Origin of the sequence: Corynebacterium provencense, from assembly GCA_900049755.1 — a bacterium.
Taxonomy (GTDB): Bacteria; Actinomycetota; Actinomycetes; order Mycobacteriales; family Mycobacteriaceae; genus Corynebacterium; species Corynebacterium neomassiliense.
Genome location: LT160593.1, coordinates 689,312 through 746,982, shown reverse-complemented (window position 1 = coordinate 746,982; position 57,671 = coordinate 689,312). Strand labels below are relative to the sequence as shown.

Below are 57,671 nucleotides of genomic sequence, written 5' to 3'. Positions count from 1 at the left end.
CCTCCGTGGCGGGGATCTTGATCATGACATTGTCCCGGCCGACACGTTCGTACAGTGCCCTGGCCTGAGCGACAGTCTCCTCAGGATCGCCGGCGAGACGCGGGTCAACTTCGATGGACACCCGCCCGTCGACGCCGTCGGAGGCACGCCAGGTGTCCGTGAAAATGTCACAGGCGTCACGGACATCGTCGACGGCCATGGTGAACACGGCCTCGCTGACGTCTGCGCCGGCAGCCTTGAGCTCGGCGATCTGGGCGTCATAGGCGGTCCCCTTCGACATCGCCGTCGCGAAGATGGCAGGGTTGGTCGTCACCCCGACGACGCCGCGGTCGGTGATGAGATCGGAGAGGTTTCCGGTGGTGATGCGGTCCCGGGAGAGGTCGTCGAGCCAGACGGACGTCCCGGCGGCGGCGAGGTCGGCTACTGCGTTGGAGGTCATCGGGAAGAACCAGCTTTCAGTGGTGGGTGTACCGGGATCAGAGGAGGGAACGGGCGGCGTCGACCACGGCGTCGGCGGTGATGCCGTACTCGCGGTAGAGGGTCTTGTAGTCGGCGGAGGCACCGAAGTGTTCGAGTGAGATGTTCACACCGTCGAGTCCGGTGTAGGCCTTCCACGGCATCGCGATACCGGCCTCGACAGAGACCCTGGCGGTGACAGCGGAGGGCAGCACGGATTCCCGGTAGTCGGCGTCCTGCTGCTCGAACCACTCCATGCAGGGAACGGAGACGACCCGCGTACCCGTTCCACCGGCCTCCAGCGTCGCAGCGGCCTCGACGGCGAGCTGGACTTCGGAACCGGTGGCCAGGAGGATCACCTGCGGTACCTCGGTGGAGGACTCGACGAGCACATAGGCGCCGCGTGGGACACCCGCAGCGGCCAGGTCGGCGGTGCCCTCGAGGACGGGGACACCCTGACGGGTGAGGACCAGTGCCTTCGGGGCGGCCGGGGCCTTCAGCGCAGCGGCCCACGCCACGGCAGTCTCGTTGGCGTCCGCCGGACGGATGACCGACAGATTCGGGATCGCGCGCAGCGCCGCGAGGTGCTCGACCGGCTGGTGGGTGGGGCCGTCCTCGCCGAGGCCGATGGAGTCGTGCGTCCAGACGTAGTAAACGTCCGTGCCCATCAGGGCGCCGAGACGGACGGCGCCCCGCATGTAGTCGGAGAACTGGAGGAATGTCGCACCGTAGGGACGGGTGCCGCCGTGCAGGGCGATGCCGTTGAGGATCGCCCCCATGGCGTGCTCCCGGATCCCGAAGTGGAGATTACGGCCGAAAGGCTCGGCGTCCCAGGCCCCGGTGGAGATCGAGACCGGTCCGAAGGAGGGGGAGCCCTTGATGATGGTGTTGGTTGACCCGGCGAGGTCGGCCGACCCTCCCCACAGTTCCGGAAGAGTCGCACCCAGTGCCTGGAGGGCCGCCTCGGACGCCTTGCGGGTCGCCAGGTTCTCCCCGGCCTGCCAGGTCGGCAGGTCGGCGTCGAAGCCCTCCGGCAGACGCCGTTCGCTCAGCCTGTCGAGGAGTTCACGGCGGTCCGGATTCTCCGAGGACCAGGCGTCGAAGTCCTTCCGCCAGTCTGCGTGTGCCGTTGCCGCGCGCTCGCGCAGTCGCCGGGTGTGGGCGATGACGTCGTCGTCCACGGCGAAGCTCTGCTCCGGGTCGAAGCCAAGGATCTTCTTGACACCGGCGACCTCGTCGGCCCCGAGCGCCGCCCCGTGGGCGCTGCCGGTGTTCATCTTGGTGGGGGCGGGGTAACCGATGACCGACCGGATCCGGATGAAGGACGGCCGGGCCGTGTCGGCCTGCGCCTCCTTCACGGCGGCGAGTATCGCGGTGACGTCCTCGGCGTCCGCCTCGAGGGTCTGCCAGCCGTAGGCGGCGTAGCGGGCCACGACGTCCTCGGTGAAGGCGATGTCGGTGTTGTCCTCGATGGAGATCGAGTTGTCGTCCCAGAAGACAATGAGGTTCCCCAGCTGCTGGGTGCCGGCAAGCGAGGACGCCTCGGCCGTGACACCCTCCTGGAGGTCACCGTCGGAGGCGATGACGTAGATGCGATGGTCGAAAGGGGACTCCCCGGCCGGGGCGTCCGGGTCGAAGAGCCCGCGCTCACGGCGGGAGGCCATGGCCATACCCACGGCGGACGCGAGGCCCTGTCCGAGCGGTCCGGTGGTGATCTCCACCCCGGGGGTGTGCCCGACCTCCGGGTGACCGGGTGTGAGGGAGCCCCAGGTGCGCAGGGCCCTGAGGTCGTCGAGCTCCAGACCGAATCCGCCCAGGTAGAGCTGGATGTACTGGGTGAGGGAACTGTGACCTGCCGAGAGGACGAAACGGTCACGGCCGATCCAGGCGGGGTCTGCGGGATCGTGCCGCAGCACACGCTGGTAGAGGGTGTAGGCCAGGGGAGCGAGAGACATGGCGGTGCCCGGATGGCCGGATCCGCAGTTCTCGACGGCGTCTGCCGCGAGCACTCGCGCGGTGTCGACCGCCCGGGTGTCGAGCTCAGTCCAGTCCTCCGGGTAGCGCCGGACGGTACGGGATTCGAGTTCCGGGGGGAGAGTCACGCTGGGGTCGCCTTCCTGAAGTGTTTCGGGGATACCCCGACAGTGTAGTTCCCCCGGAATGGTTATGGGGCTGCGGTGCGGTGGATTACGATCACCGGTGGGGCTCAGGTAACCTGACGGACTGGCAGCGCCGCCGTCGGTCGCCGGAGGAGAGTTCCGGTTTGCCCGGTCAACTTTGCCCGGTCAGCGGGGACGGCGACATGACTGTGGCAGACGGAGGACAGGAAACCCGTGGAGAAGATCAAGGCGTACATCTCGCTGACCAAGCCACGGGTCATCGAACTTCTCCTTGTGGCCGCGATCCCCTCCATGCTCCAGGCGCAGCGCGGTCAGATCGACCTGGGACTCGTCCTGCTGACCCTGGTGGGCGGGTGGATGGGCGCTGCTGCGGCGAACGCCTTCAACATGATCGCCGACTACGACATCGACCAGATCATGCGCCGGACCCACAGGCGCCCCCTGGCCCGTCACACCGTGACCAAGCGTCAGGCGACGGTGTTCGCGTGGTGCCTGACGGTGGCCAGTGTCCTGTGGCTCTGGCTGCTCTGCGGATCGTGGCTGGCCGCCGTGTTCATCATCGTTACGATCCTCTTCTACATCTTCGTCTACACGAAGTGGCTCAAGCGGCGGACCTGGCAGAACGTCATCTGGGGTGGTGCGGCCGGATGTATGCCGGTGATGGTCGGATGGGCGACGACGACCGACGCCACCGGCGGTGCCTTCCACGCCGGCTGGGAGTCATGGGGGCAGGCACTGGTGCTGTTCCTGATCATCTTCTTCTGGACGCCACCGCACACCTGGGCCCTCGGCATGCGCTACCGCGAGGACTACGAGGCCGCGGGAATTCCGATGATGCCGGTGGTCAAACCACCGGTGGAGGTCACCCGCCAGATCCTCTGGTACACGTGGGCGACAGTCATCTGTTCCCTGCTCCTGGTTCCCGCGGCCGGCTGGATCTACGCGGCAGTCGCCGTCGTCAGTGGTGCCTGGTTCATCATCCGGGCCTGGGCCCTGCACACCGGAGTGAAGAGCGGCGAGAAGGTCAAACCCATGAACCTGTTCTTCCTGTCGAACAATTACCTGTCCATCCTCTTTGTCGGGCTCTCGGTGGACGCCGTGGTCGGACTGCAGACGGTCGCGGAGATGCTCGGCGGCGCCTGACTGCAGCTTCCCGGAATTCCCCCGGGCCCGCCAGCGGGTCAGTCCGGGTGCCCTGCCACCGAGCGTTTCCATGCCCTGACGAGGTGTCGGGTGACCCCGAGTTCCTCGGCAATCCGGTCCTCGTCCCCGCCGTAGACAGTTTCCGCCCGGACGAAGTCCTCCACGCGTATCAGCAGATGTGCGGCGAAGCGGTCTGCCCGCGCCTCCTGCGCGCCTCCGCAGTCCGCAGGGTCGGCGTGGACCACATGCGCGAGCTCGTGCGCGAGAGTAGATCTGGTCTGGGCGTCCGACATTCCGTGGCGCACACTGATCCGTCGGGCGTCACTGTCCCACTCACCCTTGGGGCCGCCCCGGTACCAGCGGACGCTGCTGCCGGTGAGCAGCTCTGCCAGGGCCAGCAGATCCTCAGTGGAGGGGGTCGCTTCCGGCATCAGCGCGTCCTTCATCCTCGTCCGGGCTGCCGTCGGCCGCATGAGGGTGCGGCCGCCAGGAGACCACCGTGCCGTCGTCACGGTCGGTGACAGGCTGTTTTCCCTGCCTTCCCTGTCTTCCTTGCCTTCCCGTACCCCCTGTCCCGCCCGCGTGCTGACCCTCCGGAGCGGGGTTGATGAGGTCATCGTCCAGACCGAAAAGGGTGCGGGCCTCAGGATCGCTGCGCCGCAGGACTTCGTCGAGCAGTTCCTGGTTGGTCGCGGCGACGAGCGCACGGGGCACACCGACACCTTCGGTCTCCTCGGCCCGTAGATAGCCGGTTTCCACCAGTCCGTCCACCGGAGATCTCCCGTAGGCGCGGCACAGTGAGATGACGGCCGTGGGAGTGAGGGTACCCCGGCTGAGCTGGCGGGTGATGGTGCTGTGGGAGAGACCGATCTTCGCTGAGGCGACCCGGAGAGTGTCCGTTCCGATGAGCGCGTTGATCCACGCACGGTAATTCATTGTCCCCATGCTAGTGCACGATGTAGTCATACGCGGGGGGAGAGCACATCCGCGGACTGTTGCATATTGTCCGCTGAGATTGCATTATGTATTTCAGGTGCCGGAAGATCCGGACTACCGGCCCGGAGCCGGCCGGCCGGTGCCCGCAGACCGGCGCCACGGGCAGATCGCAGCGGAGGGAGGGGAGCCGATGGTACGGGCAGTCTATGAGTTCCGACCCGGAGCACTCGACCATATAGCCGGATCCCTCGGCATCACCGACGACCGTGAACTCGCAGCATCGCTGCGCGTCACCCCTGAAGAACTCCACGCACTGAGAAACGGCGCCCCTGTGGGACTGCCCATGGCCGTGCATGTCGCCTCCCTGATGGGAACACCCCGCGAACTGCACATCTGGACACGGCTCGTTTCCCGTGACACAGACTGACACCTACTGACTCAGTCAGACCGCGGAAAGGACACCTTATACCGTCATGCCAGACTTTGAAGATGCCGTAGACGACTTCTTCGGCGGCTCCGAGAGAGACAGGAGAATACGGAGAGAGAAGCAGTCGCTGGCCGCCCAGCAGCATATTCTCCGCTCCCAGAACCTGGCCAACGACCAGCTCGACCGGATTCTCCGGGAATCTCAGGACCATTCTGAGATCGCACGGGCACAGCTCGAGGCCCAGCAGAGAGAGACAGCGGAGAACCGGAACCTCCGCTACCAGCAGTGGCTGGACACCACCATCGGAAAGAAATACACGGCATGGGAGAAGGGATTTGCCGTCCCGTTTCTGACAGTGATCAGGGAGTACAGGGCGTCATTCAGATTAGCCTTCGTCGCAGATGCACGGTCCGTCAGACAGTTGGTGAGCGAGGCCGAAAGCCGGGTCTCTTCAGTTGAGAAACCACCGGCCGTCAGGCTCCGGGCACCGGCGAAAGCCGTCACGGTCCTCGTTACGGCAGCGGTGGTTGTGCAGCTTTTCGGGGTCGGCTTCTTCACCGGGATCTTCGGACTGGTACTCGGAGTGACCGCGGCAGTGCTCATATGGAAAGCTCTCGACAGGGCAGCGGAGCGCGCAGCCGGGGAAAGAACCCGGAAAGCCTTTCCGGACGGCACCCCTCCGGGCATCGGAGACTGCGACCTGTACCGGTCCTACACCTACTATTTCGCGCCCATGACTGCGGACGGAGCCCGACGGGCCGGGTACTCCCGCGAAGACTTTGCCACCGACCTCGGCCTCGGACGGGTGGACACCAGTCACCTTGCCGACCGGCACTTCGCCGCCGACGAAGAAGCGGTCGAGTCAGTGGTCACGACGTTCATGGCAGAGGTACCCGTCCGGTTGCCGATGGATCTTCCGACCGTGGGACTGCCGCAACCTCTCAATGACGGACTCCCACCGGAGAGGTCGGCGACCCGTCGCGTCACCGACCGGTACCGGCAGTCCTACCTGGGGACGCTTCCTCCCCGCTGAACCTCCACCGACCCCGATGTCACCACCGGACGGCTGCCGCTGCGCACCGGGGCCGGAGCGCCCGCACCCGCCCTCCTTCTGTCCGGCAGCCTCAGGACCGGACAGTGTCCGCGTCCCCGCCCCGGGCGTCCTGCCTGCCCTGTCCGTCCTCCCAGTTGTCGAAGGTCCGGTCAAGTGAGGCATCCCCCCTGCGGAACCTCATCGACCACAGCATCCCGGTCGCCGCAGTGAGCACGGCAGAACCGATGACGTGCAGGGGGACCGTCCACCTGGGCACATTCATGTTGTACTGGATGATCCCCACAGCCGCCTGCAGGACTATGCCCAGAATGAGCCAGCCTGCCACCCTCAGAATCCTGCGGTCAGCCCGGACAGCGAAAAGACCAGCCAGCAGCCCGACAGTCACACCCAGGTAAAGGTACATCCCGTGGGCGTGAAGGTTCGCCATCTCGATCAGCGGTATCTGCAGTCGGTCGGACTGCCGGATAGCGTCGTCACCGGCGTGGGGGCCGGAACTGGTCGTCATCGTCCCGGTGACCAGAACCACCGCCAGACTGGCCGCAGAGATCCAGGTGGCCCACCGCAGGGCCGCCGGCATACCGGCGTGCTTCACCGCGTCATCAGGCTCGCGGACCTTCACCACCAGCACGGCCGCGAAGAAAGTCAGCAGCATCGACGGCAGGAAGTGCGCCATGACCATCCACCACGCCAGATCCATGTGGACGGTGACGCCACCGATGACCGCCTGGGCTATGATCCCCAGACCCTGCAGAAAGGCAATGTCCAGCAGTGAACTGCGGCGGGCCGCACGCAGGACCGCCAGGAACGCCAGCAACGCGGCAAGGGACACGACGAAAGTGAGCATCCGGTTGCCGAACTCGATGGCCTGGTGGATCGCCGGCGCCGCCCCCGACTCCGGGACCAGGGAACCCGGCTGGCACTCCGGCCACGTCGGACAGCCCAGGCCGGAGCCTGTGACCCTCACCAGAGATCCGGTGAAGGTGATGCCCCCCTGGCAGAACATGAGGATGACAGCGTAGAGCCACTGCCGTTGCACCGTGGGCACAGGCAGACGGCGGCACAGGCGGGCCACGGCCGCGTAGAGGCGGAGAGTCAGGCCCGTCCCTTTTAAACAATCCGATGGGTATAAGAGACAAAGACCAGCCAACAGCCCCACAGTCACACCCAGGTGAAAGGAAAATCCGGGGGCGCGAAGGGTCGCCCACTCGGTCCGGGGGAACCGCCGGCGGGCGGAACGCCCGGTACGGTCGTTACCCGCCGTGGGGGCCGCGCGACGTCCGCCGGCGGTACTGCCGGCACCGCCGCCTCCGGAACAGTGCTGCTGAGTTTCTCGGGCGTCTCCGGCGTCGTGGTCACGGTCGCCGAGTCTAGTCGGCGTCCATCGTGAAAGAGAACCAGCGCAGCGCAGCGAGGGTGCCCCCCACACCCCACACCACAAGGACGAGCAGTGCACCACCGTCGAAACCGCCGGCAGCCGCCTCCAGCAGACCGTGGGTCAGCGCCACGGAGGGGAGCACGTCCAGTGCGACGGTCAACGGAACGGGAAGCGCGGGGTCGAGGACAGTCACCACGGCAGCAGCCATGAGAAGGAACCAGACGGTGTTGCCGAGGGCGAGGACCAGGTCGGAACTGAGCGTTCCGCCGAGCAGCAGTCCGAGTGCGGTGAATGCGGCCGCTCCGACAATGAGGAACGCCGCCGCCGGCAGTGCTCCGGCGAAGTCGGGCCTCCACCCCAGCACCAGCGCCACCGCTGTCAGGACAACCAGCTGGGTCACGACGGCGGCCAGGACCGCTGCGATCCTGCCGGCGATGAGGATCCGCGTGGGCACACCCGAGGCGCCGATGCGTTTGAGTGCCCCGTACCTCCGGTCGAACGCCACCGATATGGACTGTCCGGTGAACCCCGCGCCCATCAGTGCCACCGCGAGGGTCATGGGGTAGACCGAGTCCACCGGGTCGTCGAGTCCGGTGAGCGGCAGCAGACTGAAGATCACGAGCATTCCCAGGGGAATCACGAGGGACACGAGCTGCTGTTCCCCGTGACGGAGGAACAGCAGAGTCTCGATCTTCGCCTGGGACTTCAGCATCTGGACCGCGGGTGCACGCGAGGGACCGGGACGGAACGTCCCCGGTGCGAAGCGGCCCGGGGTGTGCCCTGAGGTGCTCATGAGCGGATCTCCCGTCCGGTGATGTCGAGGAACACACTTTCGAGACTGCGCTGTTCCACGGTCAGTGAGGTGATGAGGACGCCCTGGTCGCCGACAGCGGAGGCGATGCCGGCCACCAGGGCCGGAGTGACGGCAGAGGTCCCACCGGCCCCGTGGGACACAGGGGAGACCGTAGACGGGTGCGACGCCGGCGAAACCGGGGTCACCGTGAAACGGTCCGGGCGGACCGCGGTGACCGTGACGCCGGGCAGCCGGTCGCGGAGGGCGTCCAGATCAGGAGTTCCCGAACACTTCACCGTGACCACCGGGTCAGCCGACCCGGTGAGCTCGGAGACCGTCCCCTGGGCGACGACCGCCCCGTGGTCGATGATCACGACCCGGTCCGCAAGCGCCTCCGCCTCGTCCATGAGATGGGTGGTCAGAACAACCGACACACCGTCCCTGCTCAGGGCTGAGATGAGCTCCCACACCGCGAGCCTGGACTGGGCGTCCAGACCTGCCGTCGGTTCGTCGAGGAAGACCAGCTCCGGACGGCCCACAAGGGCGAGTGCCAGCGAGAGCCGCTGCTGCTGTCCGCCGGACAGCCGCCGGTAGTTCGATTTCTCGTGGCCTGACAACCCCACGATCTCCAGCAGCCAGTCCGGGTCGAGAGGATCAGCGGAGTAGGACGCCGCGAGCCTGAGCATCTCACCGACCCTGATGCCCGGGTAGGCGCCTCCACCCTGAAGCATGATCCCGATACGGCCCCGGAGACGGTCCGCATCGGTGGCCGGGTCCGTCCCCAGAACCCGGACAGTGCCCCTGTCCGGGGTGATGAACCCCTCGCACATCTCGACGGTCGTGGTCTTTCCTGCCCCGTTGGGGCCGAGGAGTGCCAGAACCTCGGCCCTGCCGAGGTCGAGGTCCAGGCCGTCCACCGCGGTCACGGGACCGAATTTCTTCACGACCCCCGCCATGTGCAGGACCGGTTCCGGGGAAGGGCCCGGTTGCCGGTCGGCGGGTCGGGCGGCTGAACTCGTCGCTGAATTCGTCACGACGCTCCAGTGTAGTCGGCGCCGTCGGCAGCATCGTTGGCGGCGGCGGCAGCGTTGTTCGCGTCGTTGTTCGGTCCACTGCCGGGAACCGTCCCGGACACCGCCCCGGTGACCGTTCCGTGCGCCGTACCGGAACCTGATTCTGCGGCCCGGATCCGACGGTAGGCGAGAACCCCGACCCCGAGGAGCACGAGGAAGAAGAACACGAACATGAGATAGATCAGGGACACCGTCGACGGCGGGAGGTTCAGACCCCGGGGAAGGATGAAGAAACTCAGGGCCGAGGAGATCACGGCCACGATGACCCGGAAGCCCGCCCGGTCTGCCCAGGCCGCCAGCGGCATGACAGCCCAGAGCAGGTACCAGGGGTGGACCACGGGGAAGAACAGTACGAGAAAGAATGTCGCCACTCCCAGGCCGCCGACGGGGTGCACCGCCCCGCGGAACGAAGCCCACAGCATCCTGACCACCCAGAACCCTCCGACCGCAAGGCCGGCCAGCCGCATGACCGTCAGGGCAGTGTCCGTGTGGTCGCCGAGACCGAGCGCACTTCCCACTGAACTGCTGAGCAGGCCGATGTCGGTGGTCAGGGACATCCAGCTGACGACGTCGGCAGCACCTCCCTGGACCAGCAGCCAGCCGGTCCCGAGACCTGACCCGTAGGAGAAGGCGGCGACGACGGCCACCGCTCCGAGCAGGTAGACGCAGGCCACGGCGACCAGGTCGCGGAATCTTCCGCCGAGGTAGCGGGCGACGGCGACCCCCGCGAAACCCAGGGCAAGAAAGGCGGTGACCTTGACCATGCCGGCGCAACAGATGAGCACCAGACCCGCCGCACCGACCAGGACCCGGTACCGGTTCCGGTGTCCGGCGCTCCGGTCGGTCGCGGTGAGGGACAGTTCCAGACCGGCGAGCATCAGCCCCATCATCAGTGCCTCGTTGTGGAGTCCGCCGATGAGATGGAGGGGAACGAGCGGATTGAGCGCACCGAGCCAGAGGGTCGCCTGAGGCCTCACCCCGCAGCGACGGGCCAGTCTGACCATCGCCCACGCGGCCAGTGCGAGCCCGGCGACGGCGATCACCCGGTGGAGCAGGACCGCGGGTCCCACGGCGTCCCCGACCGCCCGGTAGATCAGTGACGCCAGGCCCACCGCCACCGGCCCGTACGGGGCGGGGGAGTGCGCCCACACCAGCGGGACCGACCTGGCCAGCGGGTCGTCGACCCCCAGCAGGTCCGCCGGCCCGGCGGAGTAGGGGTCGAGGCCACGCGCGGCGACCGACCCCTGGGCGAGATAGGAGTAGATGTCCTGGGTGAACAGCGGGGCAGTCGCCAGCAGTGGCAGTGACCAGGCAAGGACCGTACGCCAGAGGGTCCGCAGGGGCACCGTCGGGGCCGCGGCGCCGTCTCTGTCACGGGCCGGCAGACAGTACCTCCACATCATCAGCCATCCGAGCACCAGGAACCCGGTGCCGACGAAGACGGTGACGGTCGTCGAGTGGAGCAGCAGTGAGAGAAACCCCACGACAGGCAGGGACCAGAGACTGTTGTCGACGACCGGTACTGCGCCGGCACCGAGACCGCCGACCGCGACAAGGACCGCCCCGAAGGTTCCGGACAGCTGTGCCGCCCTGAACCTGGTGCGGTCGCGGGCGGGGAAGACGGTCCGGGTTCCGACGGTCTCCGGGGAGGGGCGGTGCAGGAGCGCGCTGCGTGAGCCTGCGGTCCCGAGGTCCGGGAACAGGGAACGGAGACCGGACATTCCGGGGGACGGTTGAGCTTCACGGCGGGGCACACGGGCATTCTAGCCGGGGGGTGGGACGCCCCGGCCGCGCTCGGGCGCGTTGCGTAATTCACCTCCGCGGAGCACCTGGAAAATTGCAGGTCAGCCTACCCTTATTAGACAACGGGAAGGAATTACGCCACACTCGTGTTGTCTAATCATGGAGGCCCCGGTGGACGCCGGGGCCTGCGCAACCAGGCACAGCACAAGGAGGTGGGCAGGATGAGCGAGGGAGACACCCGTAGGGCGGTACTCACCCAGATCCTGCGTAACGGACCGGTCAGTGCCACGGACATCAGCGACGCACTCGGCCTGAGTGCCGCGGGGGTACGGCGTCATCTCGACAACATCGTCGCCGAGGGACTAGCCGAAACCGTCGAGGCACCCCGGGCCACCGCCGCCGGCACCAGAGGCCGGGGCAGGCCAGCACGCCTGTTCCGCCTCACCGACGCCGGTCGTGGCCAGTTCGGACATGATTACGACAGTCTGGCACTGCTGGCCCTCAGGGCGCTGCGGGAGACGGGCGGGGACGCCGCAGTCGAACGTTTCGCCGACCAGCGGATGGAGGAGCTGTTCAGCGGGGTCCGTCCGGACCGGGACGGCTCTGTCGACGAAAAGGCCCGCCAGATCGCGGGGGCACTGACCTCCCGCGGGTACGCCGCGACCGTCGACCACGCCTGCGGCGGCGTCCAGATCTGCCGCCACCACTGTCCCGTCCAGGAGGTCGCGCACGAGTTCCCCGAACTCTGCACGGCGGAACACCGGGTAGTCGCGGAACTGCTCGGCCGACACATCCAGCCGCTGGCGACCATCGCCGACGGCAACGGCATCTGCACCACCCACATTCCGCTGACCACCATTCACCCTTCCCCCACGAAGGAGAGCTGACATGACCCAAGCAGCATCCACCCCACCGGACGCCGTCGAAGAGGCGCGGCTGGCCAAGGACCAGGAGAAACTGCGTCAGGACGACGCAATCATCGACTCCATCGGAGCCTACGAGTACGGATGGCATGACTCGGACGCCGCGGGCGAGTCCGCCCGACGCGGCCTGTCCGAGGACGTCGTCCGGATGATCTCCGCGAAGAAGAACGAACCCGAGTGGATGCTCGAGCGTCGCCTCAAGGCACTCGACACCTTCGGCCGCAAGCCCATGCCCACCTGGGGCGCCGACCTCAGCGACATCGACTTCGACGAGTTCAAGTACTTCGTCCGGTCGACGGAGAAGCAGGCCACGTCCTGGGAGGAACTGCCCGAGGACATCCGCAACACCTACGACAAGCTCGGAATCCCGGAGGCGGAGAAGCAGCGTCTCGTCGCCGGTGTCGCCGCCCAGTACGAGTCCGAGGTCGTCTACCACCAGATCCGCGAGGACCTGGAGAAGCAGGGTGTGATCTTCCTCGACACGGACACGGCACTGCGTGAGCATCCCGACCTGTTCAGGGAGTACTTCGGTACCGTCGTCCCGGCCGGCGACAACAAGTTCGCGGCACTCAACACGGCAGTGTGGTCGGGCGGATCCTTCGTCTACGTCCCCAAGGGCGTCCACGTGGAGATCCCGCTGCAGGCCTACTTCCGGATCAACACCGAGAACATGGGTCAGTTCGAGCGCACCCTGATCATCGTCGACGAGGGTGCCTTCGTCCACTACGTGGAAGGGTGCACCGCACCGATCTACCAGTCGGACTCGCTCCACTCCGCGATCGTCGAGATCATCGTGAAGAAGGGCGGCCGGTGCCGGTACACCACCATCCAGAACTGGTCGACCAACGTCTACAACCTCGTCACCCAGCGTTGCCGTGCCGAAGAGGGCGCGACGATGGAATGGGTCGACGGCAACATCGGCTCCAAGATCACCATGAAGTACCCGGCGGTGTGGATGACAGGGCCGCACGCCAAGGGCCAGGTGCTCTCCATCGGCTTCGCCGGTGAGGGACAGACCCAGGACACCGGCGGGAAGATGGTGCACATGGCCCCGTACACCTCGAGCAACATCGTCTCGAAGTCGGTGGCGCGCAACGGTGGTCGTGCCGCCTACCGTGGCCTGATCCAGATCAACAAGGACGCCCACCACTCCACCGCGAACGTGGAGTGTGACGCCCTCCTGGTCGACTCGATCTCCCGGTCCGACACCTACCCCTACAACGACATCCGTAACGATCACGTCACCCTGGGGCACGAGGCGACGGTGTCGCAGGTCTCCGAGGACCAGCTGTTCTACCTGATGAGCAGGGGACTGGAGCAGGACGAGGCCATGGCGATGATCGTCCGCGGCTTCGTCGAGCCGGTGGCCAAGGAGCTGCCGATGGAGTACGCACTCGAACTCAACCGCCTGATCGAACTGCAGATGGAAGGATCGGTGGGCTAGGACAATGACGACATTGACGACCAAGACGACCACCCCGGCTTCACTCACCCCCGCCAACCGGACACCCACCAAGGGCGACCGGTTCCAGTCAACGGACCCCGAGGACTTCCCGGTCCCCTACGGCAGGGACGAGGACTGGCGTTTCACACCGCTGCGGCGCCTCCGCGGGCTGCAGAACGACACCGCCGCCCCCGCCGTCCGCGCCAGAGTGACGGTCGACACCGCAGGACAGTCCGGCGTCACCGCCACAGAACTGCCCATGGACGATGAACGGGTGGGACGGGCGGGCCTGCCTGTCGACCGGCCCGCAGCCGAAGCCTGGTCCCACTGCACCGTCGCCGACTACATCCGGGTCGATCCGGAGACCGTCCTCACCGAGCCGGTGACGGTCACGGTCACCGGCTCGGGTGACGAGGTCACCTCGTACGGCACCACCGTGGTCGACCTCGGCAACTTCGCGGAGGCTGTCGTTGTCATCCGTTACGACGGTGCCGGCGTCCACTCCGACAACCTCGAGTTCGTCCTCGGCGACGGCGCCCGCCTGACCGTGGTCGTGTGGGAGGACTGGGACCGCAGCGCCGTGCACCTGTCGAATTCCCACATCCTCATCGGACGCGACGCCACCATCCGCCACACCAGCGCAGTGTTCGGGGGCGACGTCGTCCGCTCTCTGCCCCACGTCCGTTACGAAGGTCCCGGCGGGGACGCCGAGATGCTCGGTGTCTACTTCGCCGACGCCGGCCAGTACTTCGAGCAGCGCCTCCTCGTCGACCACAGTCAGCCGAACTGCCGCTCCAACGTGCTCTACAAGGGGGCACTCCAGGGTGAGGAAGGCCGCCACGGCACCGAGGCACGGACCGTGTGGATCGGTGACTGCCTCATCCGTCCCGAAGCCACAGGCACAGACACCTACGAGACGAACAAGAACCTGGTTCTCACCGGAGGCGCCCGCGCCGACGCGATCCCCAACCTGGAGATCCAGACCGGCGAGATCGTCGGTGCCGGCCACGCCGCAACGGTCGGACGCTTCGACAACGAGCACATGTTCTACCTGATGTCCCGGGGCATCCCCGACGAGGTGGCCCGCCGTCTCATCATCCGCGGATTCTTCTCCGACGTCATCCGGCGTGTCCCGGTCGAGCAGGTCCGCGACAACCTCGAGGATGTCGTCGAGCGCGAACTCGCCGACACCGTCCTGTGACCACCGCGTCCCACCGGACGCACCCGACCTCTCCGCCCCGAAGAGCACCACAACAGCAGAAGAAAGCAGCACACTTGCGATGAGCACCCTTGAGATCAAGAACCTCCACGCCCAGGTCGTCCCCCAGGAGGAGGGCGAGGAGCCCAAGCCGATCCTCCACGGCGTCAACCTGACCATCAACTCCGGCGAAACCCACGCCATCATGGGTCCGAACGGCTCAGGCAAGTCGACCCTGTCCTACGCCATCGCCGGACACCCCCGCTACGAGATCACCGAGGGTGAGGTGCTCCTCGACGGGGAGAACCTCGTGAACATGGACGTGTCCGAGCGTGCCCGCGCCGGGCTGTTTCTCGCCATGCAGTACCCGGTGGAGGTGCCGGGGGTGTCCATGGCCAACTTCCTGCGGTCGGCCGCGACCGCGGTGCGTGGTGAGGCGCCGAAGCTGCGCTCGTGGGTCAAGGAGGCCAGGACTGCGATGGAGGAGCTGGACATCGACCCGAGCTTCTCCGAGCGTTCCGTCAACGAGGGGTTCTCGGGAGGTGAGAAGAAGCGTCACGAGATCCTGCAGCTCGGTCTGCTCAAGCCGAAGTTCGCCATCCTCGACGAGACGGACTCCGGTCTGGACGTCGACGCCCTGAGGATCGTCTCCGAGGGCATCAACCGGTACAAGGAGCGCGAGAACGGCGGACTGCTGCTCATCACCCACTACCAGCGGATCCTCAACTACGTCCACCCGGACTTCGTGCACGTCTTCGCCCGCGGCCGGATCGTCGAGTCCGGTGGTGCCGACCTCGCGAAGGAGCTCGAGGCGCACGGGTACGAGAAGTACACGGCCAAGGCATAGGTGCCGGCACAGGTAAAGCCACCGGTACGGCACAAGTAGAACGCGTAAAGAGGCATCACACACATGACCACACTGGACACCACCGCCGTCCGCGCGGATTTTCCGGTCCTGTCGCGGACGGTACGCGACGGTCGACCCCTCGTCTACCTGGACTCCGGGGCGACATCGCAACGGCCGCTGCAGGTCCTCGACGCCGAGCGCGACTTCCTGCTGAACCACAACGCTCCGGTTCACCGCGGCGCCTACCAGCTGGCGGAGGAGGCGACGGACGCCTACGAGTCCGCCCGGGACAGGATCGCCCGCTTCGTCGGGGCCGAGGACGCCGAAATCGCGTTCACCAAGAATGCCACCGAAGCTCTCAACGAGGTCGCGTTCATTCTCGGCGACCCCCGCAGCGGCAGGTACGCCGTGAAAGAGGGTGACGAGATCGTCATCTCCGAGGTCGAACACCACGCCAACCTGGTGCCCTGGCAGGAGCTGGCGATCCGTACCGGTGCGACCCTGCGCTGGTACAGCGCCACCCCCGACGGCCGCATAGACCTGGACAGCCTCGAGCTGACCGACCGGACCAGGGTTGTCGCACTGACACACCAGTCGAATGTCACCGGTGCACAGCTCGACGTCGCCGAGGCGGTCCGCCGTGCCCACGAGGTCGGTGCACTGTTCGTCCTGGACGCCTGCCAGTCGGTTCCCCACATGCCCGTGAACTTCCACACCCTCGACGTGGACTTCGCCGCATTCTCGGGGCACAAGATGCTCGGCCCCAACGGTGTCGGCGTCCTCTACGGCCGGAAGAGCCTCATGGAGGTGCTCCCGCCCTTCCTCACCGGAGGGTCGATGATCGAGCTGGTGACGATGGAGAAGACGACGTTCACCGAACCTCCCCAACGCTTCGAGGCCGGAACCCAGATGACCTCCCAGGTCGTCGGGCTGGGCGCCGCAGTGGACTACCTGGAGAGAATCGGGATGGACGCCGTGGCCGCCCACGAGCATGACCTGACCGCCTACGCGCTCGGGCAGCTCGGTGAGATCGAGGGACTGCGTATCGTGGGACCTGCCACGGCGGAGAACCGTGGCTCGGCGGTGAGCTTCGTCGTCGACGGTATCCACCCCCACGATCTGGGTCAGGTTCTCGACGACCTCGGGGTGTGCATCCGCGTCGGTCACCACTGCGCCTGGCCCGTGCACAGGTGCCTCGGAGTGCAGGCGAGTGCGAGGGCCAGTTTCTACCTGTACAACACCCGCGACGAGGTGGATGCGCTGGCTGCCGGCGTCCGTCACGCCCAGGATTTCTTCGGCACCCGGTAGCACCAGTACAGAAAGTGAGGTCCGCCCGTGAAACTCGAGCAGATGTACCAGGAGGTCATCCTGGACCACTACAAGAACCCGCAGCATGCGGGCCTGCGCACCCCCTTTGACGCCGAGGTCCACCACATCAACACCTCCTGCGGTGACGAGGTCACCCTCCGGGTGCGTCTGAGCGGGGACCGGTCGACGGTGGAGGACATCTCCTACGACGCCCAGGGCTGCTCGATCAGCCAGGCCTCCACCTCGGTCATGGCGGAGGAGCTTATCGGCCAGCCGGTCGAGTCGGCCTTCGCCAAGCTCGGCGAGTTCGAGAAGATGGTGACCAGCAGGGGAGAGCTCGAGGGGGATGAGGACCTCATCGGTGACGGCATAGCCTTCGCCGGGGTGTCCCGCTATCCGGCCCGGGTGAAGTGTGCACTCCTCGGATGGAAGGCCTTCGAGGCCGCGGTCCTGGATGCCGGAGTGTCCCAGTCTTCCCACGACCGGCCGGACGACCGCCCCGCTGACAGTCCGGCCCCTGACGTCGCACACCGGGAAGACCCGCTCCCGGACAATGCCCGCCCCACTGAAAGGACCGCACAGTGAACGAGGACGCCAACACCACCGGCACGACCGCCCAGACAGGCGCCGGCGAGCCCTCCGCACCTCAGATGGACCCGAACCCGCTCAACGACGTCCCCCGGCCCCCCGCCGAACCGACTCCGGAGGAGGTGGAGCTGGCCGGGCAGGTCGAGGAGTGTCTCCTCGACGTCATCGACCCGGAGCTCGGCATCAACGTCGTCGACCTCGGACTGGTCTACGACATCTGGATCGAAGACGGCAACGTGGCTGTGGTGAACATGACGCTCACCTCCCCGGCGTGCCCCCTGACCGACATGCTGGAGGACCAGTCCCAGTCTGCGGTCGTGGGAACCCTCGACCGGATCGCCGAGCTGCGCATCAACTGGGTATGGTCACCGGCGTGGGGGCCGCACATGATCAATGAGGAAGGCCGCGAACAGCTGCGCTACCTGGGTTTCAGCGTGTAGCGCAGAGCCTGCGGCAGGGGGCGGAGGAAAGGCAGGCAGTCCCGCGGTCGGCAACCCAGGGCCACCATGGCGGCGGCGACCGCGCCCGCACCCTGGCCGGTGAGGTACCCCCGCTGCAGCGACGGCGGAAGACTGAAGAAGGCGTCGAAGAACCTGCGCAGCGTCGGCCCGTCCGCCCGGACGATGAGTTCCGCTCCGAGCAGCCGTAGCCGGTGTGCGAGGGACGCCGAGAGCATCCTGCCCACAGGTGCACCCTCGACGATACTGTCGAGGACCAGGTCGGCGGCGGCGGCCGACGCCGCCACGGAGTAGCCGGTTGCAGGGTGGGTGAGACCGCCCGCCGCGCCGAAGGTGACCGTGCCCCTGTCATCCGGCCCCAGGTACCACGGGCGCCTGCGGCGGTCGGTCGGAAAGTGCACGGTCTCTGTGCCGGTGGCCTGTGCCGCGGCGTCTCCGAGGCGTGACAGGAGACGCACCCGCAGCTCCGGCAGCAGGGTCCGTGAGGGCGTCCGGGTGGCCAGGACGGTCTCCTGCGCCAGCACCGACGTTCCGGTGTCCTGGACGTAGAGGAAACTGGGGTCCGTGCCCGTGTGAGGGGAAGAATTCCCTGTGCCCTGCTTCCCCGGTCGTGTCTCCGGTTGACCTGCCTGGTCTGCCGGACCCGATGCCGCTGTCCCGGACGTACCGGAACATGCTGCCGGGGAAGGCCGCCAGTCCATGAACTCGCCGACAGTCAGGCCTGCACGGGCCGCGGCGTCCTCCGGAAGGAAAAGGCCGTAGGCCACCTGCCGGACCGCTCCGGGCCTGTCGACCACACCCCGGCAGTCGATGACGGCGTCGACTCCCAGTGCCGCCGCAGACATGTCAGTGACCCTGGTCCGGTGCAGGCGCACACCGGGGGAGAGCCGGTCCCTCGCAGCCGCGACATCGACAATGCCGTAGGGACCGTGGTGCAGCCGGTGCAGATGCGGAGTGTGCGCGGTCACCTGTTCAGTGACGGTCGAGAAGGGGACACTTTCCCGCAGGGCCGCGGGAAGTGCCCTCACCGGGAAGCCGTAAGTGTGACGCCACCCGGGTAGTGCGACGGTACCGTCGTCGATCACGCACGCGGGGTCGTAACCGTCGACGGTCCATCCCCGGGCGACCGCACGGTGGGCGACGAGGGCTCCGGCGGGCCCCAGGCCCACGACTGCGACATGCACGGATGTCATTCTACCCCCGAAAGCATGATGTAGGTGGCAGAATACAAAAATCACACGCTATCGTATGAACAGCCTAAACATTTTGCCTCAGTGGACAACAGACCCTACAAACGGCGGTCTTACCCACCCCCACCCACTGTGTCTGAGCTGACAGGAATATCACAGACTGTAGCCAGAAACTGATATACGATATATATTCTTGACTGTCCACATGGACTCCCCTCACGGGTGATCCGGCAGGACTGCTCCGGAGGGGGTCGGAAACACAGATACTCCGGAGCGACCGGAAGTGCGGGGCGGGTCGCCCGCGGGACTACTCCGTTGCAGTCTCTCTCTCCTCGGGGGGAGGTAGAGAGCGCGGCGCCCGCCCCCACGACCGACAGATGCCGCATACCGGTCTGACAGCAGTGGCATGATAGGCTGGACCGTTGTGATTGTTACCCAGGATCTTGAGGTGCGGGTGGGGGCCCGCACCCTGCTCAACGCACCGGGACAGCTGCTCCGCGTGCAGCCCGGCGACCGTATCGGACTTGTCGGGCGTAACGGCGCCGGCAAGACCACCACCATGCGGATCCTCTCCGGAGAGACCGAACCCTACGGTGGAAAGGTCGTACGGTCCGGGGAAATCGGCTACCTTCCCCAGGATTCGAAGGAAGGTGACATCGAACAGTCCGCCAGGGACCGGATCCTCTCCGCCCGTGGTCTCGACCAGATCCGCTCAGCCATGGACCGCCAGCAGGAACTCATGGAGTCAGGCTCTGACGCCCAGCGTGACGCCGCTATCGGCAAGTACAGCCGCCTCGAAGAAAGGTACAGCGCACTGGGTGGCTACGAGGCCGACTCGGAGGCCGCCCGGATCTGTGACGGACTGGGACTGCCCCAACGCATCCTGGACCAGCCGCTCAAGACGCTCTCCGGTGGCCAGCGTCGACGTGTGGAACTCGCCCAGATTCTCTTCGCAGCGACAGCCGGTTCAGGGAGGTCACAGACCACACTGCTTCTCGACGAGCCCACCAACCACCTCGACGCCGACTCGATCCACTGGCTCCGCGGCTTCCTCCAGAAGCACGAGGGCGGTCTCGTGATGATCTCGCACGATGTCGACCTGCTCAATGATGTCGTCAACAAGGTGTGGTTCCTCGACGCCGTCCGTGGTGAAGCCGACGTCTACAACATGACCTGGAAAAAATACCTGGACGCCCGGGCCACCGACGAGGCACGCCGGCGCAGGGAGAAGGTCAACGCGGAGAAGAAGGCCTCGGCCCTGCGTCAGCAGGCGGCGAAACTCGGCGCCAAGGCCACGAAGGCCGCGGCGGCGAAGCAGATGCTGGCCCGTGCGGACAGGATGATCGACAGCCTCGACGAGGTCCGTCAGGAGGACAGGTACGCCCACATCTCCTTCCCGGAGCCGGCACCATGCGGCAAGACCCCGCTGTTCGCCAAGGGGCTGACGAAGATGTACGGATCTCTCGAGGTCTTCGCCGGAGTCGACCTCGCCATTGACCGGGGGTCCCGCGTTGTGGTCCTCGGTTTCAACGGTGCGGGCAAGACCACCCTGCTCAAACTTCTCGCCGGGGTCGAGCGGACGGACGGGGAGGGTGGACTGGTCACCGGGCACGGCCTGAAGATCGGCTACTTCGCCCAGGAGCATGACACCATCGACCCTGCTGCGACAGTGTGGGAGAACGCGGTGAACGCCTGCCCGGATTCCGCCGAACAGGACCTGAGGGGCCTTCTCGGTGCGTTCATGTTCTCCGGTGAGCAGCTGGACCAGCCCGCCGGGACACTCTCAGGCGGTGAGCAGACCCGTCTGGCCCTGGCGACCCTGGTGAGCTCCCGGGCGAACGTACTGCTCCTCGACGAGCCGACGAACAACCTCGACCCCCAGTCGAGGGAACAGGTGCTCGACGCCCTGCGCACCTACACCGGGGCGGTCGTTCTGGTCACCCACGATCCCGGAGCCGTGCGTGCCCTGGAACCTGAACGCGTCATCGTACTGCCGGACGGGGACGAGGATCTCTGGTCCGACGCCTACATGGACATCGTGGAACTGGCCTGACCCGCCGGCCTCTGGAGCACCGCACCACGGCCCCAGATCAACCAGGCGAGTGACCCTATGAAGGGGAACGCGAAGACCACCACCGCCCACAGGACTTTCCCCCCGGTGGTCAGGGCGTCAGCCCTGACAATGCTCACGAGCGCTGAGATGACCAGGACAAGGAGAGCAAGTGCCAGGACGCCGAGGAGCACGGCGAGTGCCGTGCCCCAACCCGGGGTGAGCGCGCCGTCCGCATCGGTGACTGCCGCAACAACGGTGACCATGTACCACTTCTTTCGTCGGAGGGGTGTTTCTTCCGGCGACCATTGTCCAACTGTCGGGCGGCAGGGTCGTCAGCCCCGGGTATGACTTTCCGACGCCCGCAGGATCAGTTCCGGAAACCGTGGACGGGGGCGGGGATGAATCCGCCCCGGCCGATGAATCCCGAGTTGTCCACGGTATGCACCGGCATGACCGGTGCGTGACCGAGCAGTCCGCCGAAGTCCACGTCGTCTCCGACGGAGCAGCCGATCGCCGGGATCACCCTCACTGCCGTGGTCTTGTGGTTCATCATGCCGATGGCCGCCTCGTCGGCGATCATCCCGGAGATCACGGACGCCGGGGTGTCACCGGGAACGGCGATCATGTCGAGGCCCACCGAACAGATCGCGGTCATCGCCTCGAGTTTGTCCACGGTGAGGTTGCCGGCACGGACCGCGTCGATCATCCCGGCGTCCTCGCTGACGGGGATGAAGGAACCGGAAAGCCCTCCGACACGGGAGCAGGCCATCATCCCGCCTTTCTTCACCGCGTCGTTGAGCAGTGCCAGGGCCGCGGTGGTTCCGTGGGTTCCGACCTGTTCCAGGCCCATGTGCTCGAGGATGTGCGCTACGGAATCCCCCATCTCGGCGGTGGGCGCCAGTGACAGGTCCACTATCCCGAACGGAATACCGAGGCGTTCGGCGGCCATCGTCCCGACCAGTTGGCCGGTGCGGGTGATCTTGAAGGCCGCCTTCTTGATCTCCTCGGCGATCTCGTTGAGGGTGGCGTCCCCGCCCATGGCTGCCACCGCCCGGTCGACGACTCCCGGACCTGACACGCCCACGTTGATGACGCAGTCGGGTTCCTCGACACCGTGGAATGCACCGGCCATGAACGGGTTGTCGCCGACCGCGTTGCAGAAGACGACCAGCTTGGCTGCGGCAATGGAACCGCGGTCGGCGGTGGCTTCGGCGCAGCCGCGGACGATCCTGCCCATCTCCCGGACCGCGTTCATGTTGATGCCTGCCCGGGACGATCCGATGTTGACCGAGGAACAGACGACGGAGGTCTCGCTCAGTGCTTCGGGAATGGACCGGATCAGCCGGCGGTCACTGTCGGTCCCCCCCTTGTCGACGAGCGCGGAGTAGCCGCCGATGAAGTCGACACCGATCTCCGCGGCCGCCCGGTCCAGGGCCCGGGCGATGTCCACCGGGTCACATCCCGGGACGGCGGACGCCACGAGTGAGACCGGAGTCACGGAAACCCTCTTGTTGGCGATCGGTATACCCAGTTCACGTTCGATTCCGCGGGCGACGGGGACGAGGTCACGGGCTCGTTCGGTCACAGTGTCGTAGACGGCGCGGCAGGTGGCCTCCGAGGTCGCGCGGACACAGGGCAGGAGGTTGACACCCATGGTCACGGTACGGATGTCCAGGCGGTACCGCTGGATCATCTCGATGGTCTCGAGTACCGAGGAGGACGGGAGGAATGACGGTGATGTCGCTGACATGGTGGCCCCTAGATGTGGTGCATCGCGTCGAAGATTGCCTGGGACTGGACCGTGATGACGAGCTTCTGGTCGTTCTCGACCTGCGCCATGCGTTCGTCGAGTGAGGTCACGTCCAGCTCCTCGGGCAGCTCCACGTGGAGGATCATGGTGAACCATTCGTCCATGATGGTCTGTGAGACGTTGAGGATGTTGATACCCAGGTCAGCGCAGGCGGTGGCGACAGCGGCGATGATTCCGGTGTGGTCCCGTCCGGTGACGGTCATGATCGCGATCATTCCCGCTATGGTAGTGCCCCCGGAACTGACAGCACCCTCCGGCCCGCGGTAGCGGGGGAGGGTGCGTGTGTCGACCTCTGTCACTGTCTGTCGGCGTCCACCAGGGCGGTGTCGGTGACGGTCACGGTGTCGTCGAAGTCTCCGACGGCGTCCGGGGAGCGCAGGGACTGCTCGACCAGGTCGAGCGCGGCCGGAAGATGGTCGCTGACCCGGTCGGAGTCCAGGTGGGACATCACTCCCTCCAGGGTCAGCTCCAGCAGCTGGATGGTTGTCTCCAGGTCGATGTCCTGACGGAGTCGACCGGATTCGCGCTGCTCCGTGAGACGGGCGGTGACCGCCTGCCTCAGGGCTTTCTGGTCGGCTTCCCAGCTGGTGCGCAGCAGGGCGTCCGACCGGATCCTCCGGGTGATCTCCACCCTCAGACTCCACCAGTCGGCCAGGTCGGGTTCTTCGAGGATGTACCGGATCAGTCCGATCATGCCCCTGGAGGACGCCAGCTCGGTCATACGGAGCATGTCACGGTGCGCCACGGCCCGGAACAGGGTCTCCTTGTTCCGGAAATGGTGGAAGATCGCGCCGCGGGACTTCCCCGTGGCCTTCTCCAGCCGGGACACTGTGGCACCGTCATACCCGTAGGCGATGAAGCACAGGCGCGCGGCGCCGAGAATGTCGGCCCGCCGCTCAGAGAGGTCGCTCTCGCTGACCTTCGGCATGCGTCATGTCCCCTTCCGGGAGAGGAGAGCCCGTCAGGCGTTCTTCATCATGTGACGGAGAACGTAGGGGAGAATGCCGCCGTTGCGGTAGTAGTCGGCCTCACCGGGGGTGTCGATCCTGGTGACGGCGTCGAACTCGATGACGGTCCCGTCTTCCTTGGTCGCGGTGACCTTGATGGTCTCCGGGGTGACCCCTTCGTTGAGCTTCTCGATGCCCTCGATGTCGAAGGTCTCGGTACCGTCGAGGCCCAGGGACTTCCAGGATTCGCCGGCGGGGAACTGCAGCGGAACCACTCCCATACCGACGAGGTTGGAGCGGTGGATCCTCTCGAAGCTCTCCGCGATGACCGCCTTCACGCCGAGCAGCAGGGTGCCCTTCGCCGCCCAGTCACGGGAGGAGCCCGTTCCGTACTCCTTGCCGCCGAGCACGACGAGGGGAGTTCCCTGCGCCTTGTAGTTCTCGGCTGCGTCGAAGATGAAGGACTGGGGGCCGCCCTCCTGAGTGAAGTCACGGGTGTAGCCGCCGGAGACACCGTCGAGCAGCTGATTCTGCAGTCGGATGTTCGCGAAGGTTCCGCGGACCATCACCTCGTGGTTGCCACGCCGCGAGCCCAGGGAGTTGTAGTCCTTGCGCTGCACACCCTTGGAGTCGAGGTACTGCGCGGCGGGGGTGCCGGGCTTGATGGACGAGGCGGGGGAGATGTGGTCGGTGGTGACCGAGTCTCCGAGGAGGCAGAGCACCCTGGCGTGGTGGATGTCGGACACCGGGTCCGGGGTGGGCTGCATACCGTCGAAGTAGGGCGCACGACGGATGTAGGAGGAGGCGTCGTCCCAGGCGAAGGTCTTGCCCTCCGGCACGGGGAGGGAGCGCCAGCGCTCGTCGCCCTTGAAGACGTCCGCGTAGTCGGTGGTGTACAGCTCGCGGGTGATCGAGGAGTCGATGACCTTCTGGATCTCCTCGGTGGAGGGCCAGATGTCCCTGAGGAAGACGTCGTTGCCGTCCCGGTCCTGGCCGAGGGGCTGGGTCTCGAAGTCGAAGTCCATCGTGCCGGCGATCGCGTAGGCGATGACGAGGATGGGGGACGCCAGGTAGTTCATCTTCACGTCCGGGGAGATGCGTCCCTCGAAGTTACGGTTACCGGACAGCACAGCGGTCGCGGCGAGGTCGGCGTCGTTGATGCCCTTGGAGATCGGCTCCGGCAGCGGGCCGGAGTTGCCGATGCAGGTGGTGCAGCCGTAGCCGACGAGGTAGAAGCCGAGCTTCTCGAGGTCCTCCCACAGACCGGCCTTCTCGAAGTAGCCGGTGACGACCTGGGAGCCCGGGGCAATGGAGGTCTTCACCCAGGGTGCCGACTGCAGGCCCTTGGCGGCTGCCTTGCGGGCGAGCAGACCGGCGCCGACCATGACGGAAGGGTTCGAGGTGTTCGTGCAGGACGTGATGGAGGCGATGGCAACCATACCGTGGTCAAGGACCATGTCCTGACCGTCGTAGTTGACCTCGATCGGGTTCGACGGGCGACCCTCGTTGCCACGGGCCGCCGAGGGGATATTGCCCTTGGCGTCCGCGGGAGACGCGGGGTTGCCGGTGTGGGCACCGACGTTGCCGCCTTCTGCGACGAAGTCCTGCGCGTCCGTGGAGCCGGAGGTGCTGTCGGTGTAGTTGTGCAGGTCCTTGCGGAACTGGGCCTTGGAGTCCACCAGTTCGATGCGGTCCTGGGGGCGCTTCGGGCCGGCGATGGAGGGCACGACGGTGGACAGGTCGAGCTCGAGGTACTCGGAGAAGGTGGGCTCGAACTCCGGGTCCAGCCACATGCCCTGTTCCTTGGCGTAGGCCTCGACTCGTGCGAGGGTCTCTTCGTCACGTCCTGTCAGGCGCAGGTAGTTGACGGTCTCCTCGTCGATCGGGAAGATCGCCGCGGTGGAACCGAACTCGGGGGACATGTTGCCGATCGTGGCGCGGTTGGCCAACGGGAGTTCGGCGACACCCTTTCCGTAGAACTCGACGAACTTGCCGACAACGCCGTGCTGACGGAGCATGTCGGTGATGGTCAGCACCACGTCGGTGGCGGTGACGCCGACGGGGATCTCACCGCTGAGCTTGAAGCCGACGACGCGGGGGATGAGCATGGAGATCGGCTGGCCCAGCATCGCGGCCTCTGCCTCGATGCCGCCCACGCCCCAGCCCAGGATGCCGAGGCCGTTCTCCATGGTGGTGTGGGAGTCCGTACCCACGCAGGTGTCCGGGTAGGCCAGGCCGTCCTTGTCGAAGACACAGCGTGCCAGGTACTCGACGTTGACCTGGTGGACGATGCCGGTTCCCGGGGGGACGACACGGAAGTTCTCGAAGGCACCGGTGGCCCAGCGCAGCAGCTTGTAGCGCTCGGCATTGCGCTGGTACTCGATGTCGACATTCTTCTCGAGGGCGCTGGCGTCACCGAACGCCTCGATGATGACCGAGTGGTCGATGACCATCTCGGCAGGATTCAGCGGGTTGACGTCGTCAGCGTTGCCTCCCATGGCGACAACGGCGTCACGGATGGTGGCCAGGTCGACCACGCAGGCGACACCGGTGAAGTCCTGCATGATCACGCGGGCCGGGGTGAACTGGATCTCGATGCTGGGTTCCGCCGTGGGATCCCAGTTGGCGACGGCTTCGATGTGCTCTCTGGTGATGTTGGCGCCGTCTTCGTTGCGCAGGAGGTTCTCGCCGAGAACCTTCAGTGAGTAGGGGAGTTTCTCCATACCCGGGACTGCGCTGAGGCGGAAGATGTCGTACGTGCGGTCGCCAACCTCGAGAGTCCCCTTGGCGCCGAACGAGTTCTTGCTTTCAGTCACGTGAGTGCTCCTGAGTCTCTTCTCGTTATATGTCGTCGTTGTGACGTTCGTCTGACGTCTCACCTCGCGCACGACCGTGGACCTGGTCTGCGGCGCCGCCCATATCGGGGACTCCGGCGTGAGGCGTACCACTATTGTGCAACAGCGGTCCCTGATCCGTCGTATCCACCATAACAGTACGACTGTATTGCTACATAATTGCTGGTGGGAAGATGAAGAGGTGCGCTGGTCGGGGGGACTGAGGACAGCAGCAGAACTTCGACCTGTCGGAGATCCAGGTCACATTCGGTGGTCATCCCGCCACAGCAGGCACCAGCCTGCTGCGCTGCCGAGTTCCGTCCGCACCCGTCTGTCCCCGTCAGCATCCCTCTGACACCGCCACCGGGACCACTGCATCCCACACCGATTCCAGATCGATGAAAGTACAGCCCACACACTTGACGTCTGTTGATTCTCCCGAATCTCCGAACCTCGGACTTACAACGCATTGCATCTTCCCCCCCTTCCCACACCTGCTTGCACCTGCTTGCACCCGTCCGAATCCCGACCCCGGGCCACCCGGGCCACCCCGGAACCGGGGGCAGCTCACCAGCTACTCACCAAGTTGTCAATGACAGAACCTTGACGCTGTTAAACGACCTCTGGAAGGTTTAAGTAAAGTCTTCGGGCCTGTCGCAAGCCGACACGCCGCCAGGACATTGATAGTGATACACATCACACTGGGGGACGTGGCCGCAGCTCACGGGCCGTATGGGGCCCCTGTTACTCATGGTTTCAGATGTGGTTGATGTGGTTGAGGTTCCCTCCGTGGGTGGTGTGACCTACGGTGCTCCTGTCGCCGATTGGTCACGAATCGTTATCAAAGCGGCCCGGGTCAGGAACCCAGGTCACGAAAGATGACACAGTCCCGGTCGGCGCGGGTGGTCCGCAGCCTCGGGCCCCGACCCCTCCCGCGGGGAAGCGGGAGGAACGGGAGCCGCCGCCGCGTGCGACCCGGTAAACCCACACCCGCACACCCGCACGAGGAGATCATCACCGTGGCACTTCGACTGACATCCCGTGGCCGTGCCCACGGGGCTTCCCTGAGGGGATCAGGTGCCCTGCTGGCTGTCGCAGTCACGGCAGGCCTGACCTCCCAGGTCACTCCGGCCGTGGCCCAGGATTCCACCGGATCCGGGTCCGAGGACTATCTCGCAGGACTCGTCGGCAGTGTCTCTGACACCCAGGAACAGATCACTTCCCTGGAGACCGAACTCGGCGGCCTCAGGGAGTCGGTCAACAAGTCCCGCGTGGACTTCGACCGCAGCACCCGCGAAGCCGTGGACGCCCAGGACGCGGTGACCCAGGCGCGCTCCCGTCTCGGAGGCAGCCAGGAGGAACTGGAGACCGCACAGTCCGGGCTCGACGAGATCGCCCGAGCCGCGTACACGAGAGGCGGTGACGCCTCACCGGTTCCCCTGGCATCCGGCAGCTCCGCCGATGACGCTGTCGACCGCGCCACCTTCATCCGCCTGGCGCAGGAGAAGCAGCAGGCTGAGATCGACCGACTCGATCTGGCCCGCACCCAGGCCGCCAACGAGGACGCCAGGCTCAGAGAGGCCCGCAACACCGCCGACGCCACGGTCGCCGCCGCCCAGGAGGCACGCAACCGGGCCCAGGAACAGATGGAGCAGGTCGCCCGCCAGCTCAGTGAGAAGGCGGAGGCCCACAGGAAACTGCTGGAGGCCGCAGAAGAGGCACGCGAGCGTCTCGCCGCCGCCCGCGCAGCCGTGGACAGGATCGTCGCCCGCGACCCCGGTGCCTCGTCATTCGACAAACGCAGAGCGGCAGAGGCCGCCGCCGACAGCGTCGCTGTCCCGGATTCGTCCGGCAGCGCCGGTGACGACGGGCTGAAGGACGCGAAGGTCTCGACGACCACGTCCGCACCGACCTCCGCGACCACGTCCGCACCGACCTCGACGACAGAGGCCACGACAGAGGAGTCCTCACCCTCCACCACCCCCGCCGCCGAGTCCACGACCACCGGAGAACCTGTCGAGACCTCTGCTCCGACCGGATCCACGGACGGGTCCACGGACACCTCCTTTGAAGACAGTGAAGAGGGTGACACTCGACGGCAGGCCGCCATTGACGGTCTGGTGGACGCCGCGGGGGCTGCCCTGGTGTCCGGCGTCGACGCCGCCTCTTCGGGCCGTAACCCGGTCAGCGCAGCAGGGAACGCCGCACGCGACTCCGCCTCCCGGTCCTACGCGGCGTTGACCGGAGGACAGGGCGGTTCCGGTGAAGGGGAAGACACCGGAACCGGGGACGTCACCACACCCGACGACAGTACCGGGGACGAGACCGACAGCTCCGGCACCGACGACGGTTCCATCCCTGACGACACGACCGACGACGGTACCGGCACCGATGACGCCGTGGTTCCGGGCGGCGGAACCAACCAGGGAGACAGCTCCTCCCCGGACACCTCCGGAACGACCGCGGAGCAGATCGAACAGGTCATCGCCCGTGGTATGACCCAGCTGGGCGTCACCTACGCCTGGGGCGGAGGAAACTGGTACGGACCGACCCTCGGTATCCGCGACGGTGGTGTCGCCGACTCCTACGGCGACTACAACAAAGTCGGCTTCGACTGCTCCGGCCTGATGATGTACGCCTTCTACGCGGTGGGAATCCAGCTGGAGCACTACTCCGGCTACCAGTACACCTCGGGAACACAGGTCCCCGTCGACCAGGCGAAACGGGGCGACATGCTCTTCTGGGGTCCCGGCGGATCCAGCCACGTGGCGCTCTACCTCGGAGACGGCAAGATGCTCGAGGCACCGCAGTCCGGTTCCGTGGTCCAGGTCTCGGATGTGCGGTGGAGCGGCATCGAGCCCTACGCCACCAGGATGATCGAGTAGCCCCCTGCGGCCCCGCACTCCCGGCGGATCTATCTGAGAAGCTCGCGCATCGCGTGGTCGACGGCAGTCGTCCGCGCGGTGCGCACAGCCCGTGACAGGGGAAGCAGGCGGTGGTCGAGAGAGGGGCCCACCGCCGACTCGCGGGCGACCTCGATGACGGACGCCACAACATCGGCACGTGACATCAGTTTCACCGAACGCGGGCTGACTCCTGCGGGCAGACCGGGAAGTCCGAAGTAGTCGCTCAGGGCCCCCACCGCCAGTCGCGGTCCGCGGTGGGGAACGGGGACATGCCCGTCCGAACTGATCAGGGCCGCCGCCGTTTCGGTGGCCTCGCGCAGAATAAGGTCGGCGTCACCGGGCGAGTACACCGTGAGCGCCGGTACGGGGCCGGCGGTCCGGTACCAGGTCCACTGCACCAGGGAACGGTCGACCAGCCGAGGGACCAGCACGTGTGTGATCTCCGGGTCGACGTCTGCGACTGTTATCCCGGCTCCGGAGGCGACCACGGCCTCCGCACCCCTGGTACCGGCCGGCAGGGGCGGGACGTCACCGGGGCCGGCGAGCGCCAGCCCCACCAGGGGTCGGTCCTGCACCGACACCGGAGCATCGGACGTCACCGCACGGACGGCCCGGAACAGGTCAACAAGTCCCGTGGGTCTGCCGACGAACTCACCGTCGAAGGGGTCACCGGAACCCGGGTCCACGGTCAGACTGTGCGCGGGTCCCTGGACCTCGGTGAAAGCGTCGATGATCTCGTCGGTGGACAACAGACCGTGCAACCACCAGCCCAGCCACAGTGTCGAATTCTGTACGGGGGACCAGAGCTGCTCCCGCAGTGAGTGGCGGAGAGTAGGACGGGGGGACGTCATTCGTCACAGCTTAGCCGCCTCCGCCTAGAATTCACGGCCATGGGTTACTCAGACAGGTACGGTTCCGACATCCTCGGCGGTGGGCGGGCAGGACTGCCGGCTCGTGGGGGACACGCACACCGGCGTCCTGCACCTCCGGAAGTCCCGGCCACGCCGGGGCTCGTGGTGGAGACCGCCGACGGAGAGTGGGTCGGTGCGGTCACCGGTTTCGAGAGGACCTATGACGGTGACTTCGTCCGGCTCGAGGACCGGAGGGGCGCCGAGAGACTGTTCAAGATGCGCCCCGGGGCGTTCCTGGTCGACGGGAAACCGGTCACACTGGTACGTCACGTTGTGAAGCAGGCCCCCGAACGGTCGAATTCAGGCTCGAGGAAGGTCACCGGTGCCAGGGCCCGGGTCGCCGCCCCTTCCCGCATCTGGGTCGAGGGAGTCCATGACGCCGCGATCGTCGAACAGGTCTGGGGACACGACCTGAGAATCGAGGGAGTGGTCGTCGAATTCATCGAGGGTCTGGACAACCTCCCGGAGATGCTCGCCGAGTTCCGGCCGGAACCGGGACGCCGGGTCGGGGTTCTCGCCGACCACCTGGTCGAAGGGTCCAAGGAGACCAGGATCATCGAGGGGATCGACCGGCGATTCCGCGACCATGTCATGGTCACCGGACACCCCTACATCGATATCTGGGAGGCGGTGAAACCCGCCGCCGTCGGGATCCGCGAATGGCCCCGGGTTCCCCGGGGGGAAGACTGGAAGACCGGTGTATGTGACAGACTCGGATGGGGGACGCCGAGAGACGGGTGGCGGCACGTCTACTCCTCGGTGCACACCTTCCGTGATCTGGACGCCACCCTCATCGGAGCCGTCGAAAGGCTGGTCGACTTCGTCACCGAGCCCGGATCCTGACGTTTCCGCACCCCGGCGGTGACCGGTGTATGCCGGGTTCGGTCAGCGTCACTGCAGTTCGGAGGCACGCCTGAGCATGTGGACCGCCAAGGTCCACCCTGCCTGCTCCGCCTGCCAGCCCGCCGCAGCCAACCGCTGGGACATCGCCTGCTTGGTGATGCCCACGATCTCCGCAGCCTCTGTCTGCAGATGCCCCTGCCGCATCAGGGCGGTCGCCTCCCTGCCTTCGGGGGTCCGCCGGGAGAGGACGTGGGCGAGAAGGGTGAACGCCGCGGTGATGTCCTCGGCGACCTCCGCCGGGATACCGGGGGCCGTCACACCACCGGGCCCGGGTCGTTCGATCCTCGTGTGTACCGTCCCCGCCCGGTGTCGTCCACCGAATGAGCGGGAGGCTGCACCGTAGAGGTGGTCGGGACCGGTGGTGCCGTCAGTGCCGCCAGCACCGTCAGCACCGTCTGTGCCGGCCGTGTCAGTCACACCGGCGGCCCCTGAGGGGGAGCCGTCGGGGGACTGGAGCCCGACGGTGTCTGCCGCACCGACCGTGGTTCCGATGCCGACGGCGAAGTCACCTGCCTGCAGAAGGTTGAGCACGACGGTCGTCGCACCGTCGGCGTCCGGGGAGATCACCGCGAACCCCTCGGCACCGTACACTCTGACGTCGGCGACGGCACGGGTGGAGGCGAGGGCTTCGGCGACGTCGCGGATGTAGTCCGCCCGGCGTCGTGAGCGGCCGTCGTAGACAGCGTGGATGGCGAACATGGTCCGAGGATACCTCCCGTGGTTCCGAGGATGTCTATGCTGTGTCCTTGACCCTCGCAGACACTGTCCTGACCTCCCTGGCGGTGAGTACACACCCGGTCAGGATCACGACCGCGCTCACGGCGAGAACCCACGGACTGCCCCCGCCGAGGACCGTGTCGGTCACCACGACGGTCGCGACAGTGTTCGGCGCGGAGCCGGCCAGTGTCGCACCCAGGTACGGTCCCACCGGAATCCGCGTCACCGCGCAGGAGTAGTTGAGGAGGCTGAACGGGACCGCCGGAATCATCCGCAGGCCCAGGACACTGAGCCAGCCTCGTTCGGCGAGCATCTCCTGGACCACCGCGAGACGCGAATGCTGCGCAGGATCCGAGGTCGCCCGGACCGCCCGGGCCCCGAGCCTACGGATCACCGTCAGGGACAGCAGGGCGGAGACACCGAGACCGACGAGAGCGAGGACGCTGCCGAGCATCCCGCCGAACAGGGCACCGGCGGAGATGGTCCACACTGTCCTGGGGAACGGCAGCTGAGTGCACGCGACCATGAGCAGCAGCCAGGTCAACGGGGCCCACACCCCGGTCCCTGCCACGGCGCCACGGACCGCCTCGACATCGGGGGAGGGAACGGTGAGCACCACGACGACCAGGACTGCAAGGACAGCTGCAGCAACGAGAATTCTCCGCCACGGCAGTCCGCGCATCATTCTCCTCACTGCTCAAAAAACCGCCACCGGGAAACCGGTGGCGGTGGGTACCGTGTGTTCGACCACGGTTGCCGGGACCTTTCCAGGTCTCCGTGAGTGTCCGGAGGGGGACTTGAACCCCCACGTCCGTTAATAGGACACTAGCACCTCAAGCTAGCGCGTCTGCCATTCCGCCACCCGGACAGGGTCGTCACCGGACACCCTGTGGGGCGCCCTGCGGACTCGCACACTGTAGCCCGGGGCCGCCGGGGTCTCCAAATCGCCGGGTCACGGCCGCCCCCGCAGGTCCCTGGGTCTGCTGTCCGGGGCTCCCCGGGCGACGGGGTTTGGGGCATACTGGAGCACATGAGCGTTCCTGAACAGAAGAACCATCAGCCGACGTACATTGACGACCGGTTCCCGGGACCTGACCCTTATGCTCCGTTGACAGATCTTCCGACCTTCGCTCTCACGAGCGACGATCTCACCGACGGCTCCCGGCTCTCACCTGCACAGCTCGGCGGCAACGACATTTCTCCGCAGCTGTCATGGTCGGGGGCACCGGAAGACACAGTCACCTACGCCGTCACCTGCTACGACCCGGACGCGCCCACAGGCTCCGGTTACTGGCACTGGGCCGTGTTCAACATTCCTGCCGAGGTCACCTCGCTGCCCGCCGGTGCCGGGGACGACGAACTCGTCGGGCTTCCCGAGGGCGCGGTCGCCCTGCGCGGAGATTCGGGACGCCGCGGATACTACGGTGCGAAGCCACCGGCAGGTCACGGCCCCCACCCCTTGTTTCGTCATGACCGCCTACCAGCTGCCCAAGTACTTCAAGCTCTGGACCCGCAACGAGGACGAGACGGATTACGATCTGGGGCGGGCGGACCTGCTCATCATGGACGAGTCCGGTCAGGTGGACACCTCCGTCGGTGCCGCCGCCTTCGCGGTGGCGAAACGCGCCCTCGTCGTCGGGGACGTGAGACAGCTCGCCCCGGTCTGGAGCATCGACCCGGACTCGGACCGGCAGATCGCCCCCGTGCTGGGTCTGTCGGAGCCGGAATGGGAGGCCATGACAACCCGCGGGCTCACCTCTTCCGNGGGGCGGGGTCACGCAGGCCGGGCCGCACAGACCGGACCGCGCACGCCGGGCCACGCAGACCCGATCAGTCGAGCCAGGGGAGTTCCTTCCCGACCGCGGCCGAGATCCCCGGCAGACCGTGACGCCGGACCTGCTGCAGCAGCCCCAGGTGTATGTCCCTGATCCAGTCCGGGCCCCCGTAGATCAGCCCGGTGTAACCCTGCAGGAGGGTGGCGCCCGCGCCGATGCGTTCCCACGCCTGTCGGGCGTCGGTGATCCCTCCGACCCCGATGACCACCAGTCGGTCGCCTACCCGGGACCGGATACGTCGCAGGACCTCCAGCGCCCTGTCCGCGACCGGGGGACCGGACACGCCGCCGGCGCCGAGGGCGGCTACTCCGGGGGTGAGAAGCCCCTCCCTGCCTACCGTGGTGTTCGTGGCGATGATCCCGGTGAGCCGGAGTTCCACGGCGAGGTCGGCGACCGAGTCGACGTCTTCGTCAGACAGGTCCGGGGCGATCTTGACGAACAGTGGCCTCGCACTGACCTCCCGGACGGCCTCCACGATGGGTCGGAGTGATTCCACGGCCTGCAGGTCCCTCAGTCCCGGCGTGTTCGGGGAGGACACGTTGATCACCAGGTAGTCGGCGACGGCGTCCACCGCCCGCGCACAGGCACGGTAGTCGGAGGCGGCGTCGACGGCCGGAGTCGTCTTGTTTTTCCCGAGGTTCACCCCCACAGGTTCCGGTTCGACCCTGGCGCGCAGTCGACCTGCGGCGGCGGTGGCTCCGTCATTGTTGAAGCCCATCCGGTTGAGCAGGGCACGGTCGCGTCGCAGACGGAACAGTCTCGGCGTCGGATTGCCGGGCTGACCCACTGCAGTGACTGTGCCGACCTCGGAGTACCCGAACCCGAGGGGACCCCAGATGTCCACTTCGGTGGCGTTCTTGTCGAACCCCGCGGCCAGGCCCAGCGGACGGGGGAACCTCACCCCGGCGACGGTCTGTGCAAGCGCCGGGTCCTCGACGACGAGGAGGCGACGCAGGACGCCGCGGACCGGCCGAAGTCGGGCGGCGAAGCTGAGCCACCGGTTCATGAGGATGTGGATCCGTTCCGGGCGCAGCCGGAACATCACCGTCAACGCGGAGTCGTACAGGGCCCCGCGGACGGAACGGAAGGTGGGGATGTGAGCGGGCAAGGTGCCGGGCTGCCTTTCTGGTCGCGGGGTCTGGTCGCGGGTCTGCTCTCCGGACCCCTGTCAGTCACTGAGGGGGAGGTCGGATGAAGGTATGAGCTGACGGGTGCCGTCCTCGGCGACGAGGAGGAGGTCACCGCCGTCGCCGTCGACGATGTACCTGACGTCCGGGACGGTGGTGACATGCCCCACCGGCTCCGGGGTGCCGGTGGACAGCCGGTAGGCGGTCAGTCGGTTGTCGCCGGTGGTGGAGACCCACATCAGCTGTCTTTCGGAGTCCCAGAGCACCGCCCAGGGGGACGGACCGGTGACGGTGGCCTGGGTGTGCCGGACCACGTCGGTGACCGTGTAGACGAGGGCCTGGTCGGAGCGCGGGTCGGAGACGACGACGACACCGTCGGCCAGGGAGCCCGAGGAGGCGGTCCCCAGACCCTGACCGGCCCGCAGGGACGCGTTGAACTGCGCCTTGTCCATGTCAAGGTCGGAGATGCTCGACTGCGCGGCATCGAGGACGACCACGCGCAGCTGGGCGTCGGAGTCACCGGAACTGTTCCGGGTGTTGCCGACGACCAGCATCGAGGAGGGTGTCTCACTGACCCCTTCACTGTTGCGTTCAGCGCCCGCGGCGTCGAACCAGCGTGCCTTGTCCGATCCCTCGGTGGTCACGACGACCGTGCCGTCGGGCACCGCCGCGGCGGCGGTGACCGGGGAACCGGCGTCGACGGAACGCAGTTCGCGTCCGGTGGCGTCGAGGATCCTGACGGTCTGCCCGCACGCCATGACGAGCTGGTCGACCGCGGCGGTGAGGGAGTGGCAGTCGGGGTCGACGGGGGTGGCCTTCGCCGTACCCTCCGCAACCTCGTCGAGGTCGCCGACCAGCAGTCTGCCCGAGGCCAGGGCCGCGACCCGGGTGCCGGAGGAGCCGTCCTGTGTTCCGGCGTCACCGGCACGGGGACCGCCGAGCCGCACCAGGGCCCCGATCCTGTCCCCTGCGGACACGGAACCGGCGGCGTCCCCGTCAGTGTCCGGGGACGCCGCCGGTGTGGCGGCCACCCCGACGACGGACTCCCCGCCGTCGGTGCTGTCGTCCGATCCGCCCGGGGAGCAGCCGACGAGGGAGACAGCGGTCGCGAGGGCGACCACCGAGGTACAGACTGTCTTGGAGGTCAGGCTCTTCACCCGTCTCACGCTACTACACGGGGTACCGGTAACCTGTCGTCCCATGACCCTGACTCTTCTCTCCGCCCCGGAGGCGGCGACCACCGACATGGGATGGCTGCAGGTCCTCGTCCTGTCCGTCGTCCAGGGGCTCACCGAGTTCCTCCCGGTGTCCTCCTCCGGCCATCTCCGGATCGTCTCCGAACTCTTCTGGGGGGAGGACGCCGGAGCCTCCTTCACCGCTGTGGTCCAGCTCGGTACCGAACTGGCCGTTCTGGTGTTCTTCGCGAAGGACATCTGGCTGATCCTCACCGCCTGGTTTGCGGGCCTGTTCGACCGCTCCCGCCGCGACAACCTCAACTACCGGATGGGGTGGATGGTCATCGCCGGCACGATCCCCGTCGGAGTGCTCGGTTTCCTCCTGCAGGACATCATCCGGGACGCCCTGCGCAACCTGTGGATCACTGCGTCCGTGCTCATCCTGTTCTCGTTCGTCTTCATCTGGGCCGAGAAGGTGGGCAGTAAGTCCCGCGGCTTCTCCGAACTGACGATGAAGGACGCCCTGGTCATGGGGTTCGCCCAGTGCCTGTCACTGATCCCGGGCGTGTCACGCTCCGGCGGTACCGTCTCGGCCGGCCTGTTCCTCAACCTCGACCGGGAGGTCGCCACCCGGTTCTCGTTCCTGCTGGCGATTCCCGCGGTCCTGGCGTCCGGCCTGTTCAGTCTCCCGGACGCGTTCAACCCGGAGGCGGGACAGTCGGCCAGCGGCCTGCAGCTCCTGGTGGGCACGGGAGTGGCCTTCCTCATCGGCTATGCGGCGATCGCCTGGCTGCTGAAGTTCGTCGCCAACCATTCCTTCGCCTGGTTCGCCGCGTGGCGCATCCCGGTGGGCCTGCTCGTGATGGTCCTGCTGGGTGCCGGCGTGATGGCCGCGTAACTGCGCGGTAGTATCTGTGGCCATGCGTTCATGGCCTGTCCCGGAAGTCCCCGTCGTGCCCGGGGACGGCGTCCCCCTTTCCCTGTACGACACCGCCGACGACGAGGTCCGTCCGGTACGCACCGACTGGCCGTCGGGGGAGACGGGGATGTACGTGTGCGGGATCACCCCCTACGACTCGACGCACCTGGGTCACGCCGCCACCTACGTGACCTTCGACCTGGTGCACCGTCAGCTCCTCGACAACGGCCATAAGGTGCATTTCGTCGAGAACATCACCGATGTCGACGACCCCCTGTTCGAGCGCGCCGAGCGTGACGGGGTGGACTGGCGGGACCTCGGCCGGTCCCAGATTGACCTGTTCCGCTCGGACATGGAGACCCTCGCGGTGATCCCGCCGAGAGAGTACGTGGGGGCGATGGAGTCCGTCGACGAGGTCGTGGACCTGGTCTCCCGTCTTCTCGACGTCGGCGCAGCGTACCGGCTCGACGACAGCTACCCCGACATCTACGTCGACCACACGTTCACCGAGCAGTTCGGGTACGTGTCCCGCTACGATGCGGCGACGATGACCCGCTACTTCGCCGAACGGGGCGGCGACCCGGACCGTGAGGGTAAGCGACACCCCCTCGACGCCCTGGTCTGGCGGGTGAACAGGGAGGGCGAACCGTCCTGGGACGCCCCCTTCGGCGCCGGCCGGCCGGGATGGCACGTGGAGTGTTCGGCGATCGCCACCAACCGGCTGGGGGCTTCCTTCGCCGTCCAGGGAGGGGGCATCGACCTGAGGTTCCCGCACCACGAGTTCTCCGCGGCCCACGCCGAGGCGGCGCACTCCTGCACCCGGATGGCCGACCACTACGTCCACACCGGGATGATCGGCCTGGACGGGGTGAAGATGAGCAAGTCACTGGGCAACCTCGTGTTCGTCTCCGGACTCACTGCCGCCGGGCACGACCCCTCCGCCATCCGGCTGGGCCTCTACGAGAGCCACTACCGGCAGGACAGGGACTGGTCGGACGCCGTGCTGACCCGCGCCGAAGACCGGCTGGCCCTGTGGCGTCGGGCCGTCGGCACCGCGGACGGACTGCCGGAGACAGCCGCCGACCATCTTGTCGCCGACGTCCGTGCCGCCCTCGCCGACGACCTGGACACCCCCCGGGTCCTCGACCTGGTCGACGCCTGGGCACGGCAGCAGGACGCCACCGGCAGTGCCCCCGGCACCGCCCCCGGCACCGTCCCCGGATCTGCACCGGAATCCGTACCGGAGCAGGGGAAGGACGCCGGCACCCTGGTGAGGACGATGTGCGACGCCCTGCTGGGGGTCCGCCTGTGAGCCGGTCGTCCGACCCCGTCTCCGAGCTGGTCTCCGAGTTCCTCGGCACACTCGACGCCCTGTCCTCCGGCAGTTACCTGAGAGAGGATGAGCGGGAGTTCTGGGAACCCCCCTATCCGCCCGAAGTGACCGCGGAGGCCGCGGAGATCCTGCGTCGTCTGACCACCGAGGCGCGCCAGAATCCCACGGAGATCCCGCTGGCGGTGATCTCCGCCTACGAGGCACTGACCGCACTGAGCGACAGGCACGGAGGTGCCGTGTTCGAAGATGACGAGGAGGAGGACTTCCGCCGGCTGGTCTCCGCCCTGGCCGAGGAGAACGACCGGGACCCCGGAGAGATCCTCGCCGACCTGGACCGCATCACCGACCCCGACGCCTGACACCGGGGAGCGGCCCCCGTCGGGCGGTGCCGGACCACAGCAGGCATGATGGGAGATCATGAAGGCGATTCTGTGGGACATGGACGGAACACTGGTGGACACCGAACCACTGTGGGGGGAGGCCACCTACACGATGTGCCGGGAGATGGGCCGGGAGCTCACACCGGAGATCAGGGACAGGACAGTCGGGGGAATCGCCGAGGACACGGTACGGGTCTGTGCCGACTGGGCCGGAGTCCGCCTCGCCCCGGGCGACCTGGAGTACTGGATCGACATGCTCTACACGACAGTGTCCGGGAATTTCTCCCACGGTCTGCCCTTCCGACCCGGAATCCCCGCCCTCCTCTCCGAAGGGGCTGCGGAACTGCCGATGATGGTGGTCACCAACACCTACCGCAGACTCACCGACACCGCCCTGTCCTCGATCGGCGCCGGATTCTTCCGGGCGTCGGTGTGCGGCGACGAGGTCGACTCCGGCAAACCCGCCCCCGACCCCTACCTCACCGCCTGCGACATGCTCGGATACGCCCCGGACGACTGCCTCGTCGTCGAAGACTCCACCAACGGCATGCGCTCAGCCGTGTCCGCCGGCTGCCGGGTCCTCGGCGTCCCCTCACCGGGGAATCCCGTTCCCCCCGGGGCGGTCACCGTCTCGGCGCTGCTGCCCGGCCACGACAGTCTCGCCGGACTGTCACTGGCGGACCTGCGGGAACTGTGGGGTCGCATCGGTGCACGGGCGGCTGATGTGCGACAATGAGTGCCGTGAAAAACTTCGACTCCCTGTTTGAGGAACTTGCCCGACGCGCCGATGAGCGGCCCGAAGGCTCCGGCACCGTCAAGGCCCTGGACGGCGGAATCCACAACCTCGGCAAGAAGATCGCCGAGGAGGCGGGGGAGGTGTGGCTGGCCGCCGAATACCAGACCGACGACGAACTGTCCGAGGAGATCTCCCAGCTCATCTACTGGCTCCAGGTCGTCATGCTCAAGAGGGGTCTCAGGCCCGAAGACATCTACAGGTACCTCTAGGAGACCCGACGTGAGTGCACCCGACGAACTGCTGCGCGTCGCCGTCCCCAACAAGGGCTCCCTGTCGGAGACCGCGGACGACATCCTGCGTGAAGCAGGCTACCCCGGACGGGGGGACCACAAGTCCCTCACTGTCGTCGACGAACCCAACGGGGTGGAGTTCTACTTCCTCCGCCCCAAAGACATCGCCATCTACGTGGCCAGTGGTCACCTCGATCTCGGCATCACCGGACGAGACCTTGCCGCGGACACCCGCGAGGAGACCGACGAACTCATGGACCTCGGGTTCGGGTCCTCGACCTTCCGCTACGCCGCACCCGCAGGACGCCCGTGGACCGTCGCAGACCTCGAAGGCAAGAGAATCGCCACCTCCTACCCGAACCTCGTCCGCAGGGACCTGCGGAACCGGGGAATCGACGCCCACGTCGTACGCCTCGACGGTGCCGTGGAGATCTCCATCCACCTCGGTGTCGCCGACGCCATCGCCGACGTCGTCTCGACCGGACGAACCCTGCGGCAGCAGGGCCTGGAGCCCTTCGGAGAGCCGTTGATCTCCTCCGCGGCCGTTGTCGTCGGACGCCGGGGAGCCGAGATCGACGCCCGGCAGCGCGTCTTCCTCAAGCGCCTGGAGGGAATCCTCCACGCGCGCAACTACGTGATGCTCGACTACAATTGTCCCAGGGAAATCCTGGACCGGGTATCGTCGATCACGCCGGGCCTGTCCGGCCCCACAGTGTCGCCGCTGGCGCATGAGGACTGGGTCGCCGTGCGGGCGATGGTGCCGCGCCGGGACGCCAACTCACTCATGGACCGGTTGTCGGCTCTGGGGGCCAAGGCCATCCTGGCCAGCGACATCCGCATCGCCAGGATCTGACCGTCACCCAACCCCTGTCGTCCCGGGCCCGGCGCTGATCCGAAAGGTCAAGCGGTACCAGTGTCAGACACTCAGAACGACCCGCAGAATGACGCCCAGAATGACGCCCAGTCCGTTCCCACCGGCCGAACATACCGGCCGGTGACGCTGTCGACGGACATCATCACCTCCGCGGAGTCCATCTCCCGGCAGGCCCATTCCGCGGAATCCTTCCGTACCGAGGAAGATCTCCTCGGCACAATGGAGGTCCCCTCCGACGCCTACTACGGCATCCACGCCCTGCGGGCGGTGGACAACTTCCAGATCTCACGCACCACGCTCAACCAGCTCCCCGAGTTCATCAGGGGCATGGTGCAGGTCAAGAAGGCAGCGGCCCTGGCCAACCGCCGCCTGCACACCCTGCCGGGCAGGAAGGCCGAGGCGATCGTCTGGGCCTGCGACCAGGTCCTCGAAGCCCACCGCTGCATGGACCAGTTCCCCATCGACGTGTACCAGGGTGGTGCGGGTACGTCGACGAACATGAACGTCAACGAGGTCATCGCCAACCTCGCCCTCGAGTACCTCGGGGAGGACAAAGGCAGCTACGACGTCATCAACCCCAACGACGACGTCAACATGAGCCAGTCCACCAACGACGCCTACCCGACCGGGTTCCGCCTCGGCATCCACTCCGCCTTCCAGGAGCTCATCAAACACCTCGGGGCCCTGGAACGTGCCTTCGCCGCCAAGGGTGACGAGTTCCGCGACATCATCACCATGGGACGGACCCAGCTCCAGGACGCCGTGCCCGTGAGCCTCGGTGAGGAGTTCACCGCATTCGCCCGGAACCTGGCGGAGGAACAGGCCCAGCTGGACAGGGCGGCGTCCTTCATGCTGGAGGTGAATCTCGGTGGCACGGCGATCGGTACCGGTGTCAACGCCCCGGCGGGCTACCAGGCCCAGGTGACCTCGGCACTGTCGGAGGTCACCGGTCTGGAGATCAAGCCCGCGCGTGACCTGCTCGAGGCCACCAGCGACACCGGCGCGTACGTCAACGCCAGTTCCGTGGTGAAGCGGGTGGCGATGAAGCTGTCGAAGATCTGCAACGACCTCCGCCTGCTGTCCTCGGGCCCGCGCGCGGGTCTCAACGAGATCAACCTTCCCGAACGGCAGGCCGGCTCCTCGATCATGCCGGCGAAGGTCAACCCGGTGATCCCGGAGGTCGTCAACCAGATCTGCTTCAAGGTCTTCGGCAACGACGTCACCATCTCCATGGCCGCAGAAGCGGGCCAGCTCCAGCTCAACGTCATGGAGCCGGTGATCGCCCAGTCCCTGTTCGAGTCCATCCGCCTGCTCGCCCGCGCCTGCACCACCCTGCGCACCCTCTGCGTCGTCGACATCACGGCCAACCCCGAGGTGTGCCGCGCCTACGTGGACAACTCCATCGGTATCGTCACCTACCTCAACCCGCTGATCGGCCACCACAACGGTGACATCGTCGGCAAGGAATGCGCCCGCACCGGAAAGTCGGTGCGTGAGGTCGTGCTGGAGAAAGGCCTGCTCGACGAGGAGACTCTCGACAAGGTGCTGAGCAAGGAGAACCTGCTGCACCCGGTCTGGCGGGGCGAACTCTTCCTCGACTCCTAGACCGGACTCCTAGACCGGACTCTTGGCCCGGAGCCGTAGACTGGACCCGTGTCCGTCCCCGAGCAGATCTCCCTCGCCCACCGGTCTGCACTGCGCTCCATCGCCAGGGTCGTCGGGGAGACCGCCGATCCGACCCCTCCCGACGTTGCCCGCAGAGCTGTCGCCCGCCAGCTGGAGGGAGGTGGCGTCCTCGTGCTCACCGGCGCAGGTGTGTCGACGGACTCCGGGATCCCCGACTACCGGGGTCCCGGCGGGTCACTGGGACGCCACCGGCCGATGACCTACCAGGAGTTCAGGTACGATCCGCGTGCCTCGCACCGGTACTGGGCACGGTCCTTCGTCGGATGGCGGACCATGGCGGCGGCAGTGCCGAACCCGGTGCACTACGCGATAGCGGAACTGGAGCAGAACGGTCTGGTCGGAGGCGTCATCACCCAGAACGTCGACGGCCTGCACGCCGCGGCCGGTACAGAAAACCTGCTGTGCCTCCACGGCGACCTGTCCCGGGTCATCTGCCTGATCTGCGGCCAGGTCGAGGACCGCAGGGAACTCGACATCCGACTGAACGCCGCGAACCCGGGTTTCCTCGACGAGGTGCGGACCGATCCCGCACAGGTCAACCCCGACGGGGACGTGGAGCTTGACGACGCCCACGTCCGCAGGTTCCGCATGGTGGGCTGCACCGGCTGTGGTTCAGAGCTGCTGAAGCCGGACGTGGTCTACTTCGGAGAACCGGTTCCCGGGCACCGCCGGGAGCGGGCCTCGCAGATGGTGGAGGAGGCGTCCTCGGTCCTTGTCGTCGGTTCCTCCCTGGCGGTGATGAGCGGCTACCGCCCGGTGCTCCAGGCCAGTCGACAGGGCAAGACGATCAGCGTCGTCAACGGTGGTCCGGGGAGGGCGGACGCCCGGGTCGACACCGTCTGGCGGACCCCCGTCGCACCCGCGTTCCTCGGACTCCTGGACGACCTCGGCCTCTCCTGACCGGTCCGGCCCCGGTCCTGCGCCGTTCCTGACCGTTCCGGCTCCGGTCCTGCGCCGGTCAGCTGAACTCGGGTGGGACACCGGGATACTCCGGTGGCGTGCCTCCGAAAGCGGGACAGACCGACCGGAAGGAACACCATCCGCACAGTTTCGAGGTCTTCGGTGCGAAATTCCCGGATCTGGCGTCCTCCCCGACAGCAGCCCAGACCCTCCCAAGGTCCTTCTCCACGTAGTTCAGCTCCGCCGGGGTGGGGGAGAGCACCAGGTCGTCGCGGACCTTCAGGTACATCAGACGGAGCTGCTCGGGAATGTGGTCGAACAGTCGCCACCACACCAGCGCATAGAAACGCATCTGGAACATCGCCTGACCGGCGAACCGGGGAGCCGGCTTCTTTCCCGTCTTGTAGTCGACGACACGCACCTCACCGGACGGCGCGACATCCACCCGGTCGATGAAGCCGCGTACCGGCACCCCGTTGGGCAGGGTGAGGTCGACGAACTTCTCGCAGGCCTCGGCGTCGAAACCCTCGGGATTCTCCATGAGGAAATAACCTTTGACCAGGTCCCTGGCAGCGACGAGGAAATCCTGCCGGTCAGTGTCCGGGACCAGGTTGTCGAGCTCGGGGTCCTCCGCCCTCATCGAGTCCCAGTGCGGCACGAGCATCTTCACGGCAGCCGGATAGGTCCTCCGTTCACGCGGGAGACCGTGGAGCTCCTCCAGTACAGCGTGGACCAGAGTTCCCTTGACCTGCGCGACAGTGCTCGGTTCCGGCAGACGGTCAATCGCCCGGAGCCGGTAGAGCAGCGGGCACTGCCGGTAGTCTCCCACCCGGGAGGGGGAGAGGGCGAGGGGACGTCGGGTCACAGACAATCGAGCATCTTTCCGGGGTTGAGGATTCCCGTCGGGTCGACGGCGTTCTTGATCTCACGGTGCAGTCTACGGTTGCCCTCGTCGAGCTCCTCCGCCAGCCACCGGCTCTTCAACGCACCGACACCGTGCTCGCCGGTGATCGTACCGCCGAGTTCCAGACCCAGCGCCATGATCCTGTCGAAAGCCTCGGTCGCCGCCACGCCGGAGGCGGGATCCCTGCGGTCGTAGAACACCGACGGGTGGACGTTGCCGTCACCGGCGTGGGCGACCAGGGCGACCACCGTGCCCGTCTCGTCCCTGATGCGCTCCACACCCGAGCAGAAGTCGGCGAGACGGGAGCGTGGTACGCAGACATCGTCGATGAGCTGCCCCCCTCCGTGATTACGGGCGTAGTGCTCGTTACCTGGTTGGGCGGAGCGGCGGGCGGCGACAAGCAGTTCCGAATCCTCTGCATTGTCGGCGAAAGCCACGTCCAGGGCACCGTTGTCACGGGCCACCGACGCGAACGCCTCCGTGTCCGCCGCCGCCGTCACCGAATCAGACTGCATGATCAGCACCGCCCCCACACTGGCGTCCAGACCGAAATCCCCGATCTCGTTGACGAAACCCACCGTGATGCTGTCCATCAGTTCCAGGAGACTCGGTTCCGCCCCCGTGTCCATGTACGCAGCGACAGCCTCCGTCGCCGAACGGACGTCAGGGAAGGTCGCCAGGGCGCTCAACGGTGCCGGACCGGCAGGCACCAGCCTCAACGTCGCCTCCACGATCACCCCCAACGTCCCCTCCGACCCGGTGAACAACGCCGCCAGATCCAGACCGGCGACACCCTTGACCGTCCGGTGACCCAGGCGCGTCACCGTCCCGTCAGCCAGCACAACCTTCAGCTCCCGCACATACTCACGGGTCACCCCGTACTTCACACAGCACATCCCACCGGCATTCGTCGCGATGTTGCCCCCGACCGAACACATCGCCACCGACCCCGGATCCGGCGGATAGGCCAGCCCGTAGGCACGCAACGCCTTCTTCAGATCCAGGTTGATGATCCCCGGCTCCACCGTCACCGTCCGGTTGACCTCGTCAACCTCCAGAATCCGGTCCATCGACCGCACCGACAGCAGAATGCACCCGTCGACGGCGCAGGCCCCGCCCGACAGTCCGGAACGTGCACCCTGCGGCACCACCGGGACACCCCGCCGGTGGGCGAACTTCACCGTCTCGACGACATCGTCGACGGTGGCGGCACGGACCAGTGCCAGAGGGGAACCTTCCGCCCGGTATTCTGACTCGTCCCCGGAAAAGGTCTCCAGGACGTCAGGGTCGGTGGTCAGCGAACCGGTGAGCCGGCCGGCGAGATCCGCCAGGCCGGAGGTGGTGACGTTCACAGGTGCTCCAGCATCTTTCCGGGGTTGAGGATTCCCGTCGGGTCGACGGCGTTCTTGATCTCACGGTGCAGTCTACGGTTGCCCTCGTCGAGTTCCTCCGCCAGCCACCGGCTCTTCAGGTTTCCCACGCCGTGTTCGCCGGTGATCGTACCGCCGAGTTCCAGACCCAGCGCCATGATCCTGTCGAAGGCGTCCTGGGCCCGGGCAACCGATTCCGGGTCTCCGGTGTCGAAGAAGACCGAGGGGTGCATGTTGCCGTCACCGGCATGGGCGATGACCGCCACCATCGCCCCGGTCCGGGCACTGATCTCCTCGACGCGACCGCAGAACTCGACCATCTTCGAACGGGGAACGCAGACGTCGTCGAGGAGCTGACCTCCGCCGTGACTGTGTGCATAGTGCTCCCAGGCCGGTTGGGCGGAGCGGCGGGCGGCGACAAGCAGTTCCGAATCCTCGGCATTGTCGGCGAAAGCCACGTCCAGGGCACCGTTGTCACGGGCCACCGACGCGAACGCCTCCGTGTCCGCCGCCGCCGTCACCGAATCAGACTGCATGATCAGCACCGCCCCCACACTGGCGTCCAGACCGAAATCCCCGATCTCGTTGACGAAACCCACCGTGATGCTGTCCATCAGTTCCAGGAGACTCGGTTCCGCCCCCGTGTCCATGTACGCAGCGACAGCCTCCGTCGCCGAACGGACGTCAGGGAAGGTCGCCAGGGCGCTCAACGGTGCCGGACCGGCAGGCACCAGCCTCAACGTCGCCTCCACGATCACCCCCAACGTCCCCTCCGACCCGGTGAACAACGCCGCCAGATCCAGACCGGCGACACCCTTGACCGTCCGGTGACCCAGACGCGTCACCGTCCCGTCAGCCAGCACAACCTTCAGCTCCCGCACATACTCACGGGTCACCCCGTACTTCACACAGCACATCCCACCAGCATTCGTCGCGATGTTGCCCCCGACCGAACACATCGCCACCGACCCCGGATCCGGCGGATAGGCCAGCCCGTAGGCACGCAACGCCTTCTTCAGATCCAGGTTGATGATCCCCGGCTCCACCGTCACCGTCCGGTTGACCTCGTCAACCTCCAGAATCCGGTCCATCGACCGCACCGACAGCAGAATGCACCCGTCGACGGCGTTTGCGCCGCCGGAGATGCCCGACCGTGCGCCCTGCGGCACCACCGGGACACCCCGCCGGTGGGCGAACTTCACCGTCTCGACGACATCGTCGACCGACCGTGCACGGACAAGTGCGAGGGGAGTGCCCTGAGGGGAGTAGAGGGACTGGTCACGGGAGTAGGTGGCGAGGATGTCAGGGTCGGTGGTCAGTGAACCGGTGAGTTTCTCACCGAGTTCGCGCAGCTCCTCTGTGACAGGTGCACCCGCCCCCACAGATGTCGCTGACGCCGCGGACGCACCCGGAACCGGACCGGGGTTGGAAACAGTCATGACATATGACTGTAGTCTGCGCCGGGTGGACACCCCCGGAGTGTCCCCCGTCCCCGTCCCCGCTTTCCCGGCCTTTCCCGGATCTTCCCTGGCCCGTCACATTCTGGGATTTTCCTCAGAACATGCTCGGCGTGCGCTCACAGCGGCAGGCCACGCCGACGCCGGTAGCCCCGGACAATCTGGTTCACCACAGTGAGGACGAGCATGTAGACGGCGATGACGTACACCGTGGAGATTCCCAGCGCCTGGAAGACGAGGGCACCGCACACCGCACCGGTCGCCAGTCCGCACCACAGCAGCAGGTGCGAGATCCACCGGATGTGTTCCCCTCCGAAGAAGGCGTCCACCATCCTCTGTCCCATCTTCACCAGGGTGCCCGTCATGTAGGTGAGAGGGACCGCCACCTCACCGTCGCGTTCGAAGACACTGTTGATCACCCCGATTCCCACGGAGAGCACGAGGGTGGCGGGACGGTCGGCGTCCAGCGCGACGAGCAGGGCGGAAAAGCCGAACAGCAGTGTCACGGTGACCATCACCGCCTCACGGGCACGGGTGATGTCCCAGCGACGCGCCGACAGCCGGTTGACCAGGGCACCGAGAATGACACCGGTGACGAACAGCACCAGACAGCTGCCCGCCAGGACGGCAAGGTGGGTGTCGCCTTCCACGGCGGCGGTGGCGAATCGGGTCGTGTTCCCTGACATGAACGACAGGAAGACGCCACCGAGGTAGAGAAAGCCGACCGAGTCGACGAACCCGGCCAGCACGGTGAGGGCGACAGCGAGAAGCTGCTCGCCACGACGGTAGGTATGCACGCGCTCACACTACCGTGGGCGTCCCTGCGCGAAACCGGACCCGTCCAGGAAACACGACAGCGGTGATCTGGAGATCCGGGCTCTTCGCTCTAGACTGGTCGGGTCAGCCGGCCGCAACCTGCACGGCACCTCCACGACACAGACGACGACAGATGAAGGGGACACCGTGGCCTACTCGGGTCCGTTCCAGCCCGGAGACCGGGTACAGCTCACCGACGCCAAACGCCGGCACTACACAATCACCCTGGAACCGGGGGGAAGCTACTTCACCCACAAAGGTGAGATCAGGCACGACGACATCATCGGCCGCGACGAGGGAACCGTCGTGGTCTCCCACGTCGGAGGTGAGTACCTGTGCTTCCGGCACCTGCTCGTCGACCATGTTCTGTCCATGCCCCGCGGAGCGGCGGTGATCTACCCGAAGGACGCCGCGCAGATCCTCGTCGAAGGGGACATCTTCCCCGGCGCGAAGGTGCTGGAGGCAGGTGCCGGCTCCGGTGCTCTGTCAATGACCCTGCTGCGGGCGGTCGGTGAACACGGCAGAGTCATCTCCTACGAGGTCAGGGAAGACCATCTCGCCTTCGCCGAAGCCAACGTCGACGAGTACATGGGAGGCCACCCGGACAACTGGGACCTGCGCCTGGGCGACCTGAGGGACGTCACCGTCGGGGACACGGACGGTCCGGTGGACCGGGTGATCCTGGACATGCTCGCCCCGTGGGAATGCCTGGAGACGGTACGGGACCTGCTCATCCCGGGCGGGGTGTTCATGACCTACGTCGCCACGGTCCCGCAGCTGATGAAGGTGATGGAGGGCATCCGGGAACTGAAATGCTTCACCGAGCCGAAGGCGTGGGAGTCCCTGGTGCGGGAGTGGAAGGTCGAGGGCCTGGCGACCCGTCCCGAGCACCGGATGAACGCCCATACGGCGTTTCTGGTCTGGGCGCGGAGACTGGCCGACGGTACCGTGGCCCCGCGTCCTCAGCGCAGGGCCCGGAAGTAGGGTCCGACCGGCAGGGCCCGGAAGTAGGGCCCGGCGGCAGAGCCTGCCGTGCAGGGCCCTGCAGCAGGGCCTGCTGTGCAGGGTCCGGCAGCAGGATCGGGACGCCGGTCCGCCGGTACCGGTCAACCCAGGGTTACCTGCCTAGTAGACTGGTCGACATGACCAACGGCCCGGCCCAAGACACCACCCCCGAAGCCCGATCAGGCGGAGGTCCCGGCGGCCCCTCGTCCCCGGTGACCTCCGGCCCGGAATCCTACCGTCAGCTCCAGCTGGCGAACCGGACCCTGGGCACCCGCAATGCGAAGCTCACGGAACTGCTCAAGGCCAGCCGCGACAAGCTGGACGAGCTCAACGCCCGCCTCGATGCGCTGGCCGAGCCTCCGAGCACCTACGGCACGCTGCTGGAGTCCGGGCCGGACGCCACCACCGCCGAGGTCCACACCGCGGGCAGGCGGATGCGCCTGCAGGTCAGCCCCCGGGTCGACCGCCGGGACCTGCAGCCGGGGGCGCTGGTCCGGCTGGGGGAGGGCCAGCAGGTCGTCGAGGTGTGCGGAGTCACCGACTCCGGCGACCTGGCGACCGTGGTCGAGGTTGTCGACGGATCCCGGATCATCGTCGCCGACAAGCTGGGGGAGGAGTCTCTCATGCGGTGCGCCGGAGCACTGACCTCCGCGATCAGGGAGGGGCAGGTCGGCGCCGGCGACACGGTCGTCGTGGACCGTCGGGCAGGCTACGCCTTCGAGGTCGTCACCAGGGCCGAGGTGGAGAACCTCATCCTGGAGGAGGTCCCGGACGTCTCCTACTCCGACATCGGAGGTCTGAAGAGTCAGATCGAACAGCTCCACGACGCCGTCGAGCTTCCCTTCCTGCATCCGGAGATGTACCGCAGCTACGGTCTGCTGCCGCCCAAGGGAGTTCTCCTCTACGGTCCTCCCGGCTGCGGGAAGACCCTCATCGCCAAGGCCGTGGCGTCCTCCCTGGCCCGGAGGATGGACGCTGCGGCCCAGAGCGCGGGACAGGGTGGGGAACAGGGTTCCGGACAGGTTGCCGGACACAATGCAGGCCACGGGGATTCCGCCCGCTCCTACTTCCTGAACATCAAGGGCCCCGAGCTGCTCAACAAGTTCGTCGGTGAGACCGAACGGCAGATCCGGCTCATCTTCGAACGCGCCCGGAAGATCGCCTCGGCGGGTTCCCCGGTCATCATCTTCTTCGACGAGATGGAGGCGATCTTCAGGACGCGCGGCACCGGAGTGTCCTCCGACATGGAGTCCACGGTCGTCCCCCAGCTCCTCGCCGAGATCGACGGTGTGGAGGGTCTGAGGAATGTCATCGTCATCGGGGCGTCCAACCGGGAGGAACTGATCGACCCGGCGATCCTGCGCCCCGGCCGTCTGGACGTGAAGATCCGGGTGGAACGTCCTGACCGTGCCGCCTCCCTCGATATCCTGGGCAAGTACCTCACCGACGACCTGCCTCTGGAACCCGGGGTCAGTGCCGCGCAGCTCCGGGAGAGGATCGTCGACAGACTCTTCTCCCGCGACATGCCTTTCCTCACCCTGCATTTCGCCGACGGAACGACCCGCACCCTCTACTACGGTGACTTCGCCTCCGGGGCGATGCTGGCCAATATCGTCGACCGTGCCAAGAAATTCGCGATCAAGGACGCCCTGCAGGGCAGGGGTGACGGTATCTCCACCGGGCACGTCGACCTCGCCGTCGCCGAGGAGTGCCACGACAACGACGACCTGCCCGACACGACCAACCCCGCCGAATGGGCCCGCATATCCGGCCACAGCTCCCGTCGTGTCGTCGACATCACCGTCCACCACGACCAGGTGGCGGCATGAACCGGCCGAGACGGATCCTCGGCACCGAAACCGAGTTCGGCATCATCACCCCCGACGACCCGACGACCAGTCCGATCGAATCCTCCACCAGGGCGGTCGTCGCCTACGCGGCAGCCTCCGGTGCCGGGGTCGACCGACGGACCCGGTGGGACTACGCACAGGAGTCGCCCCTGCGTGACGTCCGGGGCTTCGACCTGCGCCGCTACCGCACCGCACCGGTGATCGACCCCAACTCCCTGGGCAACGCGAATGTGGTGACCACGTCCGGAGCCCGGTTCTACGTCGACCACGCGCACCCGGAGTACTCCTCGCCGGAGACGACGGACGCCTGGGACGCCGTGATCTGGGACAAGGCGGGTGAACTGATGATGCACGAGGCCGCCCGAGCGGCAGGAGAGGTCGAGGGCCGTCCGAGACTGCAGATCCACAAGAACAACGTCGACGGCAAGGGCGCGTCCTACGGCGCCCACGAGAACTACCTCTACCCACGTGCCTACGACACCGCCGCCGTCCAGGCGGCACTCGTGCCTCACTTCGTGACACGTCAGGTGTACACCGGTGCGGGAAGGGTCGGCATCGGCCAGACCGGTGGGACCCCGGGCTTCCAGATCAGCCAACGCGCCGACTACATCGAAACCACGGTCTCCCTGGAGACCACCCTCAACCGGGGGATCATCAACACCCGTGACGAGCCGCACTCCGGCTCCGACTGGGCGCGGATGCACGTGATCATCGGGGACGCCAACCTCTCCGAATTCGCCACCTTCCTCAAACTCGGGACCACCGCCCTGGTCCTCGACGCCGTCGGGGCCGGCGTGGACTTCACCGACCTCGCACTGCTCGACCCGGTGGAGGCGGTCCGGGAGGTGTCCCGTGACCTGAGCTGCGCCCGCCCGCTCCGTCTCTACGGCGGTCGCGAACTCACCGCGGTGCAGATCCAGCAGGAGATCCGGGACAGGACGGTACAGGCACTGGACATCGACGCCGCCGGCCGGGACGACCTCGTCGTCGAACTGTGGGGCGAGATCCTCGGGGATCTCGCCCGGGACCCGTTGTCCACCGCCGACCGGCTGGACTGGACCGCGAAGTACTCGCTGCTCGACGCGTACCGTTCCCGTGGACTGGACTGGGGCGACCCCAGGCTGTCGCTGGTCGACATCCAGTACCACGACATCGACCCCGACAAAGGCCTGTACCACGCCCTGGTCAGGAGGGGGAGGATCAGGACGCTCGTCCCTGCCGCCGACATCCGGGCCGCGGTGACGACACCGCCACGCACCACCCGGGCCTGGCTCCGTGGTGAGGTCACCCGGCGCTTCCCGGACAGTCTCCTGGCCGCCAACTGGGACTCCCTGGTACTCGACGTGGAACACGACGGGTCTACCGCCACCCGTGTACGGATGCCTGACCCTGCCCGGGCGACTGCAGCGGAACTGGAGGAGGCACTGTCGACCGTGGCGTCCCCCGGGGAACTGGTCACGGTCCTCGACAGACTGCTCCCGGGCTGTGTCACACCGGTGCCCGGAAGCTGACGGGACTACCCTGGACACAGGAGAAGACACCTGTGAGAGGTCACACGCAGATTCCTGCGGACAGACCTGCAGGCGCAGACAGACACCTACTACACGAAGAACAGGATCCCGCACATGACGACAGGTGGTTCAGGACAGGGACAGGTCCACGGCGGACGGGGACGGGGGGACGGTCCGGCCTCCGGTGACGTCACCGCGTCCGGGCAGGAGCAGCTCAAGGTCTCCGGTACCGATGACCTGCTCGACGAGATCGACGGGCTGCTGGAGTCCAACGCCGAGGAGTTCGTGAAGTCCTACGTTCAGAAGGGCGGGCAGTGAGCACCGTCCACACCCGTCGGATCACAGGTCTGGAGACCGAGTTCGGGATCACCAGTGTCCTGGACTCCCACCGTCGTCTCGGCCCCGACGAGGTGGCACGCCACCTGTTCGCCCCGGTTGTCGAAGAACACCGCAGTTCGAACATCTACTGGCCCAACGCCTCCCGCGTGTATCTCGACGTGGGTGCCCACCCGGAGTACGCCACAGCAGAATGTGACTCCCTGCACCAGCTGGTCACCTACGACCGTGCGGGCGAGGTGATCTTCAACCGACTCGCCGTCGCCTGCGAGGAGTCCCTGGCCCGACGGGGCGTGGGCGGCAGAGTCTACCTCCTGAAGAACAACACCGACTCGGTCGGCAACTCCTACGGCTGCCACGAGAACTACCTGGTCGGAAGGGAGATGCCGCTGAAGGCACTGTCCGCGCAGCTGCTCCCGTTCCTCGTCACCCGACAGCTCATCTGCGGGGCGGGGAAGGTCAGCGTCCCGTCACCCGGTTCCCCCAACGAGAACTTCGGGCCGGGGTTCTGCCTCTCCCAGCGGGCAGACCACGTCTGGGAGGGAGTCTCCTCGGCGACAACCAGGTCCCGGCCGATCATCAACACCCGGGATGAGCCGCACGCCGACTCCTCCCTCTACCGCAGACTCCACGTCATTGTCGGGGACTCGAACATGTCCGAGACCACGACGGCACTGAAGGTCGGCTCGACCCTCCTCGTCCTCGAGATGATCGAGGCCGGTGTGGAACTGCCGGACTTCGAACTGTCCAACGAGATCAGGTCCATCCGGGAGATCGCCCGCGACCTCACCGGCGCAGCCCCGCTGGAACTGCGCGACGGGAGGACCGTCACCGCCCTGGAGATCCAGCGCGCCTTCCACTCCGCGGCCACGGAGTGGCTGACCCGGCGCGAAGCTGAGGGCACCGGCACTCCCGACGACCAGCTCGCCGACGTCCTCGACCTGTGGGGTCGGGTCCTGGACTGCTTCGGTACCGGGGACTTCTCCGCCGTGGACACCGAGATCGACTGGGTGATCAAGAAGAAGCTGCTCGACGCGGTAGCCGAGCGAAACGGACTGGAGATCACGGATCCCCGCATCGCCCAGATCGACCTGACCTACCACGACATCAACCCTGAGCGGGGACTCTTCCGGCTCCTGGTCCGTCGGGGGGCCGCCCGCACCCTCGTCGACCCGCAGGCTGTCGAGGCTGCGACCAGGCAGGCGCCGGCGACCACCCGTGCCGCCGTGTGTTTTTTTTTATGAGGAGCCCGGCCCCCACGGATATACCCCCTCTTCCCCAACCCGCCGCTTTCCCGATCTGGTCCCCCCGCCGGGGCCCCCGGGGCGTTTTCTTTCTTTTACACACATATAAGTGTGAAAAAGGGAGGGGGACGGGCCCCGCCTCAAGGTCAACGGGGAGGGCGGGGGAGAACTGCTCCTGCCCGACCCCTTCCTCGTCACCTCCCCGGAGATCGAGGCCGGACTCGACGACCTCCTCACCGTCCTGGCGGAGTCCCCGGCATGAGCGGGAGGTCAGGTCGGAACCGCCCCGTGCCGGTCTACTGGGAGGAAGGCGCCTCCAGGATCCTCAACCTCCTGGTGACACTCCTCGACAGCCGTACCCCACGGTCGACCGGGTGGATCAGGGAGAAGGTCGGGGGTTACGAGGGCACGGCCGACACGGTCCGTAAACAGCTCGAACGCGACCGTCTGATCCTCCGGCAGCTGGGGGTGCAGGTCACCGTGGAGTCTGCCACGGATGACGAAGGACTGACCGAGAAGCGGTACAGCGTGGACCGGGAGACCAGTTTCCTGCCGGAGTTCCGGTTCACCCCCGGGCAGTGGGCGGCGGTCTCCGCCGCGGGCCGGTGGGCGATGGAACCGGAACTGGCTGCCCTGGTACGTGCCGCGGTGACGAAGCTCACGCCTGCCGGTCCTGTCTCCGTCGGAGGCCCCGCACCGGTCGTCGGGGCACTGCCCGACACCACCGACCTGACCGACGACGACATCCGTACGCTCACCCGGTCCCTGGATCAGGGACACCTGCTGCGCTTCAACTACTGGCCCAGCCCCACCGCGGAACCCCGGGAACGCACCCTCGAACCGTGGGGGGTCGCCGCGGTGGACGGCCGTCTCTTCCTCACCGGCCACGATGTCGACCGCGGTGCCCAGCGCACTTTCAGACTCTCCCGCATCGCCGACCTGGAACCGGTGCCCGCCACACGGTCCGTGCCTGTCCCGGACCGTCCCGTCCGCGAACTGGTCATCGAAGGTCTGGAGGCGGCGTCCTCCCTGGTCACCGCGACCGTGCTCTTCCGTAACGGTCGGGCGCAGGAACTGCGCGCCCGGGCGGTGGGAGACCCTGTCCTGCACAGGGAAGGGGAGGTCCTCACGGTCGGGCCGGTGGACCGCCTCTGGCTGGTCAGGACCGCCGCCGCCTACGCCCCGGATGCGGTGGTGCTCGGCCCCGACGACATCGTGGGCGAGATCGTCACCCTGCTCCGCCACGCCCGTGACATCCTGTCCCGCAGTGCCGGCACAGTACAGGTGACGCCGGGGACGCCGACGACACAGGAGGACAACCGTGACCACCACCGGTGATGCAGCTTCCCCTGCCGCACCGTCCCGCAGGGGCAGTGCGGTGAGCAGGCTCGACCAGCTCAGACGGATCCTGTCGGTGCTGGCCTGGTTCCGGACACATCCGGACGCCACGCTCATGACCACCGCGGAACGGTTCGGGGTGAGTGTCCCGCAGCTGCGGGAGGAACTGAGGCAGGTCAGGTACAGCGGCCTGCCGGGGCTTCTGCCGGGCGACACCGTGGACCTGGACATCGACGGTGCCGGAGTGACGCTGAGGGACCTCCAGGGCCTCGGCCGCCCCCTCGCCCTGAATGACACGGAGGCCGCCACCCTGGTACTGAACCTGGAGAAACTGTCCAGCATCCTCACCGACGGGGAACGCGCCGACGCCGACAGTGCCGCCTCTGTGGTCCGTTCCCTGGTGCACCCCCGCCACCGGGCTGGACCCCTGCCGGTCCCCACCCCGGCGGCACCGGCGGAAACCGGCCCGGGTTCCTCCGCCGCGGACACCCTGGCGGTTCTGCGCGAGGCGAACTCGTCCCGGCGGTGGGTGCGGTTCTCCTATCTCTCGGTGTCCTCCGACTCCCGGACAGTGCGGGAGATCATCCCAGACACCGTCGCCGTGCTCGACGGTTCGGGTTACCTGTGGGGACGCCCTGCGGCGGGGGAGGACACCGGACCGCAGAGGTGTTTCTCGGTGTCACGCATGGACGACGTCGAGATCCTCGACCGTGCCGCCCCGCCCGCACAGCCCCGGCAGATCACGGCAGAGGACCCGTTCGGTTTCCTTGACGCCGCGGACTCCTGGGCCGAACTGACCTTGACCGGGGAGGCGATGTGGATGCTGGAGTACCTTCCCGTGTGGCATATCGACGGTACCCGGGTCGAGATCCCCGACACCGGGCAGTGGCTGGACCGCTTCCTCATCGCCTACGCCCCGGAGATCACCGCCGTCGAGCCGGCGGACGTAGCTGAACGTGCGGTGAACAGGTGCGAGTCCGCATTGGCCGCGTACGGACGCCTGGCGTAACCTGACCGGTGTAACTTCTACGGCCTCTTCACGGCCCGGTACCACTACTGAAAGGCACTGACCAATGGGCAACATCGGATGGCCCGAGCTTCTCCTCATCGTCGTCGTTCTGCTGCTCCTGTTCGGCGCTGCCAAGCTGCCGAACATGGCACGTTCCCTCGGCCGTTCCATGCGGATCTTCAAGAGTGAGATGAAGGAGATGAAGAACGACGACAAGCCCGCTGTCGAATCCCCTGCCGTGTCCGCAGAAGCTGAGGCGGCGCGCCGGATCGCCGACCCCGCGACGCATGTCGCCGACACGACCACCGGTGACGTCCCGGTGAAGGGCTCCGCCACGGAAACCGGGACCCGGGAGCTCTAGCCCCCGACGATGTCCACCACTGAGCAGACCGGGGTCCGGCCCCGGCGTACCTCCCGACGTAAGGTCCGCGCCGAGGGCGCGAACATGACCCTGGTCGAGCATCTCAAGGAACTGCGTCGCAGGCTCCTCATCGCGTTGGCCGCCGTGGCCGTCGGCACGATCCTGGGCTACATCTGGTATGACGCCTCGGTGCTCGGGACCCCGAGCCTCGGCGACATCCTCAAGGAACCGTACTGCCAGGTGCCCCCGGAGAACCGGCTCGGTGGTGACGCCGGAGACTGCCGGCTGCTGGCCACGGCGCCGTTCGACATGTTCATGCTCCGGCTCAAGGTCGGCCTCATCGCCGGTCTCGTGCTGTCTGCCCCGGTGTGGCTGGGTCAGATCTGGGGGTTCATCACCCCGGGGCTGAAGAAGAACGAGAAGCGCTGGACCCGCGGATTCGCGACAGTCGCCACCCTCCTCTTCGTCTTCGGCGCGGTCCTGGCCTACTTCGTCCTCGCCTACGGTCTCGATTTCCTCATGACCATGGGCGACAACGCCCAGATCTCCGCGCTCAACGGCAAGGAGTACCTGAACTTCGCTCTCGCTCTGCTGCTCATCTTCGGGGTCAGTTTCGAGGTGCCGCTGATCACGGTGATGCTCAATCTCGCCGGCGTCCTCCCGTACCGGGTGCTCAAGGAGAAGCGGCGGATCATCATCATGTTCCTGTTCGTCTTCGCCGCCCTGGTCACCCCCGGCCAGGATCCCGTGTCCATGATCATCCTCGCCGTGTCGCTGTGCGTCATGATGGAGATGGCCACCCAGTTCGCGCGAGTCAACGACCGGCGTCGTGCCCGCCGGGCAGGCCTGGATCCCGCTTCAGCCGACACCTTCGACACCGACGCACTCGATGACGAGGCAGCGTCGACGGTCCTCCCCGCCGCTCCGCTGTCCGCCGTCGAGGGGGCCGCCGGTCCCACCCCCGCCCCGGGCGACGGGCCCGAACCCCCGGCCCCGCTCGAACCCCCCCCGCCTGTGCATGCCCGTCTCTTATACACCTCTAGATGTGAATAAGAGAC

General features: G+C 66.9%; 51 protein-coding genes, 1 tRNA gene and 3 pseudogenes (1 of these 55 cut by a window edge). 31 read left to right on the top strand and 24 right to left on the bottom strand.

The features are described from left to right. A protein-coding gene (gene tal, locus BN3906_RS09820; protein WP_066587774.1) for a transaldolase crosses the window boundary here: on the bottom strand, positions 1-439 show its 5' end (the start). Its footprint begins 662 nt before the window's first position; only the first 439 of its 1,101 coding nucleotides appear in the window; it begins with the start codon at positions 437-439; its stop codon lies beyond the left edge, outside the window. Between the two features lie 37 nt (positions 440-476). Continuing rightward, positions 477-2,558, bottom strand: a complete 2,082-nt coding sequence (gene tkt / locus BN3906_RS09815) for a transketolase (protein ID WP_066587765.1) — start codon at positions 2,556-2,558, stop codon at positions 477-479. Positions 2,559-2,762: 204 nt separating this feature from the next. On the opposite strand from tkt, the gene BN3906_RS09810 reads away from it, so the two are divergent. Further along, positions 2,763-3,719, top strand: a complete 957-nt coding sequence (locus tag BN3906_RS09810; RefSeq protein ID WP_261797033.1) for a heme o synthase — start codon at positions 2,763-2,765, stop codon at positions 3,717-3,719. A 38-nt stretch (positions 3,720-3,757) separates the two neighbouring features. Here BN3906_RS09810 and BN3906_RS09805 read toward each other — a convergent pair whose 3' ends face one another. Together BN3906_RS09805 and BN3906_RS09800 are read right to left on the bottom strand one after the other, a co-directional pair. After that, positions 3,758-4,150 carry an ImmA/IrrE family metallo-endopeptidase gene (locus tag BN3906_RS09805; protein WP_066587760.1) on the bottom strand — a complete coding sequence of 131 codons (393 nt, stop codon included), beginning with the start codon at positions 4,148-4,150 and terminating at the stop codon, positions 3,758-3,760. Continuing rightward, positions 4,125-4,655, bottom strand: coding sequence for a hypothetical protein (locus BN3906_RS09800; RefSeq protein WP_066587758.1), 531 nt, complete (start codon positions 4,653-4,655; stop codon positions 4,125-4,127). Before BN3906_RS09800 ends, BN3906_RS09805 begins: the two co-directional genes overlap by 26 nt. A gap of 97 nt (positions 4,656-4,752) precedes the next feature. Here BN3906_RS09800 and BN3906_RS09795 point away from each other — a divergent pair, with 97 nt between their 5' ends. Both BN3906_RS09795 and BN3906_RS09790 read left to right on the top strand, forming a co-directional pair. After that, positions 4,753-5,082 (top strand): hypothetical protein, encoded by a 330-nt coding sequence (locus tag BN3906_RS09795; protein WP_066587755.1) that lies wholly within the window; start codon positions 4,753-4,755, stop codon positions 5,080-5,082. A 46-nt stretch (positions 5,083-5,128) separates the two neighbouring features. Further along, positions 5,129-6,115 carry a hypothetical protein gene (locus BN3906_RS09790; protein ID WP_066587752.1) on the top strand — a complete coding sequence of 329 codons (987 nt, stop codon included), beginning with the start codon at positions 5,129-5,131 and terminating at the stop codon, positions 6,113-6,115. Between the two features lie 91 nt (positions 6,116-6,206). On the opposite strand, the gene BN3906_RS09785 is transcribed toward BN3906_RS09790, so the two are convergent. The 4 genes from BN3906_RS09785 to mptB form a co-directional block, all read right to left on the bottom strand. Beyond that, a complete protein-coding gene (locus BN3906_RS09785; protein ID WP_261797032.1) occupies positions 6,207-7,232 on the bottom strand; it encodes a COX15/CtaA family protein in 1,026 nt (341 codons plus the stop codon). 271 nt (positions 7,233-7,503) lie between these two features. Next, a complete protein-coding gene (locus BN3906_RS09780; protein ID WP_066587749.1) occupies positions 7,504-8,304 on the bottom strand; it encodes an ABC transporter permease in 801 nt (266 codons plus the stop codon). Continuing rightward, positions 8,301-9,260, bottom strand: a complete 960-nt coding sequence (locus BN3906_RS09775) for an ABC transporter ATP-binding protein (RefSeq protein ID WP_066587747.1) — start codon at positions 9,258-9,260, stop codon at positions 8,301-8,303. The genes BN3906_RS09780 and BN3906_RS09775 overlap by 4 nt, the downstream gene beginning before the upstream one ends. A gap of 74 nt (positions 9,261-9,334) precedes the next feature. Then, positions 9,335-11,098 carry a polyprenol phosphomannose-dependent alpha 1,6 mannosyltransferase MptB gene (mptB, locus tag BN3906_RS09770; protein ID WP_187119927.1) on the bottom strand — a complete coding sequence of 588 codons (1,764 nt, stop codon included), beginning with the start codon at positions 11,096-11,098 and terminating at the stop codon, positions 9,335-9,337. A gap of 243 nt (positions 11,099-11,341) precedes the next feature. Here mptB and BN3906_RS09765 point away from each other — a divergent pair, with 243 nt between their 5' ends. The 7 genes and pseudogenes from BN3906_RS09765 (at position 11,342) to BN3906_RS09735 (ending at position 17,868) form a co-directional block, all read left to right on the top strand. Next, a complete protein-coding gene (locus BN3906_RS09765; RefSeq protein WP_066587741.1) occupies positions 11,342-12,007 on the top strand; it encodes a helix-turn-helix transcriptional regulator in 666 nt (221 codons plus the stop codon). 1 nt (position 12,008) lies between these two features. After that, entirely contained in the window at positions 12,009-13,487 is a 1,479-nt protein-coding gene (gene sufB, locus BN3906_RS09760) for a Fe-S cluster assembly protein SufB (protein ID WP_315969044.1), read from the top strand. Between the two features lie 4 nt (positions 13,488-13,491). Next, a complete protein-coding gene (gene sufD / locus BN3906_RS09755; protein ID WP_066587738.1) occupies positions 13,492-14,688 on the top strand; it encodes a Fe-S cluster assembly protein SufD in 1,197 nt (398 codons plus the stop codon). A gap of 79 nt (positions 14,689-14,767) precedes the next feature. Next, a complete protein-coding gene (gene sufC, locus BN3906_RS09750; protein ID WP_066587736.1) occupies positions 14,768-15,532 on the top strand; it encodes a Fe-S cluster assembly ATPase SufC in 765 nt (254 codons plus the stop codon). 63 nt (positions 15,533-15,595) lie between these two features. Further along, positions 15,596-16,840 (top strand): cysteine desulfurase, encoded by a 1,245-nt coding sequence (locus BN3906_RS09745; protein ID WP_066587734.1) that lies wholly within the window; start codon positions 15,596-15,598, stop codon positions 16,838-16,840. Between the two features lie 27 nt (positions 16,841-16,867). Beyond that, positions 16,868-17,308, top strand: a pseudogene (gene sufU, locus BN3906_RS09740) (Fe-S cluster assembly sulfur transfer protein SufU); the annotation flags it as partial. A gap of 182 nt (positions 17,309-17,490) precedes the next feature. Continuing rightward, positions 17,491-17,868 carry a metal-sulfur cluster assembly factor gene (locus BN3906_RS09735; protein ID WP_066589720.1) on the top strand — a complete coding sequence of 126 codons (378 nt, stop codon included), beginning with the start codon at positions 17,491-17,493 and terminating at the stop codon, positions 17,866-17,868. On the opposite strand, the gene BN3906_RS09730 is transcribed toward BN3906_RS09735, so the two are convergent. Further along, positions 17,847-19,079, bottom strand: a complete 1,233-nt coding sequence (locus tag BN3906_RS09730; protein WP_261796951.1) for a lycopene cyclase family protein — start codon at positions 19,077-19,079, stop codon at positions 17,847-17,849. The two genes, BN3906_RS09735 and BN3906_RS09730, sit on opposite strands and share 22 nt — an antisense overlap. A gap of 421 nt (positions 19,080-19,500) precedes the next feature. On the opposite strand from BN3906_RS09730, the gene BN3906_RS09725 reads away from it, so the two are divergent. Next, complete coding sequence (locus BN3906_RS09725; protein ID WP_066589716.1) at positions 19,501-21,129, top strand: ABC-F family ATP-binding cassette domain-containing protein; 1,629 nt, start codon at positions 19,501-19,503, stop codon at positions 21,127-21,129. On the opposite strand, the gene BN3906_RS09720 is transcribed toward BN3906_RS09725, so the two are convergent. From BN3906_RS09720 to BN3906_RS09700, 5 genes are all read right to left on the bottom strand, one after another. Then, a complete protein-coding gene (locus tag BN3906_RS09720) occupies positions 21,102-21,392 on the bottom strand; it encodes a PLD nuclease N-terminal domain-containing protein (protein WP_078057346.1) in 291 nt (96 codons plus the stop codon). The two genes, BN3906_RS09725 and BN3906_RS09720, sit on opposite strands and share 28 nt — an antisense overlap. 104 nt (positions 21,393-21,496) lie before the next feature. Next, the gene (locus tag BN3906_RS09715) at positions 21,497-22,879 is read right to left on the bottom strand and encodes a PFL family protein (protein WP_066587730.1); all 1,383 of its coding nucleotides are present in this window, start codon (positions 22,877-22,879) and stop codon (positions 21,497-21,499) included. Between the two features lie 8 nt (positions 22,880-22,887). Then, positions 22,888-23,154 carry an ACT domain-containing protein gene (locus tag BN3906_RS09710; protein WP_066589710.1) on the bottom strand — a complete coding sequence of 89 codons (267 nt, stop codon included), beginning with the start codon at positions 23,152-23,154 and terminating at the stop codon, positions 22,888-22,890. Positions 23,155-23,234: 80 nt separating this feature from the next. Continuing rightward, complete coding sequence (locus tag BN3906_RS09705) at positions 23,235-23,867, bottom strand: TetR/AcrR family transcriptional regulator (RefSeq protein WP_066587728.1); 633 nt, start codon at positions 23,865-23,867, stop codon at positions 23,235-23,237. Between the two features lie 33 nt (positions 23,868-23,900). Continuing rightward, positions 23,901-26,702, bottom strand: coding sequence for an aconitate hydratase (locus tag BN3906_RS09700; RefSeq protein ID WP_066587726.1), 2,802 nt, complete (start codon positions 26,700-26,702; stop codon positions 23,901-23,903). A 1,037-nt stretch (positions 26,703-27,739) separates the two neighbouring features. Between BN3906_RS09700 and BN3906_RS09695 the strand changes: the two genes are divergently transcribed. Then, positions 27,740-29,605: a DIP1281 family NlpC/P60 protein gene (locus BN3906_RS09695; RefSeq protein ID WP_315969043.1), complete on the top strand. Its 1,866-nt coding sequence runs from the start codon at positions 27,740-27,742 to the stop codon at positions 29,603-29,605. Between the two features lie 29 nt (positions 29,606-29,634). Here BN3906_RS09695 and BN3906_RS09690 read toward each other — a convergent pair whose 3' ends face one another. Then, a complete protein-coding gene (locus BN3906_RS09690; RefSeq protein WP_066587723.1) occupies positions 29,635-30,477 on the bottom strand; it encodes an Rv1486c family protein in 843 nt (280 codons plus the stop codon). Positions 30,478-30,516: 39 nt separating this feature from the next. Between BN3906_RS09690 and BN3906_RS09685 the strand changes: the two genes are divergently transcribed. Next, complete coding sequence (locus BN3906_RS09685) at positions 30,517-31,380, top strand: DUF3097 domain-containing protein (protein ID WP_066587720.1); 864 nt, start codon at positions 30,517-30,519, stop codon at positions 31,378-31,380. 48 nt (positions 31,381-31,428) lie between these two features. Here BN3906_RS09685 and BN3906_RS09680 read toward each other — a convergent pair whose 3' ends face one another. The 3 genes from BN3906_RS09680 to BN3906_RS09670 form a co-directional block, all read right to left on the bottom strand. Then, positions 31,429-32,139, bottom strand: a complete 711-nt coding sequence (locus BN3906_RS09680) for a DNA-binding protein (RefSeq protein WP_066587715.1) — start codon at positions 32,137-32,139, stop codon at positions 31,429-31,431. A gap of 34 nt (positions 32,140-32,173) precedes the next feature. Then, positions 32,174-32,842: a TVP38/TMEM64 family protein gene (locus tag BN3906_RS09675; RefSeq protein WP_066587713.1), complete on the bottom strand. Its 669-nt coding sequence runs from the start codon at positions 32,840-32,842 to the stop codon at positions 32,174-32,176. 97 nt (positions 32,843-32,939) lie between these two features. Further along, positions 32,940-33,025: transfer RNA gene (locus BN3906_RS09670), tRNA-Leu, on the bottom strand. Between the two features lie 162 nt (positions 33,026-33,187). Between BN3906_RS09670 and BN3906_RS14160 the strand changes: the two are divergent. Continuing rightward, positions 33,188-33,613, top strand: a pseudogene (locus tag BN3906_RS14160) (YbhB/YbcL family Raf kinase inhibitor-like protein); the annotation flags it as partial. A gap of 374 nt (positions 33,614-33,987) precedes the next feature. Here the strand turns inward: BN3906_RS14160 and BN3906_RS09665 are convergent. Both BN3906_RS09665 and BN3906_RS09660 read right to left on the bottom strand, forming a co-directional pair. Next, positions 33,988-35,034, bottom strand: a complete 1,047-nt coding sequence (locus tag BN3906_RS09665; RefSeq protein ID WP_237559778.1) for a quinone-dependent dihydroorotate dehydrogenase — start codon at positions 35,032-35,034, stop codon at positions 33,988-33,990. Positions 35,035-35,160: 126 nt separating this feature from the next. Beyond that, a complete protein-coding gene (locus BN3906_RS09660) occupies positions 35,161-36,276 on the bottom strand; it encodes a hypothetical protein (RefSeq protein WP_066587711.1) in 1,116 nt (371 codons plus the stop codon). A gap of 43 nt (positions 36,277-36,319) precedes the next feature. Between BN3906_RS09660 and BN3906_RS09655 the strand changes: the two genes are divergently transcribed. The 8 genes from BN3906_RS09655 to BN3906_RS09620 all read left to right on the top strand — a co-directional run bounded on the left by BN3906_RS09655 (position 36,320) and on the right by BN3906_RS09620 (position 43,412). Further along, positions 36,320-37,192 (top strand): undecaprenyl-diphosphate phosphatase, encoded by an 873-nt coding sequence (locus BN3906_RS09655; RefSeq protein ID WP_066587703.1) that lies wholly within the window; start codon positions 36,320-36,322, stop codon positions 37,190-37,192. 22 nt (positions 37,193-37,214) lie between these two features. After that, positions 37,215-38,525 (top strand): cysteine--1-D-myo-inosityl 2-amino-2-deoxy-alpha-D-glucopyranoside ligase, encoded by a 1,311-nt coding sequence (gene mshC, locus BN3906_RS09650; RefSeq protein WP_066587700.1) that lies wholly within the window; start codon positions 37,215-37,217, stop codon positions 38,523-38,525. Continuing rightward, positions 38,522-38,905: a hypothetical protein gene (locus BN3906_RS09645; protein WP_066587690.1), complete on the top strand. Its 384-nt coding sequence runs from the start codon at positions 38,522-38,524 to the stop codon at positions 38,903-38,905. Before mshC ends, BN3906_RS09645 begins: the two co-directional genes overlap by 4 nt. A gap of 58 nt (positions 38,906-38,963) precedes the next feature. Continuing rightward, positions 38,964-39,662, top strand: a complete 699-nt coding sequence (locus BN3906_RS09640) for an HAD family hydrolase (protein ID WP_066587688.1) — start codon at positions 38,964-38,966, stop codon at positions 39,660-39,662. A gap of 5 nt (positions 39,663-39,667) precedes the next feature. Continuing rightward, positions 39,668-39,931 (top strand): phosphoribosyl-ATP diphosphatase, encoded by a 264-nt coding sequence (locus BN3906_RS09635; protein WP_066589707.1) that lies wholly within the window; start codon positions 39,668-39,670, stop codon positions 39,929-39,931. 28 nt (positions 39,932-39,959) lie between these two features. Then, positions 39,960-40,805, top strand: coding sequence for an ATP phosphoribosyltransferase (hisG, locus tag BN3906_RS09630; protein ID WP_066589704.1), 846 nt, complete (start codon positions 39,960-39,962; stop codon positions 40,803-40,805). 159 nt (positions 40,806-40,964) lie between these two features. Continuing rightward, positions 40,965-42,431 (top strand): aspartate ammonia-lyase, encoded by a 1,467-nt coding sequence (aspA, locus tag BN3906_RS09625; protein WP_227871266.1) that lies wholly within the window; start codon positions 40,965-40,967, stop codon positions 42,429-42,431. Positions 42,432-42,479: 48 nt separating this feature from the next. After that, a complete protein-coding gene (locus BN3906_RS09620) occupies positions 42,480-43,412 on the top strand; it encodes a Sir2 family NAD-dependent protein deacetylase (protein WP_066587683.1) in 933 nt (310 codons plus the stop codon). Positions 43,413-43,470: 58 nt separating this feature from the next. On the opposite strand, the gene BN3906_RS09615 is transcribed toward BN3906_RS09620, so the two are convergent. The 4 genes from BN3906_RS09615 to BN3906_RS09600 all read right to left on the bottom strand — a co-directional run bounded on the left by BN3906_RS09615 (position 43,471) and on the right by BN3906_RS09600 (position 47,940). After that, positions 43,471-44,277: a RecB family exonuclease gene (locus BN3906_RS09615; protein ID WP_066587681.1), complete on the bottom strand. Its 807-nt coding sequence runs from the start codon at positions 44,275-44,277 to the stop codon at positions 43,471-43,473. Further along, positions 44,274-45,668: an FAD-binding oxidoreductase gene (locus BN3906_RS09610; RefSeq protein ID WP_066587679.1), complete on the bottom strand. Its 1,395-nt coding sequence runs from the start codon at positions 45,666-45,668 to the stop codon at positions 44,274-44,276. The genes BN3906_RS09615 and BN3906_RS09610 overlap by 4 nt, the downstream gene beginning before the upstream one ends. Further along, entirely contained in the window at positions 45,665-47,125 is a 1,461-nt protein-coding gene (locus tag BN3906_RS09605; RefSeq protein ID WP_078057344.1) for an FAD-binding oxidoreductase, read from the bottom strand. The genes BN3906_RS09610 and BN3906_RS09605 overlap by 4 nt, the downstream gene beginning before the upstream one ends. A 137-nt stretch (positions 47,126-47,262) precedes the next feature. After that, entirely contained in the window at positions 47,263-47,940 is a 678-nt protein-coding gene (locus BN3906_RS09600; protein ID WP_066587675.1) for a YoaK family protein, read from the bottom strand. Between the two features lie 166 nt (positions 47,941-48,106). Between BN3906_RS09600 and BN3906_RS09595 the strand changes: the two genes are divergently transcribed. The 9 genes and pseudogenes from BN3906_RS09595 (at position 48,107) to tatC (ending at position 57,666) form a co-directional block, all read left to right on the top strand. Next, positions 48,107-48,943, top strand: coding sequence for a tRNA (adenine-N1)-methyltransferase (locus BN3906_RS09595; RefSeq protein ID WP_066587671.1), 837 nt, complete (start codon positions 48,107-48,109; stop codon positions 48,941-48,943). Between the two features lie 158 nt (positions 48,944-49,101). Then, on the top strand, positions 49,102-50,793 hold the full coding sequence (arc, locus tag BN3906_RS09590; protein WP_078057343.1) for a proteasome ATPase: 1,692 nt from the start codon (positions 49,102-49,104) through the stop codon (positions 50,791-50,793). Then, entirely contained in the window at positions 50,790-52,325 is a 1,536-nt protein-coding gene (dop, locus tag BN3906_RS09585) for a depupylase/deamidase Dop (protein ID WP_066587669.1), read from the top strand. Before arc ends, dop begins: the two co-directional genes overlap by 4 nt. A 114-nt stretch (positions 52,326-52,439) precedes the next feature. Further along, positions 52,440-52,643 carry a ubiquitin-like protein Pup gene (locus BN3906_RS09580; RefSeq protein ID WP_066587666.1) on the top strand — a complete coding sequence of 68 codons (204 nt, stop codon included), beginning with the start codon at positions 52,440-52,442 and terminating at the stop codon, positions 52,641-52,643. Next, a pseudogene (gene pafA, locus BN3906_RS09575) lies at positions 52,640-54,167 on the top strand (Pup--protein ligase). The gene BN3906_RS09580 and the pseudogene pafA overlap by 4 nt, the downstream one beginning before the upstream one ends. Positions 54,168-54,193: 26 nt before the next feature. Further along, entirely contained in the window at positions 54,194-55,243 is a 1,050-nt protein-coding gene (locus BN3906_RS09570) for a helix-turn-helix transcriptional regulator (protein ID WP_066587663.1), read from the top strand. Then, the gene (locus BN3906_RS09565; RefSeq protein WP_066587661.1) at positions 55,227-56,252 is read left to right on the top strand and encodes a WYL domain-containing transcriptional regulator; all 1,026 of its coding nucleotides are present in this window, start codon (positions 55,227-55,229) and stop codon (positions 56,250-56,252) included. The genes BN3906_RS09570 and BN3906_RS09565 overlap by 17 nt, the downstream gene beginning before the upstream one ends. A 64-nt stretch (positions 56,253-56,316) precedes the next feature. Beyond that, positions 56,317-56,613 carry a Sec-independent protein translocase subunit TatA gene (gene tatA / locus BN3906_RS09560; RefSeq protein WP_066587659.1) on the top strand — a complete coding sequence of 99 codons (297 nt, stop codon included), beginning with the start codon at positions 56,317-56,319 and terminating at the stop codon, positions 56,611-56,613. A 9-nt stretch (positions 56,614-56,622) separates the two neighbouring features. Further along, entirely contained in the window at positions 56,623-57,666 is a 1,044-nt protein-coding gene (tatC, locus tag BN3906_RS09555; protein ID WP_261796950.1) for a twin-arginine translocase subunit TatC, read from the top strand. Positions 57,667-57,671 lie beyond the last annotated feature (5 nt).

Bases quoted from the DNA above. Each gene is read 5' to 3' on its own strand.
- BN3906_RS09805 (WP_066587760.1), bottom strand. From the start codon at position 4,150: ATGCCGGAAGCGACCCCCTCCACTGAGGATCTGCTGGCCCTGGCAGAG.
- BN3906_RS09800 (WP_066587758.1), bottom strand. From the start codon at position 4,655: ATGAATTACCGTGCGTGGATCAACGCGCTCATCGGAACGGACACTCTC.
- BN3906_RS09790 (WP_066587752.1), top strand. From the start codon at position 5,129: ATGCCAGACTTTGAAGATGCCGTAGACGACTTCTTCGGCGGCTCCGAG.
- BN3906_RS09780 (WP_066587749.1), bottom strand. From the start codon at position 8,304: ATGAGCACCTCAGGGCACACCCCGGGCCGCTTCGCACCGGGGACGTTC.
- BN3906_RS09775 (WP_066587747.1), bottom strand. From the start codon at position 9,260: ATGGCGGGGGTCGTGAAGAAATTCGGTCCCGTGACCGCGGTGGACGGC.
- mptB (WP_187119927.1), bottom strand. From the start codon at position 11,098: ATGTCCGGTCTCCGTTCCCTGTTCCCGGACCTCGGGACCGCAGGCTCA.
- BN3906_RS09765 (WP_066587741.1), top strand. From the start codon at position 11,342: ATGAGCGAGGGAGACACCCGTAGGGCGGTACTCACCCAGATCCTGCGT.
- sufB (WP_315969044.1), top strand. From the start codon at position 12,009: ATGACCCAAGCAGCATCCACCCCACCGGACGCCGTCGAAGAGGCGCGG.
- sufD (WP_066587738.1), top strand. From the start codon at position 13,492: ATGACGACATTGACGACCAAGACGACCACCCCGGCTTCACTCACCCCC.
- sufC (WP_066587736.1), top strand. From the start codon at position 14,768: ATGAGCACCCTTGAGATCAAGAACCTCCACGCCCAGGTCGTCCCCCAG.
- BN3906_RS09745 (WP_066587734.1), top strand. From the start codon at position 15,596: ATGACCACACTGGACACCACCGCCGTCCGCGCGGATTTTCCGGTCCTG.
- BN3906_RS09735 (WP_066589720.1), top strand. From the start codon at position 17,491: ATGGACCCGAACCCGCTCAACGACGTCCCCCGGCCCCCCGCCGAACCG.
- BN3906_RS09730 (WP_261796951.1), bottom strand. From the start codon at position 19,079: ATGACATCCGTGCATGTCGCAGTCGTGGGCCTGGGGCCCGCCGGAGCC.
- BN3906_RS09720 (WP_078057346.1), bottom strand. From the start codon at position 21,392: ATGGTCACCGTTGTTGCGGCAGTCACCGATGCGGACGGCGCGCTCACC.
- BN3906_RS09715 (WP_066587730.1), bottom strand. From the start codon at position 22,879: ATGTCAGCGACATCACCGTCATTCCTCCCGTCCTCCTCGGTACTCGAG.
- BN3906_RS09710 (WP_066589710.1), bottom strand. From the start codon at position 23,154: ATGATCGCGATCATGACCGTCACCGGACGGGACCACACCGGAATCATC.
- BN3906_RS09705 (WP_066587728.1), bottom strand. From the start codon at position 23,867: ATGCCGAAGGTCAGCGAGAGCGACCTCTCTGAGCGGCGGGCCGACATT.
- BN3906_RS09690 (WP_066587723.1), bottom strand. From the start codon at position 30,477: ATGACGTCCCCCCGTCCTACTCTCCGCCACTCACTGCGGGAGCAGCTC.
- BN3906_RS09685 (WP_066587720.1), top strand. From the start codon at position 30,517: ATGGGTTACTCAGACAGGTACGGTTCCGACATCCTCGGCGGTGGGCGG.
- BN3906_RS09680 (WP_066587715.1), bottom strand. From the start codon at position 32,139: ATGTTCGCCATCCACGCTGTCTACGACGGCCGCTCACGACGCCGGGCG.
- BN3906_RS09675 (WP_066587713.1), bottom strand. From the start codon at position 32,842: ATGATGCGCGGACTGCCGTGGCGGAGAATTCTCGTTGCTGCAGCTGTC.
- BN3906_RS09665 (WP_237559778.1), bottom strand. From the start codon at position 35,034: ATGTTCCGGCTGCGCCCGGAACGGATCCACATCCTCATGAACCGGTGG.
- BN3906_RS09655 (WP_066587703.1), top strand. From the start codon at position 36,320: ATGACCCTGACTCTTCTCTCCGCCCCGGAGGCGGCGACCACCGACATG.
- mshC (WP_066587700.1), top strand. From the start codon at position 37,215: ATGCGTTCATGGCCTGTCCCGGAAGTCCCCGTCGTGCCCGGGGACGGC.
- BN3906_RS09640 (WP_066587688.1), top strand. From the start codon at position 38,964: ATGAAGGCGATTCTGTGGGACATGGACGGAACACTGGTGGACACCGAA.
- BN3906_RS09605 (WP_078057344.1), bottom strand. From the start codon at position 47,125: ATGACTGTTTCCAACCCCGGTCCGGTTCCGGGTGCGTCCGCGGCGTCA.
- arc (WP_078057343.1), top strand. From the start codon at position 49,102: ATGACCAACGGCCCGGCCCAAGACACCACCCCCGAAGCCCGATCAGGC.
- dop (WP_066587669.1), top strand. From the start codon at position 50,790: ATGAACCGGCCGAGACGGATCCTCGGCACCGAAACCGAGTTCGGCATC.
- BN3906_RS09580 (WP_066587666.1), top strand. From the start codon at position 52,440: ATGACGACAGGTGGTTCAGGACAGGGACAGGTCCACGGCGGACGGGGA.
- tatA (WP_066587659.1), top strand. From the start codon at position 56,317: ATGGGCAACATCGGATGGCCCGAGCTTCTCCTCATCGTCGTCGTTCTG.
- tatC (WP_261796950.1), top strand. From the start codon at position 56,623: ATGTCCACCACTGAGCAGACCGGGGTCCGGCCCCGGCGTACCTCCCGA.